The organism is Streptomyces sp. NPDC031049 (assembly GCF_055571015.1).
Window position 1 is genome coordinate 1 of sequence record NZ_JBVIGC010000025.1, and the last position, 57,053, is coordinate 57,053.

Genomic DNA, 57,053 nt, shown 5'->3' on the forward strand with positions numbered 1-57,053 from the left:
CGCCGACCACGCCCGGCCCGTCCGCTACGAACTCCCCCTGCCCCAGCCCGTCGACATCGGCGACCGCCGCCGCCTGTACGTCCACACCCGCGACGCCGGCCGGGCCGGGGACCGCAAGGCCGCCGACTGAGCGTAAGGATCCGGACACACCCGCCGGTAATGTTGAAACTTGAACGGAATGGGCCTATGGTCGTGGGCGTTGGATTTATTGAAGATTCAACGAAGCCCCGGGGAGCCCCGAGCGCCCGGAGCGTCCAGCACCCGGAAAGACCCCTAGGGAGACCCTCATGAGCACCTCCGCCGACCTCGCCCGCCTGACCGGCGACTACACCATCGACCCGGCCCACACCACGATCGGCTTCGTGGCCCGGCACGCCATGGTCACCAACGTCAAGGGCAGGTTCCTGAACTTCAGCGGCAAGCTGCACCTCGACGGCGGCGACCCCGCGAAGTCCACCGCGTCCCTGGACGTGACGATGGACAGCATCGACACCGGCAACGCCGACCGCGACGGCCACCTCAGGAGCGCGGACTTCTTCAAGACGGACGAGTTCCCGACGATGACCTTCCGCTCCACCTCCGTGGAGGCCCTCGGTGGCGACGACTACCGCGTCACCGGCGACCTGACGATCCTCGGCACCACCCGGCCGCTCACCATCGACCTGGAGTTCAACGGCGCCGCCAAGGACCCCTTCGGCAACGAGCGCGTCGGCTTCGAGGGCACGGCCCAGATCAAGCGCTCGGAGTGGGGCCTGACCTGGAACGCGGCCCTGGAGACCGGTGGCTTCCTGGTGTCCGACAAGATCAAGCTGAACTTCGACGTCTCGGCGATCAAGGAGGCCTGAGCCGGCGGACCGGCCCCGGACCCCGCTCCGGCCCGACGCCGCCGCCACGGCCCCGCTCCGGCGCGCCCGCACCTCACCCGGGGACGGGCGCGCGGCACGTCGGGCGAGGGATCAGCGGACCGCTGACGGCGGACCGCTGAGCCGCCTCGCGGGCGGAGCGGCCTCAGAACCCGCCGCCGAAGTCGCCGCCGCCGAACCCGCCGCCGCCGAAGTCGCCGAAGCCACCGCCGAAGTCACCGGAGTCGAAGTCGGCACCCGAGACGTCGCCGCCGGTGTAGCCGCCGAAGTCGCCGTACCCGGCGCCGTAGTCGGCCGCGTAGGACGGCGTGGCCATCATGCTGCCGAGCATCGTGCCGACCAGCAGGCCGGGCAGGATGCCGGCGCCGAAGTATCCGCCCGCCCAGGGGCCGTAGGCCGGGCCCGCCTCCCAGTAGGGGCGGCGGCCGGAGGCGGTGTCCACCTCGCGGACCATCGGTTCGAGACCGTCGGACAGCCGGGCCTGGTCGGCCGCGCACACCGGCACTTCGCGGGTGGCGCCGCCGGGCGGCGTCCAGGTGACGTCGGCGACCGAGGGGCCGTGCCGGGGGTCGAAGAAGCAGGGCGGCCTGCGGTCGGGCAGCGGCCGTCCCTCGCGGCGGGCGGCGAGCTGGGCGAGCGAGAACCGCCCGTCCTCCAGTGTCTGGGTGACCGCCTTGACGTCCTCCGGCCTGCGGGCCTCGGCCATGTAGGTCTTGGCCTTCTCGTAGGCGTCGAGGGCACGCTCGTAGTCGGCGCGCATGGCGTCGTCCGCCCGCGGTTCCGCCGGATGGAAGTCGAGCCGGTCGAGTTCCTCGCCGAAGGCGGTGATGTCCTCGTCCACGACCACCCGCAGCTTCTCCAGCGCCTCCCGCTGGGCCTCCTCGTGCCGCCGGCGGTTGCGCCGGACGAAGGCGTACGCGCCGGCGCCGCCCGCGGCGAGCAGCGCGCCCGTGGTGATCAGGCCGGTGACCGAGACGCCGTCGGCGCCGGAGCCCTCGCTCCAGCCGCTCGGCGCGGTGCCGCCGAGGTTGCTGCGCAGGGCGGTGTCGACGAAGTCGTTCAGCTGGGCCTTGACGTCGCCCGCGCCCTGCACGGACGCGACCAGGTTGTTCACGCCCTGGCGGCCGAGCACGGCGCTGTCGGCGCGCGCGTCGAACTCGTCCCCGAGGCGGATGCCGTACAGGCCGGTGACACCGGTCTCCGTGCGCAGGTTCTGGAAGAGGTTCTGCTTCGGGTAGTCGGCCGGGAGGACCGCGACGAAGACCGGCTCGTCGGCGGCCTCGATCTTGTCGGCGAGCGCCTCGGCGTCCGACTGCGACAGCAGGTCGGCGGCGGCCGGGTCCACGTAGACCGGACTCTCGCGCAGGGACTCGGCGATCTTGGAGAGGTCTGTGGCCGCATGGGCTCCGGACGCGCCGACCGTGAGGACCGCCAGGGCGGCGGCGACCGGCACGATCAGGAGGCGGAGGAGCAGCCGTGCCATCGTGCCTTTCATAATTCGAAAGTACCCGAATAGCCGGGAAAGAGACAGGAAAGGGCGGTGCCCCGGAGGCCGACGCATGCGGCCTCCGGGGCACCGCCCGGACACGGCGGCAGCCGCAGGACCCCGGTGGCACCCCCGGCGGGCGCCCGGGGCGTCACTCGGCGGGCGTCACCCCGGCCCGCAGCAGCCCGTAGGTGTAGGCGTCCTCCAGGGCCTGCCAGGAGGCGGCGATCACGTTCTCGGCCACGCCCACCGTGGACCACTCCCCCGCACCGTCGGACGTGGAGATCAGGACCCGGGTGGTGGAGCTGGTGCCGTGCACGCCCTCGAGGATGCGGACCTTGTAGTCGACCAGCTCCAGCTTGGCGAGCTGCGGGTAGATCTTCTCCAGGGCCACGCGCAGCGCCCGGTCCAGGGCGTTGACCGGGCCGTTGCCCTCCGCGGTGGCGACGATGCGCTCCCCCTTGGCCCACAGCTTCACGGTGGCCTCGTTGGCGTGGGTGCCGTCGGGGCGGTCCTCGACGATCGCGCGCCAGGACTCGGTCCTGAAGTACTGCAACGGGCCGCCCTCGGCCTCCGCGCGCAGCAAAAGCTCGAAGCTGGCGTCGGCGGCCTCGTAGGTGTAGCCGGCCAGCTCCCGTTCCTTGACCCGCTCCACGACCCGGCCGACCAGCTCGCGGTCGCCGCCGAGGTCGATGCCCAGCTCCTTGCCCTTGAGCTCGACGGAGGCGCGGCCGGCCATGTCGGAGACCAGCATCCGCATGGTGTTGCCGACCTGCTCGGGGTCGATGTGCTGGTACAGGTCCGGGTCGACCTTGATCGCGGAGGCGTGCAGGCCCGCCTTGTGCGCGAAGGCGGACAGGCCCACGTAGGGCTGGTGGGTGGAGGGCGTGAGGTTGACGACCTCGGCGATCGCGTGGGAGATGCGGGTCATCTCCCGCAGCCGGCCCTCGGGCAGCACCCGCTTGCCGTACTTCAGCTCCAGCGCCGCGACGACCGGGAACAGGTTGGCGTTGCCGACCCGCTCGCCGTAGCCGTTGGCGGTGCACTGCACGTGGGTGGCGCCCGCGTCGACGGCGGCCAGGGTGTTGGCGACGGCGCAGCCGGTGTCGTCCTGGGCGTGGATGCCGAGCCGGGCTCCGGTGTCGGCCAGCACGGTGGCGACGACGGCCTGGATCTGCGCCGGCAGCATGCCGCCGTTGGTGTCGCACAGGACGACGACGTCGGCGCCGGCCTCGTGGGCGGTGCGGACGACCGCCTTGGCGTACGCGGGGTCGGCGCGGTAGCCGTCGAAGAAGTGCTCGCAGTCGACGAAGACCCGGCGGCCCTGCCCGGTGAGGTGCGAGACCGTGTCGCGCACCATCTCCAGGTTCTCGTCCAGGGTGGTGCGCAGGGCCAGCTCGACGTGCCGGTCGTGGGACTTGGCGACCAGGGTGATCACCTCGGCGCCCGAGTCCAGGAGCGCCTTGACCTGCGGGTCGTCGGCCGCCTTCGCGCCGGCGCGGCGGGTGGCGCCGAAGGCGACCAGCCGGGCGTGCCGGAAGTCGATCTCCTGGCGGGCACGGGCGAAGAACTCGGTGTCCCGCGGGTTCGCGCCGGGCCAGCCGCCCTCGATGAAGCCCACGCCGAACTCGTCCAGGTGCCGGGCGATGGCCAGCTTGTCCGCCACCGTGAGGTTGATCCCCTCACGCTGCGCTCCGTCGCGCAGGGTGGTGTCGAAGACGTGGAAGGAATCGTCGAGTTCGCTGGGTGCGGTCATGGTCTGAAGGCTCCTGTGTTGGATCTCGGTCTACCGGAATGACCGGCTCCACCGTCCTTCTATGATCCCTCGCGCTCTCCTCCCGGCTTGGGGTGGGCCAGGAAAACGAAAAACCTCTCGCGGGTGCGAGAGGTCTGCGCGCGGGTCGAGGACGACGGTGTCCGCCCGTACCTGGTCGTACGTGGCGGTCACTGCGGACCGGCGCGCCTGCTGCCAATAATCATGGCGAACGAGAGCACGGAGGCAGTCTGGCACAGTCCGTCCCCGTGCTCACCGTCCGTCTCAGGATGCGAGCAGAACGCGCCTGTTTCAGGCCCCGCCCGTGTCAGGCCGACGTGCCCTCGGTGAGCAGCCCGTCGGCGAGGAACTCCCGTACGTGGTCGAGGACCAGCTCGCGGTCCGTGCCGCGCAGGCCGATGGCCACGTGGATGGCGAAGCCGTCGAGGAGGGCGCGGAGCCGGGCGGCGAAGCGGTCGGGGTCGACGCGGCGGAACTCACCGCGCGAGATGCCCTCGGCGAGCAGGGCCACCAGGTCGCGGTGCCAGGCGCCCTCGATGGCCACCTGGCGGTCGCGGGCGGCGTCGTCGGCGTTCTGCGAGCGGTTCCACACCTCCAGCCACAGCGTCCAGTGCGGGTCGCGGTGGCCGTCGGGCACGTACAGGTCGACGTAGGCGTGGAGGCGGTCGCGGGCGGTGCCGGGCCGGGTGAGCAGCCGGGCGCGTTCGGCGCCGAGCCGGCCCTCGCTCCACTCCAGGGTCCGCAGCAGCAGTTCGTCCTTGGAGTGGAAGTAGTACAGCAGGTGGCCGCTGCTCATGCCGACGGTCCGCCCGAGCGCCGCCATGGTGAGCTTCTCCAGACCGCGTTCGGCGATCATCTCCATGGCGGCGGCGAGGACGTCCTCGCGGGGCGGCGCGGGGGTGCGGCGGCGGGCGCCGGGGGTGCTCATGCCGCGACCGCCCGCGGGGACGCGCTCAGGGGGCGGCCGTTCGCCGCGCAGACAGGGACGTTCACCCGTCTGTTCTACCCGACGCGGTCCGTCACCGGACCTTCGGCTGCTGCTGGGTGATGCAGTGGATGCCGCCGCCGCCCGCGAAGATGGTGCGCGCGTCCACCAGCGTCACCGTCCGCTGCGGGTACAGGCGGCGGAAGACGCCGGCCGCGATCTCGTCCCGCGGGTCGTCGAAGCCGCAGAGCACGACGCCGCCGTTGCAGACGTAGTGGTTGATGTAGGAGTAGTCAGCCCAGTGGCCGTCGGCCTCCAGGACGGTCGGGGCCGGGACCTCGACGACCTCCAGACGGCGGCCCCGGGCGTCGGTGGCCGCCCTGAGGATGCCGATGGCCTCCTCGGTGACCTCGTGGTCGGGGTGGGCCGGGTCGGGCTGGCGGTGGGCGACGACCACGCCGGGGCCCGCGAAGGCGGCGACGATGTCGACGTGGCCGAGGGTGCCGAAGCCGTGCGGCGGGTAGTCGGCGGTCAGGCCGCGCGGCAGCCAGATGGCCTTGCGGGTGCCGAGGTGGGCGTGGACCTCCGCCTCGACCTGCTCCTTCGTCCAGCCGGGGTTGCGCTCGGGGCCGAGCTGCACGGTCTCGGTGAGCAGCACCGTGCCCTCGCCGTCGACGTGGATGCCGCCGCCCTCGTTGACCAGCGGCGAGGTGTACGTCCGGGCGCCCGCGAGGTCGGCGACGTACGCGGCGATCTTCGCGTCGTGGTCCCAGCGGGCCCACTCCTGGGCGCCCCAGCCGTTGAACGTCCAGTCGACGGCGGCGAGCCCGCCGCGGCCGTCGGTCAGGAAGGTCGGGCCGATGTCGCGCATCCAGGCGTCGTCCAGCTCGCGCTCGACGGTGTCCACGTCGTCGCCGAGCAGCGAGCGCGCCTCGGCCGACTGGCCCGGGCCGCACACCACGGTCACCGGCTCGAAGCGGCGCACCGCGCGGGCCACCGCCGCCCAGGCGGCGCGGGAGGCGGCCAGGTCCCCGGGGTCCTCGAAGGTGGGATTGGGGCCCGGCCAGGCCATCCAGGTGCGCTCGTGCGGGGCCCACTCGGGGGGCATGCGGAAGCCGTCGGCGGCAGCAGACATGTGCGGTCCTTGTCGGTGACGATCAGGTGAGGGTCAGGCGAGATCAGAGGAAGTACAGCCGGTTGAGGGAGACCGAGTCGGCCGGGCCCGAGCGCAGCGGGTCGCCGTCGAGGGTGACCAGGCCGGTGCGCTGGTCGACCTCGACCTGTCCGGTGCGGGAGTTCAGACGCAGGTCGGCCGGGCCGATGCCGCGGGTGCCGCGCACGGCGACCCGGCGGCGCCGGGTGGGCAGCGTGTCGTGCCCCTGGTCGGCGGCGGCCTGCGCGACGAACGCGACGGAGATCTCGGCGGGTGTGGCGCCGTGCGCGCCGAACTGCGGGCCCAGCACGAGGGGTTCGCAGGTGTCGGTGGCCGCGTTGGGGTCGCCGACCACGCCGTAGGCGGGGAAGCCGGCCTTCAGCACCAGCTGTGGCTTGGCGCCGAAGTACTCCGGGCGCCAGAGCACGATGTCGGCGAGCTTGCCCACCTCGATCGAGCCGACCTCGTGGGCGAGACCGTGGGCGATGGCGGGGTTGACGGTCAGCTTGGCCATGTACCGCAGGACGCGCTCGTTGTCGTCGTCCCCGTCGGCGCCGAACTGCGCCTTCATCTTCCCGGCCATGGCGAACGTGCGGCGCACGGTCTCGCCGGCCCGGCCCATGCCCTGCGCGTCGGAGGAGGTGATGCCGATGGCGCCCAGGTCGTGCAGCACGTCCTCGGCGCCCATCGTCGAGGCGCGGATGCGGTCGCGGGCCATGGCGGCGTCGCCCGGCAGCTCGGGCTTCAGGTCGTGGACGGAGACGATCATGCCGTAGTGCTCGGCGACGGCGTCCCGGCCGAAGGGCAGGGTGGGGTTGGTGGAGGAGCCGATGACGTTGGGGACGCCGGCCATCTTCAGCACGTTGGGGACGTGTCCGCCGCCGCAGCCCTCGATGTGGAAGGCGTGGATGGTGCGGCCCTCCAGTACTCGCAGGGTGTCCTCCACCGACAGGCACTCGTTGAGGCCGTCGCTGTGCAGGGCGACCTGGACGTCGTGCTCCTCGGCGACGCGCAGGGCGGTGTCCAGGGCGCGGGTGTGGGCGCCCATGTCCTCGTGCACCTTGAAGCCGGACGCCCCGCCCTCGGCCAGCGCCTCGATCAGCGGCGCGTCGTGGGAGGAGGAACCCCGGCCCAGGAAGCCGATGTTGACCGGCCAGGCGTCGAAGGCGCCGAAGGCGTGGCCCAGCGCCCAGGGGGAGTTGACGCCGACGCCCCACACGGGGCCGAACTCCTGCCCGATGATCGTGGTCACGCCGGAGGCGAGCGAGGCCTCCATGATGCGCGGCGACAGCAGGTGGACGTGGGTGTCCACGGCCCCGGCGGTGGCGATGAGCCCCTCGCCGGACACGATGGAGGTGCCGGTGCCCACCACGACGTCGACGCCGTCGAGGGTGTCGGGGTTCCCGGCCCGGCCGATGCCGCAGATCCGGCCCTCCCGGATGCCGATGGACACCTTCCGGATGCCCTGCGCCGCGTCGATCACCACGACGTTGCTGATCACCACGTCACAGGTCTCGCGGACGCCGGCGGCCTTGAGGTGCAGGCCGTCGCGGGCGGTCTTGCCGAAGCCGGCGAGGAACTCGTCGCCGTACTTCTGCGCGTCGGACTCGACGCGGACCACCAGGCCCGAGTCGCCCAGGCGGATGCGGTCCCCGGCGCGGGGGCCGTGGGTGGCGGCGTAGGCGTGCGGGTCGATGTGGATCGACTCGCTGATCTCCCGTCCCTTCGAGCGGCTCATCGCCCGTCTCCTTCCGGCGTGCCGGCGCCTCGCGCCGCGACTCCCAGGTATCCGCAGGCCGCGGCCCGGCGCAGGGCCTCCTCCTTGGCGCCCGGCGCGTCCAGCGGCCCGTCGACCAGACCGGCGAACCCGATCGCGATCCGCCGCCCGCCGATCGGCACGAGCGGGACCTCGCGGCTCTCGCCGGGGCCGAAGCGGACCGAGGACCCGGCGGGCACGGCCAGGCGCATGCCGTAGGCCCGCTCGCGGTCGAAGTCCAGGCGCGGGTTGGCCTCGAAGAAGTGGAAGTGGGAGGTGACGGAGACCGGCACCGCCGCGGTGTTGGTGACCGGTATCCGCACCGCGGCCTCGGGCTCGTCGTGGCCGGGTCCCGGCAGCAGGGCCCCCGGCGCCTGCTCGGCGGACGACCCGCCGCCGATCGGGTCGGAGACCACCGCGAGCCGGGAGCCGTCGTCGAAGACCGCCTCGACGTGCACCTCGGTGACCACGTCGGCGACGCCCGGCAGCACGTCGTCCGGGCCGAGCACCGACCGCGCGGCCTCGATCGCCTCGGCCAGCCGGGCACCGTCGCGGGCCGCCTCGCAGACGGTGTCGGCGATCAGGGCCGTGGCCTCGGGCACGTTGAGCCGCCGGCCGCGCGCCCTGCGCGCCCGGGCCAGTTCGGCGGCCGTGAACAGCAGCAGCCGGTCGCGTTCCGTCGGGGTCAGTCGCACGGCCGGTCACCTCCTCGCGGTTGCTCGTCGGACTGCTCCACCAAGCATCGTCCGATGACTTTAGAGCATCACTCTAAACATCGATCCTCAGCAAGCCAACCATTGACGGGAGCGCAGGACGAGGGTCACATTGAGCGTCACTCAAAACTCTGCCGGCCGTCGAAGGAGACCCGTCATGCCGATCGAACAGCGCGGAGTCGACACCATCCCGGAGGAGGAACGCACCAGCGGGCCACGGGACTTGGTCTCGATCCTGCTGGGCTCCAACCTCTGCCTCGGAGTGATCGTCTTCGGCTGGCTGCCCCCGTCCTTCGGCCTGGACTGGTGGTCGTCGGTGAGCGCCGTGGTGGCGGGCACGGTGGCCGGCGTGGTGCTCACCGCCCCGCTGGCGCTGATCTCGCTGCGCACCGGCACCAACCTCTCGACCTCCTCCGGCGCCCAGTTCGGCGTGCGGGGCCGGCTGGTCGGCTCGGTGGTCGGCCTGCTGCTGGCCCTCGGCTACACCGCGCTGACCGTGTGGATCGGCGGGGACGTGATGCTGAGCGTCCTCGGCCGGCTGACGGGGATGCCCCAGAACGACCTGACGTACGGGCTCGTCTACGGCCTGCTCGCCGCGGCGACGGTCGTCGCGGCCGTGTACGGCTACCGGGTGCTGCTCGCCATGTCCCGGGTGCTGGCGTTCGGCATGACGGCCCTGCTGGTCCTCGGCGTGATCGCCTACGCCCCCGGCTTCACCACCGCCGCGCTGCCGGAGACCGGCGGCTATCTCCTGGGCGGGTTCTGGCCGACGTGGCTGCTGGCCGCGGTGGCCGCCGGGCTCTCCGGCCCGATCGCCTTCATCACGCTCCTCGGCGACTACACCCGCTACATCTCCCCCGCCCGGCACTCCTCCCGCCGGGTGCTGCACGCGACCTGGCTGGGGCTGCTGCTCGGCTTGCTGGTGCCGCAGCTCTTCGGCACCTTCACCTCCTACGCCGCCCGCGCCGCGCTCGACTACGCCGGTCCGCTGGTCGACGCCTCCCCCGGCTGGTACCTGCTCCCGCTGCTGCTCGCCGCCTCCGCGGGCTCGGTGGGCAACGCGGGGCTGATGCTGTACTCGATGGGCCTGGACCTGGACGCCATCCTGCCGCGCGCCTCCCGCGCCCGGGCGACGTACGCGGTCGCCGTGGTCGCCACCGCCTGCGTCTTCTCCGGGCACTACGCCTGGGACGCGCAGTCCGCGATGACGTCGTTCGTGCTGCTGCTGACGGCGATCGGCACACCGTGGGCGGTGATCACACTGATCGGCTTCGCCCGCTGCGGCGGGATCTACGACGCCGAGGCACTCCAGGTCTTCAACCGGCGCGCCCGGGGCGGCGTCTACTGGTACGACGCCGGCTGGAACATCCCCGCGACCCTCTCCTGGGCGGCGGGCGCGACCGTCGGCGTGCTCGCGGTGTCCCTGCCGTCGTACGAGGGGCCACTGCTGGCGCTGACCGGCGGGGTGGACTGCAGCTTCCTGCTGTCGGGGCTGGTGGGCGGCGCGGCGTACCTGCTGTGGACGCGGGGGTCCGTGCGGCGGGGGCCGGCCGTGACCGGCCCGGCCCGTCCGGCGCTCGAGGACGAGGCCGTTTAGGCCGGAGCGGGGGTCCGGGGGCGGCGGCCCCCGGCGAGGCCCGCACCAGCGCCGGGTGCCTCACCTCGCCGGGCGCCCGAGGACTCAGCCGAGCTGGTGCATCCAGCCGTGCTTGTCCTCGGCCGTACCGCGCTGGATGTCCAGCAGGGCCTGACGCAGCCGCATCGTGACCTCGCCGGGCTCGCCCCCGCTCTGCTGCCACTCGGCACCGGCCCGCTTGACGGTGCCGACCGGCGTGATGACCGCGGCCGTACCGCAGGCGAAGACCTCGGTGAGGCTGCCGTTCTCCGCGTCGCGCTGCCACTGCTCGACCGAGATCCGGCCCTCCTCGGCCTGGTAGCCGAGGTCGCGGGCGACGGTGAGCAGGGAGTCGCGGGTGACGCCCTCCAGAATGGAGCCGGTGAGGGACGGCGTGACGATCCGGTCGCCGTACACGAAGTACAGGTTCATGCCGCCCAGCTCCTCGACCCACCGGTGCTCCACGGCGTCGAGGTAGCAGACCTGGTCGCAGCCCTTGGCGGCGGCCTCCGCCTGGGCCAGCAGGGAGGCGGCGTAGTTGCCGCCGGTCTTGGCGTCGCCCATGCCGCCGGGGACGGCGCGCACCCGGTCCTCGGAGACCCAGATGGAGACCGGCTTGACCCCGCCCGGGAAGTAGGCGCCGGCCGGGGAGGCGATGACGATGAAGAGGTACTCGTTGGCGGGCTTCACGCCGAGGCCGACCTCGGTGGCGAACATGAACGGGCGCAGGTAGAGGGACTCCTCGCCGCCGTGCGCCGGGACCCAGGCCTGGTCCTGCCGCACCAGCGCGTCGCAGGCCTCGATGAAGGTCTCCACCGGCAGTTCGGGCATGCCGAGCCGGCGCGAGGAGGCCTGGAAGCGCTGGGCGTTCTTCTCCGGGCGGAAGGTGGCCACGGTGCCGTCGGGCCGGCGGTAGGCCTTCAGACCCTCGAAGATCTCCTGCGCGTAGTGCAGGACCATCGTGGCCGGGTCGAGGGAGAGCGGGCCGTACGGGACGAGCTGTCCGTCGTGCCAGCCGCGGCCCTCGGTCCACTTGACCGTCACCATGTGGTCGGTGAAGTGGCGGCCGAAGCCGGGGTTGGCCAGGATCGCCTCGCGCTCGGCCGCGGAGAGCGGGTGGGCGGAGGGCTTCAGCTCGATCGTGGGCGTCGTCATGGATGGATGTCCTTCACCGGTAGTCGTGACGGGCCGCGCTCACGCCCGTACGGCCGGTGGCCAGTGCTAGGACGTCCGAGCATTCCCTCATACCGCGGCTCCGCGTTCGATTATCGCGCGCGGACCCTGGTGGCTGAAACGGGGTGAATGCGGCCCAGGAATCGATGGTCGCACCCGGCGGGGACAGGTGAAAGCCGCCGGGCGCCTTGTTTTCGGAACCCGACGGCTTCGATGGGTGGTGATCGAGTGGCGCGGCGGGTGTCAGCCGGCTACTCGTACGGCGAGCGCGTCGCCGATCTGCGAGGTGCTGCGGGCCGGCTTGCCGACCCGCTCGCCGAGGTCGGCGGCGACCGCGTCCTCGATGCGGGCGGCCTCGGCCTCCAGGCCGAGGTGGCGCAGCAGCAGGGCGACGGACAGGACCGTGGCGGTGGGGTCGGCCTTGCCCTGGCCGGCGATGTCCGGGGCCGAGCCGTGCACGGGCTCGAACATGGACGGGAACTCGCGGCTGGGGTTGATGTTGCCGGAGGCCGCGACGCCGATGCCGCCGGAGACGGCGGCGGCGAGGTCGGTGATGATGTCGCCGAACAGGTTGTCGGTGACGATCACGTCGAAGCGGCCGGGGTCGGTGACGAGGTAGATCGTCGCGGCGTCGACGTGGATGTAGTCGGTGGTGACCTCGGGGTACTCGGCGGCCACCTTGGTGAAGATGTTCGTCCACAGGTGGCCGGCGAAGGTCAGCACGTTGTTCTTGTGGACCAGCGTGAGCTTCTTGCGGGGGCGGGCCTGCGCGCGGGCGAAGGCGTCGCGGACGACGCGCTCGACACCGAAGGCGGTGTTGACGGACACCTCGGTGGCTACCTCGTGCGGCGTGCCCGTGCGGATGGTGCCGCCGTTGCCCGTGTACGGGCCCTCGGTGCCCTCGCGGACCACGACGAAGTCGATCTCGGGCTGGCCGGCCAGCGGGGTCGCGACGCCCGGGAGCAGCTTGCTCGGGCGCAGGTTGACGTGGTGGTCGAAGGCGAAGCGGAGCTTGAGCAGGAAACCGCGCTCCAGGACACCGGAGGGCACCGACGGGTCGCCGATCGCGCCGAGCAGGATGGCGTCGTGCCGCTTCAGGGCGTCGAGGTCGGCGTCGGTGAGGGTCTCACCGGTGGCGTGGTACCGCTTGGCGCCGAAGTCGTACTCCTTGGTCTCCAGCTTCACATCCTGCGGAAGCACGGCGGAGAGGACCTTCAGGCCTTCGGCCACGACCTCCTGGCCGATGCCGTCGCCGGGGATGACTGCGAGATCGATGCTGCGAGACATGGCCGCACCCTACTCCTCGTCCCAGGGGATGACATACGGCGTCCGCCATACGGACACCGGCCTCGGCGGCCCGGCGGCCCGGCGGTCAGTGGCCGGTCGCGCCGCCGTTGTCCCGGCGGTCGAGGGCGCGCTGGAGGGCGGCGGCGGCGTTCTTGCGGTCGGCGTCGGTGGTGCGGGGCAGGTGACGGACGCGGCGGCGGACGGTCGTCTCGGCCATGGGGATCGACTCCTTCGGGGAACGTCGAGCGAGGAAGGTCGCGTGAAGGGGAGTCGCCAAAAGGGGCGGGGAGCTGCGGGCGGCAGGGGTTGCCTGCGCGGGGCCCGGCTCACGACCGCCATTCGCTTGATCGAGCGAGACGTTCGGCTCCTACAAAGCTAGAGGAGCCCGGAGCGTCTGTCTCCACAATTACTCGGACTTCCTACTATCTGAGACAGTGCGGCCGGCCACACCGCGCTGAGCTGCGCAGACGCACGGACGGGCCAGGTCGGGGGAGACCTGGCCCGTCCGGGTCCGGGTGGGCGCCGGCGCTTGCGCGCCCGCCCGTGCGGGGCGTCAGCCCATGTGCGGGTAGGTGTAGTCGGTCGGCGGGACCAGCGTCTCCTTGATGGCGCGGGTCAGGGTCCAGCGCATCAGGTTCTGCGGGGCGCCGGCCTTGTCGTTGGTGCCGGAGGCCCGGCCGCCGCCGAAGGGCTGCTGGCCGACGACGGCGCCGGTCGACTTGTCGTTGATGTAGAAGTTGCCGGCCGCGTAGCGCAGCTTCTCCATGGTGTACGCCGTCGCCGCGCGGTCGCCCGAGATGACCGAGCCGGTGAGGGCGTAGTCGGAGACGGACTCCATCTGGGTCAGCATCTCGTCGTACTTCTCGGGGGAGCTGTCGTCGTAGACGTGCACCGCCAGGATCGGGCCGAAGTACTCGGTGCGGAACACCTCGTTCTCCGGGTCGGTGCACTCGATGACGGTCGGGCGGACGAAGTAGCCGACCGAGTCGTCGTACGTGCCGCCGGCGACGATCGTGCAGGTCTCGTCCTCCTTGGCGCGGTCGATGGCGGCCTTGTTCTTGGCGAAGGACCGCTCGTCGATGACGGCGCCCATGAAGTTGGACAGGTCGGTGACGTCGCCCATGGTGAGGTAGTCGACCTCGGCGGCGAACTCCTCCTTGAAGCCGTCGTTCCAGATCGACGCCGGGATGTACGCGCGCGAGGTGGCGCTGCACTTCTGGCCCTGGTACTCGAAGGCACCGCGGGTCAGGGCGGTCTTGAGGACCGCGCGGTCCGCCGACGGGTGGGCGACGAGGAAGTCCTTGCCGCCGGTCTCGCCGACCAGACGCGGGTAGGTGCGGTACTTCTCGATGTTGTTGCCGACCGTCTTCCACAGGTACTGGAAGGTCTTGGTGGAGCCGGTGAAGTGGATGCCGGCCAGGTCGCGGTGCTCGAGGGCGACCTTGGAGACCTCGATGCCGTCGCCGGTGACCAGGTTGATGACGCCCTTGGGCAGACCGGCCTCCTCCAGCAGCTGCATCAGCAGCACGGCGGCGTGGGTCTGGGTCGGGGACGGCTTCCAGACGACGACGTTGCCCATCAGCGCGGGCGCGGTGGGCAGGTTGCCCGCGATGGCGCTGAAGTTGAACGGCGTGATGGCGTAGACGAAGCCCTCCAGCGGGCGGTGGTCCAGCCGGTTCCACACGCCCGGGGAGTTGGCCGGGGGCTGCTCGGCCAGGATCTTGCGGGCGTAGGAGACGTTGAAGCGCCAGAAGTCGATCAGCTCGCAGGGCGTGTCGATCTCGGCCTGCTGGGCGGTCTTGGACTGGCCGAGCATGGTGGAGGCGGCCAGCGTCTCGCGCCACGGGCCGGACAGCAGGTCGGCGGCGCGCAGGATGATCGCCGCGCGGTCGTCGAAGGACATCGCGCGCCAGGCCGGGGCGGCGGCCAGGGCGGCGTCGATGGCGTCCTGGGCGTCCTGCTGGGTGGCGTTGCCGTACGTGCCGAGGCGGGCCTTGTGGTTGTGCGGCTGCACGACGTCGAAGCGCTCGCCGCCGCCCATCCGCTTCTCGCCGCCGATGGTGCAGGGCAGGTCGATCGGGTTGTCGGCCAGCTCCCTCAGCTTCATCTCCAGCCGGGCCCGCTCGGGCGAGCCGGGAGCGTAGCCGTGCACCGGCTCGTTGACGGGGGTGGGGACCTGGGTCACAGCGTCCATGGGTTCCGTACTCCTTGGGTTCGAGCGGTCTTGCGAGCGTGGTGCGGGCGGCTCAGCCCTTGGTGACCATCGAGCGGACGAAGAACCGCAGGTTCGCCGGCTTCTCCGCCAGACGGCGCATGAAGTAGCCGTACCAGTCCGTGCCGTAGGCCGTGTAGACGCGCATCCGGTGGCCCTCGGCGGCGAGCCGCAGGTGCTCGTCGCTGCGGATGCCGTACAGCATCTGGAACTCGTACTCGTCGGGCTTTCGCCCGGCGCGGTGGGCGAGCTCCTGGGCGATGGAGATCAGACGCGGGTCGTGGGACCCGATCATCGGGTAGCCCGCGCCCTCCATCAGCGTCTTCAGGATGCGGACGTACGCCTTGTCGATCTCGTGCCTGTCCTGGTGGGCGACCTCGGCGGGCTCCTTGTAGGCGCCCTTCACCAACCGTACGCGAGAGCCGCTGCCGGCGAGGCGGCGCGCGTCGGCCTCGGTGCGGAAGAGGTAGGCCTGGATGACGCAGCCGGTCTGCGGCACGTCCCTCCGCAGCTCCTCGTGGATGGCGAACATCGAGTCGAGGGTGGTGTGGTCCTCGGCGTCCAGGGTGACCGTGGTGCCGATCTCGGCGGCGGCCTCCACGACCGGACGGACGTTCTTCAGCGCCAGTTCGTGGCCGCCCTCCAGCGCCTGGCCGAACATCGACAGCTTCACGGACATCTCCGCGCGGGTGCCGAGCTCCAGCGGCCCCAGCCGCTCGATCAGTTCCAGGTAGGCGTCCCGGGCGGCCTCGGCCTGCGCGGGGGTGGTGATGTCCTCGCCGACGACGTCCATCGTCAGCTCCAGGCCCCTGCCGGTCAGCTCCCGGACGATCGGCAGGATCTCGTCGACGGTCTCGCCGGGGATGAAGCGGTCCACGACCTGCTTGGTCACGGGCGCCGCCGAGACCAGTCGTCGCATCCGGTCGCTGCGCGACGCGGCGAGAATCACGGGACCCAGCACGGGGCACCTCCACTTACCAAGCAACACGAGGCCGATCGCCCGACGTTCCGGGGACGGCACGGAGAACCACCGTGAAACCTATGGATGACTCCGATCGTCGGCCATCGACAGCTGTCACGCATCCGTGCCACGGATCTCAGACAGTTGTATGAAGGCCACGTTCGTATGGGGCAGAATGCCCGGGTGACGTCGGATTTCGCGGGTGACTACCAGGAACTGGTCGACGAGCTGTCCCAGCTGCTGGGCGCACCGGCGACGCTGGAGAGCCGCGACTTCGAGCTGATCGCCTTCGGCGCCTACGACAGCGAGGGCGACCTCGACCCCTCGGCCCTGGACCCGGTGCGCACCCGGTCGATCCTGACCCGGCGCTCCACCGCCGCGGTCCGCTCCTGGTTCGAGAGCTTCGGCATCACCCGCGCCACCGGCCCGGTCCGCATCCCGCCGACGCCGGAGGCGGGCGTGTACCGGGGCCGGATCTGCCTGCCGGTGCGCCATCGGGGGGTCGTCCTCGGCTATGTGTGGCTGCTGGACTCCGACCCGGGCCCGACCGAGCGGCAGCTCGCGGCGGCGATGGAGGTGACCGCGCGGATCGGCGCCCTGCTGGCGGACGAGGCGCAGCACGGCGCCGACCTCAGCCGGGAGCTGCGCGCGGTGCTGACCGCCGAGCGGGGCTGGCAGCGGGACATGGCCGTCGCCGAGCTGCGCACCGCCCTGGGCTCGCGCGCGGACGTGCTGCACACGGTGGTGTGCGTGGCCCCGTGGCCGTCCGCCGACCCGGACGACGCGCCGTCGGTGCGTACGGTGCCGGGGGCGACGGCGCTGTGCACGCTGCCCTGGGGCGCCACGTCCCAGTGCCTCGCCCTCCTGGTCCGGCTGCGCTCGGCGGACGTGCCCACCCCGGCGACCTCGGCGGCGGGACGGCTGCTGGAGCGGGCGCGCGCCCTCGGGGCGGGCGCGGGCGGGAGGACGGCCGGCGCCGCGGGTGGGAAAACGGCTCCCGGCGCGCTCGGGGAAGCGGCGGCCGGGGCGGGCGGGGAGCCGGCGGCCGGGATCGCCGCCGCCCGCACCGGGCTGGCGGAGCTGGCGGCGGCCTGGCGGGAGGCCTCGGCGGCGGCGCGCGCGGCGCTGGCCGAGCGCAGGTTCGGCCCGGTCGCCGAGTGGGCGTCGATCGGGCCGTTCCGCATGCTGACGGCGCTGCCCGTCGAGGCGGTCCACGACCCGGCCGTGCGGTCGCTGCTCTCCCCCGCCCACCGGGAGCTGGCCCGCACGGCCGAGGTGTACCTCGACTGCGCGGGGCAGGCCGGCCGCACCGCCGCCGAGCTGGGCATCCACCGCCAGACCCTGTACTACCGGCTGTCGAGGGTCGAACAGCTCACCGGCCTGGACCTGGACGACGGGGAGGACCGGCTGCTGCTGCACATGGCCCTGAAGGGGGCGCGGCTGTGAGGGGGCGTCAGCTGCCGCGGACGCCCTCGATCACCCGGCGCAGACCCTCGGTGATCCGGTCGGCCTCGGGGGCGCTGCGCGGGCCGAACGACCACTGCACCATCAGGCCCATCAGCAGCGTGACGTAGAACTGGCCGAGGGTGTCGACGTCCTCCTCCGGGACGTCCTCCTCACGGCCGCCCATGAAGAGGGTGACGAGCCCGCGGGCGCCCTCGCGCTGGGCCCGCAGCAGCCGGTCGCGCACCTCGGGCAGCTCGTCGGCCATGGTCACGATCTCCATGCTGAGCCGCCACAGCGACCCCGGATCGCGCATGGTGCCGATGATGTTGGACCACACCTCGCCGAACCTCTCCAGCGAGCCGGGCGCACCGCGCAGGTCGCCGTCCGAGCCGCCCTCGAAGGCGTCGGACATCTCCTCCACCAGCTCGACGTAGGCCTGCACGAGGAGCGCGTCCTTGGAGCCGTAGTGGTAGCCGATGGACGCCAGGTTGGTGCCCGACTCCTTGACGATGTCGCGCGCCGTGGTGCGCATGAACCCCTTCTGCAACAGGCAGCGCTTGGCGCCTTCGAGCAGGTCTTCGCGGTGTCCCATGGGATCACCCTACCGTCGCCCAGACAGCCGTCTTATACACTCGTACTAGACGCACGTATAAGACGCTTGTACAGTCACCGGCATGACACCGCCCCCGTCCCGCGCCGGCCGCCGTGAGTGGACCGCGCTCGCCGTCCTGATGCTTCCGCTGCTGCTGGTCTCGATGGACGTCTCGGTCCTCTACTTCGCCGTCCCGGAGATCAGCGCCGACCTGGCGCCCACCGGCACCCAGCAGCTGTGGATCTTCGACGTCTACGCCTTCGCCGTGGCCGGCCTGCTGCTGACCATGGGGTCGGTGGGCGACCGCATCGGCCGCCGCAGACTGCTCCTGGTCGGTGCCGCGGCCTTCGGCGCCGCCTCACTGGCCGCGGCGTACGCCGACAGCGCCGAGATGCTGATCGCGGCCCGCGCCGCGCTCGGCATCGGCGGCGCGACCCTGATGCCCTCCACGCTGGCGCTGGTGCGCACGCTGTTCACCGACCCCGGGCAGCGGGCCCGGGCGATCGCGGTCTGGTCCGCCGTGATGACGGCGGGCGTGGCGCTCGGCTCGGTGCTCAGCGGCCTGCTGGTGGAGTACTTCTGGTGGGGTTCGGTCTTCCTGGTCAACCTGCCGGCGATGGCCCTGCTGCTGTTCCTCGGCCCGCTGCTGCTGCCCGAGTCCAAGGACCCCTCCCCGGGTCGCTTCGACTGGCCGAGCATCCCGCTGTCGATGGCCGCGGTGCTCCCCGTCGTCCACGGCCTGAAGGAGATCTCGGCCCAGGGCTGGAACGTGCGGTACGTCGTGTCGGTCACCGTGGGTCTGCTCTTCGCGGCCCTGTTCGTGCACCGGCAGCGGACGGCCGCCTCCCCGATGATCAGCCCGGCGATGTTCCGGCGGCGCGGCTTCGGACCGGCCCTCGGCCTCAACCTCGTCACCATGTTCGCGATGATGGGCTCGGCGTTCTTCACCACCCAGTACATCCAGTCGGTGCTGGGCAAGAGCGCGCTGGAGGCGGCCCTGTGGGCGCTGCTGCCGTCGGTGCCGATCGGTCTCGCCGCCCCGCTCGCCACGCACCTGGTGCAGAAGGGCGTCGACCGCGCCCACGTGGTGACGGCGGGCTTCGCGATCGCGGGCTGCGGCTATGTGCTGCTGACGTTCGTGGACACGGACGCGCTGGCGCTGGGGCTCGTCGCCTGCGGCGTGCTGGCCTGCGGCGTCACCATGGTGATGTCCCAGATCATGGACCTCGCGCTGGGCGCCGCCCCCGTGGAGCGGGCGGGCTCGGCGTCCTCGCTGATGGAGACCGCCGCGGAGTTCGGCGGGGCTCTGGGGATGGCGGTCCTCGGCTCCATCGGCACGGCCGTCTACCGCCGGCAGATGCCCGATTCCGCTCCGGCGGAGGCCCACGAGACGCTCGGCGGCGCGCTGGCCGTGGCCGAACGGCTGCCGGGGCCCGCGGGGGACGCCCTGGTCACGGCCGCCAGGGAGGCGTTCACCCGGGGGCTCCACGGCGCGGCGGTCGCGGGCGCGGTGCTGCTGGCGGGGGCGGCGGTGCTGGCGTCGGTGACACTGCGGCGGGCCGAGGTGCGCAAGGGGGCCCGGACGCCGGCGTGCGAGAAGGTCGATGCCTGAGCACCGGCGCGCACCGAACGCCGGACGGGCTGACCGACTCGGTCCGTCCGGCGTTCGGGAAGCAGGGATTTTCCGGGCCGGAGGCCGGGAACGGCAGCCCCCGGCCGCGGCGGCCTACGCCAGGTTCACCGCACGGGCCGAGGTCGCCCCGATCTCCGCGGCGACCTCGGCCAGCACCCCGGAGGGCACCGTGTCGTCCACCGTCAGGACGGCGAGGGCCTCTCCGCCCACCGCCGCGCGGGCGACCTGCATGCCGGCGATGTTGATGCCCGCCTCGCCGAGGATGCGGCCCACCGTGCCGACGACTCCGGGACGGTCCTCGTAGCGCAGGACGACCATGTGCTCGGCGAGGGCCAGGTCGACGTCGTAGTCGCCGACCGCGACGATCTTCTGGACGTGCTTGGGGCCGGCCAGCGTACCGGAGACCGACACCTCCTCGCCGCTGGCCAGGGTGCCGCGCACGGTCACCACGTTGCGGTGCTCGGCGGACTCGGAGCTGGTGGTCAGGCGGACCTCGACACCGCGCTCCTGGGCGAACAGCGGGGCGTTGACGTAGGAGACCGTCTCGTCGACGACGTCCTCGAAGACGCCCTTGAGCGCGGACAGCTCCAGCACCTTCACGTCGTGCTGGGTGATCTCGCCGTAGACCTCGACGTCGAGGCGGACGGCGACCTCGCCGGCGAGCGCGGTGAAGATCCGGCCGAGGCGCTCGGCGAGCGGCAGACCCGGCTTGACGTCCTCGGCGATGACACCGCCCTGGACGTTCACCGCGTCGGGGACCAGCTCACCGGCGAGCGCCAGGCGCACCGAGCGGGCCACCGCGATACCGGCCTTCTCCTGCGCCTCGTCGGTGGACGCGCCGAGGTGCGGGGTGCACACGACCTGGTCGAACTCGAACAGCGGCGAGTCCGTGCAGGGCTCCTTGGCGTACACGTCCAGGCCGGCGCCGGCGACGCGGCCCTCCTTCAGAGCCGAGTACAGCGCCTCCTCGTCGACGATGCCGCCGCGCGCGGCGTTGACGATGCGGACGCCGGGCTTGACCTTGCGCAGCGCCTCGTCGCCGATCAGGCCGAGGGTCTCGGGGGTCTTGGGCAGGTGGACGGTGATGAAGTCGGAGACCTCCAGCAGCTCGTCCAGCGACAGCACCTTCACGCCCATCTGCGCGGCCCGCGCGGGCTGCACGTAGGGGTCGTAGGCGACGACCTTCATGCCGAAGGCGGACATGCGCTGCGCCACGAGGGCGCCGATCCGGCCCAGACCCACGACACCGAGGGTCTTCTCGGCCAGCTCGACGCCGGTGTACTTGCTGCGCTTCCACTCGCCGTTCTTCAGCGCGGCGTTGGCCTGCGGGATGTTGCGGGCGGTGGCGAGGATCAGACCGCAGGCCAGCTCGGCGGCGGTCACGATGTTCGAGGTGGGGGCGTTGACGACCATCACGCCGGCCTTGGTGGCGGCGGAGACGTCCACGTTGTCCAGGCCGACGCCGGCTCGCGCGACGACCTTCAGCCTGTTCGCCGCGGCGATCGCCTCGGCGTCGACCTTGGTGGCCGAGCGGATCAGGATCGCGTCCACGTCGGCGATGGCGGGGAGCAGTTCGGCGCGGTCCGCGCCGTTGCAGCGGCGGATCTCGAAGTCCGGCCCAAGCGCGTCGACGGTGGCGGGCGACAGCTCTTCAGCGATGAGTACGACGGGTTTCGAGCTCACGTGAGTCCTCACAAGTCCAATGCGGACGGCCGTCCCGACGGCCGCAGGCGGTGGAGGGTTGCTAGCCGCGTGGAAGACGCACGACGCTGTGGGCCTGACGCGTTTGTTGTCCAGCAGTCTAGTGGCGCGGCGCTGATCGTCTTGCGCCTGTGCGGAAGGATCACCCGTCCGTGGCTGGACGGGTTGGACAACGCCGTGTCCACGACGTCACCCCCGGGTTCGCCGAAGGGGCCGGAGCAACATCGCTCCGGCCCCCGGCGGTGAGGCTTACGCCTCCTCGTCGACCCAGCTCATGAGCTTGCGCAGCTCCTTGCCGGTGGTCTCCAGCAGGTGCTCGGAGTCCTGCTTCTTGTACTCGTTGTACTTCTTCAGACCGCCGTGGTACTCGTCCATCCAGTTCTTGGCGAACGAGCCGTCCTGGATCTCGGCGAGGACCTTCTTCATCTCGGCCTTGGTGGCGTCGGTGATGATCCGCGGACCGGTGACGTAGTCGCCCCACTCGGCGGTCTCGGAGATCGACCAGCGCATCTTCTCCAGGCCGCCCTCGTACATGAGGTCCACGATCAGCTTCAGCTCGTGCAGGCACTCGAAGTAGGCGATCTCCGGCTGGTAGCCCGCCTCGGTGAGCGTCTCGAAGCCGGCCTTCACCAGGGCGGCGGTGCCACCGCACAGGACGGCCTGCTCACCGAAGAGGTCGGTCTCGGTCTCCTCGGTGAAGGTGGTCTTGATGACGCCGGCGCGGGTGCCGCCGATGCCCTTCGCGTACGACAGGGCCAGCGCGAAGGCGTTGCCCGTGGCGTCCTGCTCGACGGCCGCGATGCACGGAACGCCGCGGCCCTCCTCGTACTGGCGGCGGACCAGGTGGCCCGGGCCCTTCGGGGCGACCATGCAGACGTCCACGCCGGCCGGGGGCTTGATGAAGCCGTAGCGGATGTTCAGGCCGTGGCCGAAGAACAGGGCGTCGCCGTCCTTGAGGTTGGGGGCGATGTGCTCCTCGTAGACCTGGGCCTGGATCGGGTCCGGGACCAGGATCATGATGACGTCGGCCTCGGCGGCGGCCTCCGACGGGCCCACCACGCGCAGGCCCTGCTCCTCGGCCTTGGCCTTGGACTTGGAGCCCTCGTGCAGACCCACGCGCACGTCGACGCCGGAGTCGCGCAGCGACAGGGCGTGGGCGTGGCCCTGGCTGCCGTAACCGATGACCGCGACCTTGCGGCCCTGGATGATGGACAGGTCGGCGTCGGCGTCGTAGAACAGCTCGGCCACTTTGGGTTCTCTCCTCGGGAGTACAGGTGTTGCGTCCCACCGTATGACGGTGAGGGGAAGGGAAGGTTCGGGGTCTCGGAATACGGGCGGCCGGCCGGGTGCCGGCCGCCCGGGTGCCGCGTCAGGCGCTGCGGTCGAGGGCGCGCAGCGAGCGGTCCGTGATGGAACGGGCGCCGCGGCCGATGGCGATGGTGCCGGACTGCACCAGCTCCTTGATGCCGTACTGCTCCAGCATCTTCAGCATCGCGGAGAGCTTGTCGCTGCTGCCGGTGGCCTCGATGGTGACGGCCTCCGGGGAGACGTCGACGGTCTTGGCGCGGAACAGCTGGACGATCTCGACGATCTGGGAACGCGTCTCGTTGTCGGCGCGCACCTTCACCAGGACGAGTTCGCGCTGCACGGCCTGCGACGGCTCCAGCTCGACGATCTTGAGCACGTTGACCAGCTTGTTGAGCTGCTTGGTCACCTGCTCCAGCGGCAGGTCCTCGACGTTCACCACGATGGTGATGCGGGAGATGTCGGGGTGCTCGGTCACGCCGACGGCGAGCGAGTCGATGTTGAAGCCGCGGCGGGAGAACAGGGCGGCGATCCGGGCGAGGATGCCCGGCGTGTTCTCCACCAGGACGGAGAGCGTGTGCTTGGACATGGTCTGCTTCCTTTACCTGCGGCTCTCAGTCGTCTTCGTTGTCGCCGAAGTCGGGGCGGACGTCCCGGGCGGCCATGATCTCGTCGTTGGAGGTGCCGGCGGCGACCATCGGCCAGACCATCGCGTCCTCGTGGACGATGAAGTCGATGACCACCGGACGGTCGTTGATGGCGTTCGCCTCCTCGATCACCTTGTCGAGGTCGGCGGGGTCCTCGCAGCGGATGGCGTGGCAGCCCATGGCCTCCGACAGCTTCACGAAGTCGGGGACGCGGGTGCCGCGGGCCTCGGGGTTGACGTCGTCCGGACCGGAGTGCAGCACCGTGTTGGAGTACCGCTGGTTGTAGAACAGGGTCTGCCACTGGCGGACCATCCCGAGGGCGCCGTTGTTGATGACGGCGACCTTGATCGGGATGTTGTTCAGCGCGCAGGTGGTCAGTTCCTGGTTGGTCATCTGGAAGCAGCCGTCGCCGTCGATCGCCCAGACGGCCCGCTCCGGCGCGCCGGCCTTGGCGCCCATGGCGGCCGGGACGGCGTAGCCCATGGTTCCGGCGCCGCCGGAGTTCAGCCAGGTGGCGGGCTTGTCGTACTGGATGAAGTGCGCGGCCCACATCTGGTGCTGGCCGACGCCCGCCGCGAAGATCGTGCCCTCGGGGGCGAGCTGCCCGATGCGCTCGATGACCTGCTGCGGGGACAGGGAGCCGTCCCCGGGCTGGTCGTAGCCGAGCGGGTAGGTCTCGCGCCAGCGGGTCAGGTCCTTCCACCAGGCGCTGTAGTCGCCCTTGTTGCCCTCGCCGTGCTCCTTCTGCACGGCCTGGATCAGGTCGGCGATGACCTCGCGGGCGTCCCCGACGATGGGCACGTCGGCGGCGCGGTTCTTGCCGATCTCGGCCGGGTCGATGTCGGCGTGGACGATCTTGGCGTGCGGGGCGAAGCTGTCCAGCTTGCCGGTGACGCGGTCGTCGAAGCGGGCGCCGAGGGCGACGATCAGGTCGGCCTTCTGCAACGCGGTGACGGCGGTGACCGCACCGTGCATGCCCGGCATCCCCACGTGCAGCGGGTGGCTGTCGGGGAACGCGCCGAGCGCCATCAGGGTGGTGGTGACGGGCGCTCCGGTGAGTTCGGCGAGGACCTTCAGCTCGGCGGTGGCCCGCGCCTTGATGACGCCGCCGCCGACGTAGAGGACGGGGCGCCTGGCGGCGGTGATCAGCTTGGCGGCCTCGCGGATCTGCTTGGCGTGCGGCTTGGTCACCGGGCGGTAGCCGGGCAGGTCCATCGTGGGCGGCCAGGAGAAGGTGGTCTTCGCCTGGAGGGCGTCCTTGGCGATGTCGACCAGGACCGGGCCGGGGCGGCCGGTGGAGGCGACGTGGAAGGCCTGCGCGATCACCCGGGGGATGTCCTCGGCCTTGGTGACCAGCCAGTTGTGCTTGGTGATCGGCATGGTGATGCCGACGATGTCCGCCTCCTGGAAGGCGTCGGTGCCGATCGCCTTGGAGGCCACCTGACCGGTGATCGCCACAAGCGGCACCGAGTCCATGTGGGCGTCCGCGATCGGGGTGACCAGGTTGGTGGCGCCGGGGCCGGACGTGGCCATGCAGACGCCGACCTTGCCGGTGGCCTGTGCGTAACCGGTGGCCGCGTGGCCGGCGCCCTGCTCGTGGCGGACCAGGACGTGGCGCACCTTGCCCGAGTCCATCAGCGGGTCGTAGGCGGGAAGGATCGCACCGCCGGGAATGCCGAATACCGTGTCGGCGCCGACCTCCTCGAGAGAGCGGATGAGGGACTGCGCGCCCGTGACGTGCTCGACGGGGGCGGACTGCTGTCCTCCGGATCGGGGCCGCGGCTGCGGGTGATGGGCCCCGGTGGCCTGCTCGGTCATCGGCATTCTCTTCTCGATGCTGAGGGTTTTTGCGAAGTTTGTACGGTGTTCGCGGGCGGTGCGAACGGTGCTCGAACGGTGCTCGAGAGGTGCTGGTGCAACAAAAAACCCCTCGTGCCGTAAGGCAAGCGAGGGGAGCGCGCCGGGTGGTGGTCGCTGAGCGATCGGGGCTCAGCGTCAGCCGACGCGCTGTCCAAGTACGAGAATTCGGGTGCGCATGGAACTGACCCTCCCCCCGGCACGCACTCACTGTCAAGTGGGTGGGACGGGGGTCTCATTATGTGAACGCAGTACCGTGCCACCACCGAGAACGGCGGGAACGGAGCTGGTCATACCGCTGGTCACCCCTTTGGTGTACACGCCGTTCGTGCCGCCGCCCGCGAACGCCGGCTCGGCCGGTCCGTGCGGCACCGGGTAGCGGCCGGTGCCGAGGGCTCTGCGCAGCCGGTACTCGTCCAGCGGCCCGGAGAAGGCCATGCCCTGCCCGTGGGTGCAGCCCATCGCGCGCAGGGCGACGACCTGCTCGGGCAGGTCCACCCCGCCGGCCACGGACTGCAACCCGAGGTCGGAGGCGATACGGAGCAGCCCGCTGGTGATCTTGTGCAGCCGGGCGGACTCCACGACGCCCTCGACCAGTGAGCGGTCGAGCTTCAGCACGTCGACGGGGAGTCTGCGCAGCGCCGTGATCGCCGCGTAGCCGCTGCCGAAGCCGTCGAGCGTGATCCGTACGCCGACCCGCTTGAGCGCGTTGAGCCGGCGCTCCAGCTCGTCGAGGGGAACCCGGGGGTCGATCTCGGCCAGTTCGATCATCAGGGCGCCCGGCGGCAGTCCGTGCCGGGTCAGCAGGGCCTCCACGGAGCCGGGCGGCATCGAGCGGTCCAGCAGCCGGCGGGCGCCGATCCGGACGGCCACCGGTACGGTCAGTCCGGCGGCGGAGCGCTCGGCCGCCTGCTCGACGGCCTCCTCCAGCATCCAGCGGTCCAGCTCGGCGGTCTTGTCGCCGTCCTCGGCCACCCGCAGGAACTCCGCGGGGGTGAACAGCACCCCCTGGGAGGAACGCCAGCGCGCCTGGGCGCAGACCGAGGTGATCCGGCCGTCCGCCAGGCACACGACCGGCTGGTGCAGCAGCGCGAACTCGCCGTCGTGCAGCGCGGCCCGCAGCCGGGTGGCCAGCTCGGCCTTGCGGACCACGTCCTGCTGCATCTGCGGCTTGTACAGCTCCACGCGGCCCTTGCCGCCCGCCTTGGCGCGGTACATGGCCAGGTCGGCGTTGCGCAGCAGTTCGCCGGCGCCGAGGCCGGGCTCGGCGAAGGCCACGCCGATCGAGGCGTTGACACGGACATCGTTGCCGTCGATGAGGTACGGCTGCGACAGCGTCGTCCTGAGGCGGTCGGCGAGCTCCAGGATGTGCCGTTCGCGGGCGGAGCGGTCCCGTGCGCCGTCCCCGACGATCAGGGCCGCGAACTCGTCGCCGCCCAGCCGGGACGCGGTGTCGCCCTGGCGGACCGCGTCCTGGAGTCTGCGGGCGGCCTGGACGAGCAGTTCGTCCCCGGCCTGGTGCCCGATCGTGTCGTTGACGGCCTTGAAGCCGTCGAGGTCGATGAAGAGCACGGCCGTGCCGCGCAGGGCGGCGCCCCGGTCGGAGGCGCGGCGGCCGGACAGGGCCTGCTGGACCCGCTTGGTGAACAGGGCTCGGTTGGGCAGGTCGGTGAGGGGGTCGTGCTCGGCGTTGTGCTGGAGCTGCGCCTGGAGGCGGACTCTCTCGGTCACGTCCCGGCTGTTGAAGATCAGGCCGCCGTGGTGGCGGTTGACGGTGGACTCGACGTTGAGCCAGCCGCCGTCGCCGGAGCGGAACCGGCACTCGATGCGCGTGGTCGGCTCCGCGACCGGGTCGGCGGCGAGGAACCGGCGCACCTCGTGCACCACGCAGCCGAGGTCCTCCGGGTGGATGAGACCGGCCAGTTCGCTGCCGACCAGTTCCTCGGCGGGCCGGCCGTAGACCCCGGCCGCGGCCGGGGAGACGTACCGCAGGACGCCGCTGGGCGCGGCGATCATGATGACGTCGCTGGAGCCCTGCACCAGGGACCGGAAGTGGTTCTCCTTCTGGGCCAGTTCCTGGGTGAGGGTGATGTTGTCGAGCAGCATGATGCCCTGGCGGACGACGAGCGCGAGCACCACCGTGCCGCCGGTGAGCAGCACGACGCGGTCGACGCTGCGGCCGTTGAGCACGTTGTAGAGGATGCCCAGCGTGCAGACCGCGGCGGCGAGATACGGGGTGAGCGCGGCCAGGGACCCGGCGAGGGGCCGGGCCGCGGGAAAACGGCCGTGCTCGCCGCCCGGCGGGGGCGCCGGGGGCCGGGGGCCGGTGCGCTGGCCGGGGACGTGCTCGTGCACCACGCGCGTGTGGCCGCCGGGCGGCTCCGGGTCCGCGGAGTGCCCGTGCCGGGGCCCGGCCCAGGGGGCGTACGCGAGCAGCAGCGAACCGGCGAACCAGCCCGCGTCGAGCAGCTGCCCGGAGCGGTAACTGCTCTGGAGCAGCGGCGAGGTGAACAGGGCGTCGCACATCACCGTGAGCGCGAGTCCGCCGATCGCGGTGTTCACCGCGGAGCGGTACACCGGCGTCCGGCGGAAGTGCAGCGCGAGCACCATGCTGACCAGGGCGATGTCCAGCAGCGGGTACGCCAGCGACAGCGCGGTGTGCGCCACGGGCCCCCCGTCCGCCTTGGCCGCCTGGGCGAGCGCCAGGCTCCAGGCCAGCGTCAGCAGCGAGCCGCCGATCAGCCAGGCGTCCAGCCCCAGGCAGACCCAGCCCGCCTTGGTCACCGGCCGTTTGGCGAACACCAGCAGGCCCACGATGGCGGGCGGCGCGAAGCACAGGAAGAACAGGTCCGCGTAGCTGGGGCTCGGCACGGGGGACTCGAGGACGACCTCGTACCACCCCCACACCCCGTTGCCCAGGGCCGCCATCGCGGAGGAGAGGGCGAACAGCAGCCAGGCGGGCCGGAAGTGGACGCGGCGCCGGCGGGCGTAGAGGAAGCAGGACACGGCGGCGGCCCCCGCGGCGGCGGCCAGCCCGAAGTCCCCCATGATCATGGCGAGGCGGGGGGAGCCCCAGCCGAACGCGGCGCCGACGGCGTAGGCCGCGCAGACCAGGGCCAGCAGCAACGGGCGGACCAGGCGCGGCCCGTCGGGGCCGGCCGCCGGGCGGGACAGCAGCGGTCCCCCCGCCGGCTGCGATCGCAACGCCCCGTCGAGCGTGGGCGCGGGAGGCGAGGGTGAGGTCACCACGGCCTCCCGGTCCGGCTCGGTACCGGGTCCCGCGGGCTCCGGTGCGCCGGGGGGGCCTGCCTTCTGCGGCTGCCGTGCCTGCGCTGGTGACTGTGGTGGTGGCTGTGCTGACCGGGGTGGCCGCGTCTGCGCGCGGCCGTGCGCCACGGCCGCCGTCGGCGGCTCCGCCGCGTCGGATCGTTCGTCCATAGGCCGTGCATCGCCCGTCGCCCCCCTCGCAGTCTCAGATGTCCGTCCCCGGCGCCGAACGGTGCACGGCGCAGCCCCTGTCGGGGACGATACACCAGGATCGTCACTCAGGGACATAGGTTCTCTACGCTCCGTGACGACCAGGGACGATGCGGGTACCCACCGCTTCCGGAAGGCTGCGGAGGGTACCGGAAGCGGGTTCTGCGGTACCGCGTGCGCCGGTCTCGCGGCCCGTGCGCCGCGTGCGCCTTCGGGCTCCGTGCGCGCTTCTCAGGAGCGGGGTGTCCCCGTGGTCAGGACCACGTTCCGCAGGGGCTCCCGGTTCACGAAACGGCGCAACTGGTCCGTCAGCAGCCGCTTGGCCCGTGGCAGGAAGGCGGACGTGGGCCCGCCGACGTGCGGGCTGATCAGCAGGCCGGGCGCCTGCCACAGGGGGTGGCCCGCGGGCAGCGGCTCCGGGTCGGTGACGTCGAGGGCGGCGGTGACGCGCCCGCTCTCCAGTTCGGCGAGCAGCGCCTTGGTGTCGACGACCGGGCCGCGGGCGACGTTGACCAGCAGCGCGCCGGTCTTCATCCGGCCCAGGAACTCCGCGTCCACCAGGCCGCGGGTGGTCTCGGTGAGCGGCGTGGACAGCACGACGACATCGGCCTCGGGCAGCAGGGCGGGCAGATCGGTGAGCGGATGCACCGGGCCGCGCGCCGTTGTGCGAGCGGAGCGCGCGACGCGCGCCACCCGCGCCACCTCGAAGGGCACGAGCCGGTCCTCGATGGCCGAACCGATCGAGCCGTAGCCGACGATGAGGACGTTCTTGTCGGCCAGCGCGGGCCGGAACCCGCCGAGCCACTCCCCGCGGTCCTGCGCGCGCACGAAGTCCGGGACGCCGCGCAGCGAGGCGAGGATCAGGGCGAGGGTGAGTTCCGCGGTGCTCGCCTCGTGCACACCGCGCGCGTTGCACAGCCGTACGCCCTCGGGCAGGTGGCGCAGGCCGGGCTCGACGTGGTCGGTGCCGGCCGAGAGGGTCTGCACGACCCGCACGGAACGCATCTGCGGCATGGGGCGCGTGCCCACACCGCTGGGTTTCATGTAGGGCACGACGTAGTACACGCAGTCGGCGGGGTCCGCGGGGAACTCCTCGCCGCCGTTCCAGAAGCGGTAGACGGGGCCCTCGGGAAGCCCCTCGATCTCGTCCGGCGGGATGGGCAGCCACACGTCAGCAGTCATGGTCAGGAGGCTATGTCAGGAGCCGGCGACCGCAGAGGTTAGGTTGGGGCGGGCCTGACGAGCCAGGGCCTGACGAGGGGAGGTCACGACCAGGTGGAGCGCAGGACGATCGGTGCGGCGGCACTCTCGGTGGGGGCCGTCGGGCTGGGGTGCATGCCGATGAGCTGGGCGTACAGCGCCTCGCGGCAGCGGGGCGACGAGTCGCTCAGGGCGGTGCACCGGGCGCTGGACCTGGGCTGCTCCCTGCTGGACACGGCCGACATGTACGGCCCGTTCACCAACGAGCTGCTGGTGGGGCGGGCGTTGAAGGAGCGGCGTGCCGACGCCTTCGTGTCCACGAAGGTCGGTCTGCTCGTCGGCGACCAGCACATCGTGGCCAACGGCCGCCCCGGCTATGTGAAGCGGGCCTGCGACGCGTCGCTGCGCCGGCTCCAGACGGACGTCATCGACCTCTACCAGCTGCACCGCGCCGACCCCGAGGTGCCGGTCGAGGAGACCTGGGGCGCGATGGCGGATCTGGTCCGGGCCGGGAAGGTGCGGGCGCTGGGTCTGTGCGCGGTGGGCGCCCGGTCGGCACGCCGGTCCGGGTCGCGGCTGCACGACGCGACGATCCGGCAGCTGGAGCGGGTGCAGCAGGTCTTCCCGGTGAGCGCGGTCCAGGCCGAGCTGTCGGTGTGGTCGCCGGAGGCGCTGGAGGCGCTGCTGCCGTGGTGCGAGGCGCGGGGCGTCGGGTTCCTCGCGGCGATGCCGCTCGGCAACGGCTTCCTGACCGGCACGCTGACGCCCGGCGGGGGCTTCGAGCCGGACGACCTGCGCGCCCGGCACCCGCGCTTCACGGCCGAGATGATGGCGGCCAACCAGCCGATCGTCGCCGGACTGCGCCGCATCGCGGCCCGGCACGGCGAGGCCGTCACACCGGCGCAGGTGGCGCTGGCGTGGGTGCTGGCGCAGGGCCGGCACGTGGTGCCGGTGCCGGGCGCCAAGCGGGAGCGGTGGGTGACGCAGAACGCCGCGGCGTCGGTGCTGCGGCTGTCGGAACGGGACCTGGCGGAGGTCGGCGAGCTGCCGCCGGCGCTCGGCTCGTGGGAATGAGGACGCGGCCGTACGGTTGGGGGTCGGCGCACTCGGGAACTTGTGGGGCGCCGGCGGTGTAAGACAGGAAGAACCCGCCGCGTCGAAGGGACCATGATCGTGCAACGTCGAGCCGTGACGGCCGTCTTGACCGCCGCGCTCCTGCTGACGGCCGGCTGCTCCTCCGGCGACGGAGGCGGAGCCGCCGGGGACCGGGGCGCCTCCCCCACCCGTACCGGCGCGCAGGCGTCGCCCTCGCGTTCGGCCACCGGGGAGGCACCGCCCGCGAAGGGCTCCGTGGAGGTGGTCCGCACCGTCGCGACGGGCCTGGACAGCCCCTGGGGCCTGGCCCCGCTGCCGGAGGGCGATCTGCTGGTCTCCTCCCGGGACGACGCCACGATCACCCGGATCGACGGCGACAGCGGCCGGAAGACCACCCTGGGCGAGGTGCCCGGTGTGGAGCCGGCCGGCGAGGGCGGTCTGATGGGGCTCGCCCTCTCCCCCGACTTCGCCTCGGACCGGATGGTCTACGCCTACTTCACGTCGGCGTCGGACAACCGCGTCGTGCGCATGCTGTACGACGCCGACAAGCCGTCCGGCCGGCAACTGGGCGCCCCCGACACGGTCTTCCGGGGCATCCCCAAGGGCATCATCCACAACGGCGGCCGGATCGCCTTCGGCCCCGACAAGATGCTGTACATCGGCACGGGCGAGACCGGCGACACGGGGCTGTCGCAGGACCGGGACTCCACGGGCGGCAAGATCCTGCGCATCACCCCCGACGGCGACCCGGCGCCCGGCAACCCGTTCCCCGACTCCCCCGTCTACTCGTACGGCCATCGCAACGTGCAGGGCCTGGCCTGGGACCGCGAGCAGCGGCTGTTCGCCTCGGAGTTCGGCCAGAACACCTGGGACGAGCTGAACGCGATCGCGCCGGGCGACAACTACGGCTGGCCCGAGGCGGAGGGCCGCTCGGACGACGACGCGTTCCACGACCCGGTCGCGCAGTGGTCCACGGAGGAGGCCTCCCCCAGCGGCATCGCCCACGCCGAGGGCTCGGTCTGGATGGCGGGCCTGCGCGGCGAGCGGCTGTGGCGCATCCCGCTGGAGGGCACCGGTACGGCGGCGGACCCGCAGGCGTTCCTGACGGGCGAGTACGGCCGGCTGCGCACGGTGGTCGCGGCGGGCGGCGACCGGCTGTGGCTGGTCACCAGCAACACGGACGGCCGGGGCGACCCGAAGGACGGCGACGACCGGATCCTGGAGCTGACGGTGCGCTAGCCGCGGCGCTCGGTCGCCCACCCCCACCGGGCGAGCCCTGCCGTCCCGCCGCAGCAGCTGCCGCAGCCCGCCGGCAGTCGTGCCGCCGGGGCGCCGGGCGGTGTCAGGCTGTCGGGGTCGGGTGGAAGAGGCCCAGGCGGTGGGCCATCGCCGCCGCCTCGCCGCGGCCGGCGACACCGAGCTTGGCGAGGATGTTGGAGACGTGGACGCTGGCCGTCTTCGGGGAGATGAACAGTTCCTCGGCGATACGCCGGTTGGTGTGGCCGTCGGCCACCAGGCGGAGTACGTCGCGTTCACGGCTGGTGAGGCCGAGCGCCTCCGCCGGATCGGCGGCGGGAGCCGCGGTGTGCAGCGGCAGCCGGGCGCGCTGGGCCAGACCGGTGGCCGCGTCGGCGAGCGGGCGGGCACCGAGGTGGCCGGCGACGGCATGGACGAGGCGGAGCAGCTCCGTGGCACGGTCGCGGTCGGCCGCGCCGTCGCCGGAGGTGAGCAGGGCCTCGGCCAGCCGCTGACGCACCCGGGCGAGGTCGTAGGGCCGTCCCAGGGCCTCGAGCGCGGTGACCGCGTCCGACCAGGCCTGCGGGGTGTCCCGGCCCTCGGCGCGGAGCAGCTCGGCGCGGACCCACAGGGCGTGGGCCTCCCACAGCGGGACGCCGGTGGTGAGGGACTTGGCGGCCCCGCGCAGCCGGTCGAGCGTCTCGGCGCGGCCCTCCTCGGCGGCCGGCACACCCCGCGCGTCGGCCTCGGCCTCGGCGGCGGCCAGCAGCAGCGGCCAGCCGTAGCGCTGGGTGCCGGGCGGGAACCCGGCGTCCAGGGCGCGGAACAGCTCGGCGCGGGCGTCGGGCAGGCGGCCCTCGGCGGCGGCGAGGGAGACGGCCATGGCGGCCAGCGGCAGCCGGTACTGCGGCATGGGGTCGTGCGTGCCGTAGGACGCGCGGGCCTCGGCGAGCTGCCGGGCGGCCTCGGCGACCTCCCCGCGCGCGAGCGCGATCCAGGAGGTCTTCAGGCAGGCGCCGCCACGGGGCTGGGCGGCCCGCCCCGAGGCCCGGGCCGACGCCTCCAGCGCCTCCTCCCACCGGCCCAGGGACAGATACGACTCGGCGAGGTTGCCCCACACCCAGGCCTCGGACTCCAGCAGGCCCATCCGCCGGGTGACCTCGACGCCCTCGCGCAGGATGCGGACCGCCTCCTCGGAGCGGCCGATGCCCTCCAGCACCGAGGGCAGGTTCACGTGGCTGCGGGCCACCACGCCGGACCGGCCGCGGGCCACCGCCAGTTCCTTCACCTCGTACATCTCGGCGAGGCCGGAGTCGATGTGGCCCGCGTCGACCATCAGGCCGCCGAGGGTGAGGCGGGCGTCGAGTTCGATGTCGGCGGTGCCGACCATGCGGGCGTACTCCACGGCCCGTTCGGCCGCGGCGACGGCCTCGGGGCCGGGGTTGTGCAGCATCGACCAGCCCGCGACGACGGCCAGCACGCGCGCGTGCACCTCCGAGGGCGGCAGGCCCCGGACGAGGTCCTGGGCCATGGTCAGCTCGTGCCGGCCGTCGCCGCGGGCCTGGGCCTGGATCAGCAGCCCGCGCTGGGTCCAGAACCAGGCGGCGCGCAGCGGGTCGGGGTCCTCCTCCAGCAGGTCCAGCGCCCGGCCGGTGATCCGCAGGGCGCGCTTGCGCTCGCCGCTCAGCCGGCCCGCGACGGCCGCCTCGGCCATCAGGTCCAGGTAGCGCAGCGGCGGGGACGCCGGTGCCCCCTCGCCCGAGGCGCGGGAGGCGGGGTAGAACTCGGCGCAGTCCAGGGGGCGCAGGCCGGCGCGGACCTCCTCGGGGGCGGAGTCCCACAGCTCCATGGCCCGCTCCAGCAGCCCCAGTTGCTCGGAGTAGGCGTGGCGGCGGCGGGCCTCGACGGCGGCGTCCAGGACGGCCGGCAGCGCCCGGGCGGTGTCGTGGGCGCGGTACCAGTAGCTGGCCAGCCGCATGACGCGCTCGTCGGCCGGGACCAGCGTCGGATCGGCGTCGAGGGCCTCGGCGTAGCGGCGGTTGAGGCGGGACCGCTCGCCGGGCAGCAGGTCGTCGGCGACGGCCTCGCGGACCAGGGAGTGCCGGAAGCGGTAGCCGTCGCCGTCGGGCGCGGGCAGCAGGATGTTGGCGTTGACCGCGGCGCGCAGGGCCTCGATGAGGTCGTCCTCGGCGAGCCGGGCGACGGCGGCGAGCAGCCGGTACTCGACGGTGGTGCCGCCCTCGGCGACGATCCGGGCGATCCGCTGGGCGGTCTCGGGGAGCGCCTCGACGCGGACCAGGAGCAGGTCGCGCAGCGTGTCGGTGAGGCCGCTGCCGCAGCCGTCGTGCGTGGCGACGGCGAGTTCCTCGACGAAGAAGGCGTTGCCGTCGGAGCGCCGGAAGATCTCGTCGACCCGGCTCGGTTCGGGTTCCCTGGCGAGGATGCCCGCTATCTGGTGGCCCACTTCCTCGCGGGTGAAGCGGTCCAGCTCGATGCGGCGGACCGTGCGCAACCGGTCGAGTTCGGCGAGCAGGGGGCGCAGCGGGTGGCGGCGGTGGATGTCGTCGGAACGGTAGGTGGCCAGGACGGCCAGGCGGCCGGTGCGCAGGGTGCGCAGCAGGTAGGCGAGCAGGTGGCGGGTGGAGGCGTCGGCCCAGTGCAGATCCTCGAGGACGAGGACGACGGGGTGCCGGGCGGCGGTCCGCTCCAGCAGGCGGGCGGTCAGTTCGAAGAGGCGGGCCAGGCCCTCCTCGTCGGGGCGGCCGGGGGGTGCGGCGGCGGGGTTCTCGGCCAGTTCGGGCAGCAGCCGGGCGAGTTCCTCCTCCTGGCCGGCCGCGGCGGCGGCCAGGTCGTCCGGCAGGGCGCGGCGCAGGGCGCGCAGCGCGGTGGAGAAGGGTGCGAACGGCAGCCCGTCGGCGCCGATCTCGACGCAGCCGCCGAGGGCGACGACCGCGCCGTGCGCGCGGGCGGCGGCGGCGAACTCCTCGACGAGGCGGGTCTTGCCGACGCCCGCCTCACCGCCGACCAGCAGCGCCTGCGGCTCTCCCTCGGCGGCGCTGACGAGCGCCTCGCGCAACGTGTCCAGTTCGCCGGTGCGGCCGACGAACACGGGGCTGACTGACCTGGTCTCCACGGGCCCGAGCATCGCATGCCGGTCCGACGGTCCGGCACCGGTTTTCCGGCGGGCGACCGCGCGGCGCGGGGCCGTGCGGTCGCCCTGCCGGGGCCCGGCGTTCATGCGGCCCGTGGGAAGCGGTGCCGCCGGCCGCGGGGCCTATGGCTCTCGGCCTCGGCGGTGTCCTGGGCGGCTGCCCGGCGGGCGGCGCGGCCGGCGCGGACGGCCTCGCGGGCCAGCCGCTCCTGCTCGGCGCGGCGGATCAGTTCGGCGGAGCGGGCCTTGTGCAGCTCGTACTCGAACACGGTATACCCCCTGGTGACGGTGTCGGTGTCGGTGCCGCTCGGTGCGACGCCTCCACTGTCGTCTCCCAGGGGGCCCCGCCACATCAGGTAACTGCCGCATCTTGGGCCGGGGGCCGGGGCCTTAGACGTGCGGAAGGGGTCTTAGGGCGGGCGCCGGTGGCGCTGGTGTGCCCTAAGACCCCTTGCCGGGTGCGGGTGCGGCCGGCTCAGCCGGTGGCCGGCAGCCCCAGCAGGACGCCGGTGTACTTCAGGACGGCCAGGAGCAGGCCGATCACGCCCAGCGCGACGCCGGCCCAGGCGACCGACTTGACCCACGCCGCCTGCGGCCGGCCGGGCGCCCCGAACGCGGGACGGGCCAGCACCACGACGCCGACGATCAGCGCGACCAGGGCGAAGACGCCGCCCCACAGCGCGGTGGCCTGCCAGGCCTGGCCGTAGCCCTTGTCGATCATCTGGGCGACGTTCCCGGACGAGGAGCTCTCCAGCTGCCCGATCAGCGACTGGCGGGCGGAGGCCACGGTGCCGACCCAGCTGCCGGTCAGCGAGACGACGCCCAGCGCGGCGGCGACGACGGCACCCGCGCCCTGGCCGACCCCGGAGGGGCCCTCCCGGCCGGTGGTGCCCTCCTGGGCCGCCTCCTCCGTGCCCTCGGCACCGTCGGTGGTCGCCTCGGGGGCGTCGGCGGACACGGTGTCCGCGACCGCCTCGTCGGTCCTGCCGGCCGTGCCGGTCTCATCGGTGGTCGTCTTCACCGCGGTCTCGTCCACTGTCTTCGTTCCCATGTCTCGCACCGTACGGACGCTGTCTGAGAGGTCCCTTAATGATCCTTCTGGGCGGTACGCGCGCGTGCCGCACGCCACTCGGGCGCGAGCACGGCCCACACCTCCATGTCCTGGCGGACACCCCGGTAGGGGAAGCTCTCGCGCAGAACGCCCTCCCGCATCATGCCGAGTCGCCGCGCGGCGTTGACACTGGGGGTGTTCGCGGACGACGCGTGCCACTCCACGCGGTGCATGCCGCGCTCGTCGAACGCCCAGTCGATCAGCACCCGGGCACCCCGCGTGACCAGCCCCTTGCCGGTCCCGGCCGGTTCCAGCCAGCAGCCGATCTCGCACACGCCGGTGGCGGCGTCGAAGACCCGGAAGAGCAGTCCGCCGACGAGCTTGCCGTCGAGCCACAGCCCGTGCAGGAACCCGCTGTCGGCGGCGTGCTTGTCGGCGTACGACTGAAGCAGCGCCCGCGCGGACTCGAGGTCGGTGGCCTTCGCCCCGAACGGGATGTGCCGGCTGATGAACTCCCGGCCCCGGTCCAGGTGGGCGAGGAACTCCTCGGCGTGCCAGGTCTCCAGCGGACGCAGTTCCGCGCCGTCGTCACCCAGTGGTATCGCGTACATCCCGCTGCCGCTCCTCCTGCGCCAGGACGTCCGCCACCTCGGCGTCCGTCACGGCGGCCAGCCTCTCATGCGCGGCACGGCACTCGGGCGGTTCGATGCTGATGCGGGGCAGCCGGGCGTCCAGCCACCGGGGCAGCCACCAGTTGGCCCGGCCGAGCATGTGCATCAGGGCGGGCACCAGGAGGGTGCGCAGGACGAAGGCGTCCAGGGCGACGGCGGCGGCCAGCGCGATGCCGAACATGGCGATCACGCGGTCGCCGCTGAGGACGAAGGCGAGGAAGACCGAGATCATGATGACCGCGGCGGAGTTGATCACCCGGCTGGTCTCGGCCAGGCCGACCCGGACGGCGCGCCGGTTGTCCCCGGTCTCCAGCCACTCCTCGTACATCCGGCTGACCAGGAAGACCTGGTAGTCCATGGAGAGCCCGAACAGCACCGACACCATGATCACGGGCAGGAAGGGCTCGATCGGCCCGGCGCTGCCCAGGCCGAGCAGTTCGCTGCCCCAGCCCCACTGGAAGATCGCGACGACGACGCCGAAGGCGCCGGCCACGGCGGCGATGTTCATGGCGGCGGCCTTCAGCGGGATGCCGACGGAGCGGAAGGCCAGCAGGAGCAGCAGACAGCCCAGGCCGACGACGACGCCGACGAAGAGCGGCAGCTTGCCGACGATGACGGCGGCGAAGTCGTCGTACCCGGCGGTGACGCCGCCCACGTGCACGTCGAGGCCGGTGCCGTTCTCGGCGCGCGGCAGCACCTCCTCGCGCAGCCGGTCGACCAGGTCGCTGGTGGCCTCGGACTGGGGTGCCGACTCGGGGACGACGGTGAGGTAGGCGGTGTCGCCGCCGGAGCTGTAGGCCGCCGGTGTCACCGAGGCGACGCCCTCGGTGCCGCGCAGGGTGGCGTCGAGGTTGTCCAAGGCGAGCCGGTCCTCGGCGCCGCCGACCTCGGTGGCCAGGGTGAGGGGGCCGTTCACGCCGGGCCCGAACCCGTCGGCGAGCAGGTCGTAGGCCTGGCGGGTGGTGCTCTCGCGCGGGTCGTTGCCCGCGTCGGAGGTGCCCAGGCGCAGCCCGAGGGTGGGCAGGGCGAGGACGGTGACGACGACCAGGGCGAGGGCGCCGAGCAGCTTGGGCCGGCGTTCGACCAGCGCCGACCAGCGGGCGGCGAACCCGGTCGGCATCTCGGGCTCCGGCCCGTGCTCGGCGAGCCGGCGGCGCTCGCGGCGGCTCAGGGCGCGCGGGCCGATGTACGCCAGCAAGGCCGGCAGCAGCGTCACGGAGGCCGCGACGGTGAGGACCACGGTCAGGGCGGCGGCCATGGCGACGCCGTTGAGGAAGCCGAGCCGGAGGATCAGCATGCCCAGCAGCGCGATGCACACGGTGGCACCCGCGAAGACGACGGCCCGTCCGGTGGTGGAGACGGCGCTCACGGCGGCCTCGGGCACGGACAGCCCGCGCTTGAGTCCGCGCCGGTGTCTGGTGACGATGAACAGCGCGTAGTCGATGCCGACGCCGAGCCCGATCAGCATGCCGAGCATCGGCGCGAAGTCGGCGACGGTCATGGCGTGCCCGAGCAGCACGGTCCCGGCGTAGGCAGTGCCGACGCCGACCAGCGCGGTGGCGATGGGCAGCGCGGCGGCGGCGGGCGAGCCGAAGGCGAGGAGCAGCACCAGGGCGGCGATGACCACGCCGACCACCTCGGCCAGGTGACCGCCGGGCGCCTCGGTGCCGCCGACGGCGCCGCCGCCCAGCTCCACCCGGAGTCCGTCGCCCTCGGCGGACTTCGCGGCCTCCACGACCGCCCGCGCCTCGGCCTCGGAGACGTCCCCGGGCCGGTCGTCGAAGGTGACGACGGCGTACGCGGTGTGGGCGTCCTCGCTGATGAGGGCGGAGTCGGGGGCGTCGTAGGGGTTGGTCACGGACGCCACGCCGGGCAGGTGCTCGATGCGGTCCAGGGTGCGGGTCATCGTCTGTTCGACGGCGGCGGCGCGGACGGTCTCGGACGGGGAGTGCCAGACGACGGTGCCGGTGTCGCCGCCGTGGCCCGGGAAGCCGGAGTCGAGGAGCCGGGAGACGCGGTCGGACTCGGTGCCGGGGACCTTGTAGTCGTTGGAGTACGCCGTGCCGGTGGCGGAGGCGGCCGCGGCGACCCCGGCGAAGGCGAGCAGCCAGAGCAGGACGGTGATCAGGCGGCGTCGGACACACCAGCGTGCGAGGGCTGCCACGAGCGTGCTCCCAGGGTGACTGATTGTGGATCTTTGTTCGGGAACAGTCGTCTATGAACTGAACAACCCGCAAAGAACGCATGAGCGATGCGCAGCCACTCTTGCAGGCGAAAGTGATCGATTGCGGAATTCGTGGGGTTATTCACACCAGTGGGACACGGGACACCCGACAATCAGGTGAGTCGTGCCGGGAACGCCGGAAAGGGGCCGCCCGGGATCCGGTGCGGCCCCTTTCCGGGTGCGTGCGGCTCAGCCCTCGGTGACGCCGAGCTTGTGCAGGATCAGCTCCTTGACGCGGGCGGCGTCGGCCTGGCCGCGGGTCGCCTTCATGACCGCGCCGACCAGGGCGCCGGCTGCGGCCACCTTGCCGCCGCGGATCTTGTCGGCGACGGCCGGGTTGCCGGCGATGGCCTCGTCCACGGCCGCGGTGAGCGCGCCCTCGTCGGAGACGACCTTCAGACCGCGCTTGTCGACGACCTCGTCCGGGGTGCCCTCGCCGGCGAGGACGCCCTCGATGACCTGGCGGGCCAGCTTGTCGTTGAGGTCGCCGGCCGCCACCAGCTCGGTGACCCGGGCGACCTGGGCCGGGGTGATCGCCAGCTCGTCCAGCGCCGTGCCGGACTCGTTGGCGGCGCGGGCCAGCTCGCCCATCCACCACTTGCGGGCGGAGGCGGCGTCCGCCCCGGCGTCGATGGTGGCGACGATCGGGTCCAGCGCGCCGGCGTTGAGGATCGCCTGCATGTCGGTGGCCGAGACGCCCCACTCCTCACGGAGCCGGTTGCGGCGCACCAGCGGCAGTTCGGGCAGCGCGGCGCGCAGCTTCTCCACCCACTCGCGGGACGGGGCGACCGGGACGAGGTCGGGCTCCGGGAAGTACCGGTAGTCCTCGGCCTCCTCCTTCACCCGGCCGGAGGTGGTGGAGCCGGTGTCCTCGTGGAAGTGGCGGGTCTCCTGGACGATGGTGCCGCCGCCGCTCAGGACCGCCGCGTGCCGCTGGATCTCGTAGCGGGCCGCGCGCTCCACGGACCGCAGCGAGTTGACGTTCTTCGTCTCCGAGCGGGTGCCGAACGTCTCGGCGCCCTTCGGCATCAGCGACAGGTTCACGTCGCAGCGCATCTGACCCATCTCCATGCGGGCCTCGGACACGCCGAGCGCGCGGATCAGCTCGCGCAGCTCGCGGACGTACGCCCGCGCGACCTCGGGAGCCCGCTCGCCCGCGCCCACGATGGGCTTGGTGACGATCTCGATGAGCGGGATGCCGGCGCGGTTGTAGTCGAGCAGGGAGTGGGAGGCGCCGTGGATCCGGCCGGTGGCGCCGCCGACGTGGGTCGACTTGCCGGTGTCCTCCTCCATGTGGGCGCGCTCGATCTCCACGCGGAAGGTCTCGCCGTCCTCCAGCTGCACGTCGAGGTAGCCGTCGAAGGCGATCGGCTCGTCGTACTGGGAGGTCTGGAAGTTCTTCGGCATGTCCGGATAGAAGTAGTTCTTCCGGGCGAAGCGGCACCACTCGGCGATCTCGCAGTTCAGCGCGAGGCCGATCTTGACGGCGGACTCGACGCCGGTCGCGTTGACGACCGGGAGCGCGCCGGGCAGGCCGAGGCAGACCGGGCAGGTCTGGGTGTTCGGGTCGGCGCCGAGCGCGGTCGAACAGCCGCAGAACATCTTGGTCTTGGTGCCGAGTTCGACATGGACCTCGAGGCCCATGACGGGGTCGTACGACGCGAGTGCGTCCTCGTACGACACCAGGTCGGTCGTGGTGGTCACGGTGAAACTTCCCTCTCAGCCCAGCAGGACGTCGTCGTCGCCGAGACGCTTCAGCTCGCGGTACAGGATGGCGAGGTTGGTGACGACAGCGGCGCCGGTCACGACGGCGTCGAGCAGCCGCAGCGTGTCGCTCTCGCTCCGGGCCTTCTTGATCTGCTTGTAGACCCCGACGGCGCCGAACGCCGAGGTGGCCATCGAGATGTACAGACCGGACTTGGACGACTTGAAGCCCTTGGCCTTGGACAGTGCGCTCACAGCGACGGTGCCTCCTCGATCAGCGGGTGGCCCCACTTTTCCACGAAGGCAGCCTCGACGGCGGCGCCGACCTTGTAGAGCCGGTCGTCCTTCATGGCGGGGGCGATGATCTGCAGACCCACCGGCAGGTTGTCCTCGGGTGCGAGGCCGCAGGGCAGCGACATGGCCGCGTTGCCCGCCAGGTTGGTGGGGATGGTGCACAGGTCGGCGAGGTACATCGCCATCGGGTCGTCGGCGCGCTCGCCGATCGGGAAGGCGGTGGTCGGGGTCGTCGGGGAGACGATCACGTCGACCTGCTCGAAGGCCTTCTCGAAGTCCCGCGTGATGAGCGTGCGGACCTTCTGCGCGCTGCCGTAGTACGCGTCGTAGTAGCCGCTGGACAGGGCGTACGTGCCGAGCATGACGCGGCGCTTGACCTCGGGGCCGAAGCCGGCCTCGCGGGTCAGGGAGGTGACCTCCTCGGCGGAGTGCGTGCCGTCGTCGCCGGTCCTGAGGCCGTAGCGCAGGCCGTCGAAGCGGGCGAGGTTGGAGGAGCACTCCGAGGGGGCGATCAGGTAGTACGCCGACAGGGCGAGGTCGAAGGACGGGCAGTCCAGCTCGACGATCTCGGCGCCCAGTTCCTTCAGCAGCTCGACGGACTCGTCGAAGCGCTGGACGACGCCGGCCTGGTAGCCCTCGCCGCGGAACTGCTTGACCACGCCGACGCGCATTCCCGCGACGCTGCCGTTGCGGGCGGCCTCGACCACCGGCGGGACGGGGGCGTCGATGGAGGTGGAGTCCATCGGGTCGTGTCCGGCGATCACCTCGTGCAGCAGGGCCGCGTCCAGGACCGTGCGGGCGCAGGGGCCGCCCTGGTCGAGGGAGGAGGAGAAGGCCACCATGCCGAAGCGGGAGACGCCGCCGTACGTCGGCTTGACGCCGACGGTGCCGGTGACGGCCGCGGGCTGGCGGATGGAGCCGCCGGTGTCGGTGCCGATGGCGAGCGGCGCCTCGAAGGCGGCGAGCGCGGCGGAGGAGCCGCCGCCGGAACCGCCGGGGATCTTGGTGAGGTCCCAGGGGTTGCCGGTCGGGCCGTACGCGCTGTTCTCGGTGGACGACCCCATGGCGAACTCGTCCATGTTGGTCTTGCCGAGGATGACGACGTCGGCGGCCTTCAGCTTCTTGGTGACCGTCGCGTCGTACGGCGGGATCCAGCCCTCGAGGATCTTCGAGCCGACGGTCGTGGGCACGCCCTCGGTGGTGAAGATGTCCTTCAGCGCGAGGGGGACGCCCGCCAGCGGGCCGAGCTTCTCGCCGCGCTCCCGCTTGGCGTCCACGGCGCGCGCCTGCGCGAGGGCGCCTTCGCGGTCGACGTGCAGGAAGGCGTGCACCTTCTCGTCGACGGCCTCGATGCGGGCGAGGTGCGCCTCGGTGACCTCGACGGCGGTCAGCTCGCCGGAGGCGATCTTCGCGGCGATCTCGGCCGCGGTGAGCTTGATGATGTCGCTCATGGCGGTTACTCCTCCCCCAGGATCTGCGGCACCTTGAAACGCTGCTGCTCCTGGGCCGGGGCGCCGGAGAGCGCCTGCTCGGGCGTGAGCGACGGACGGACCTCGTCCGGGCGCATGACGTTCGTCAGCGGGAGCGGGTGCGAGGTCGGCGGTACGTCTTGGTCGGCGACCTCGCTGACGCGGGCGACCGCGCCGATGATGTCGTCCAGCTGTCCCGCGAAGTGGTCGAGCTCTTCGGGCTTCAGCTCCAGACGCGCCAGCCGGGCGAGGTGGGCGACCTCCTCGCGCGTGATGCCAGGCATGCAGCGTTCCTCTGGGGTGAGTGTGTGTGGTTTGGCCCAATCCTATGGGTCGCGGGGCCATGCTCGTGAAGCGGATGGGCAGCGCCCCGAAAGGGGCGCGGGGAACCGCGCGACCAGCCACGACAAACCCGCACCCGAAAAACCACCGGCTCGAACAGCGCCCCGCAAGGGGCGCGGGGAACTGCGCGACCAGCCACGACGCACCCGCACCCGCCGGACGACCGGCAGACGCACCCCACAGGACGCGACCACCCCACCCCGCGGAGCACCCGGCGTCTATCCGACCCTTCCGGGGTCGTCCCCCGCCGCCGCCGGCAGGGCGGCGGCGGGCCGCTGCCAGCCCCGCGACCCGCGCGCCCGCAGCCACGCCGTCGTCTCGTCGGGCGGCATCGCCGCGGCCACCAGCCACCCCTGCACCGCGTCGCAGCCCAGGTCCCGCAGCCGCTCCCAGGTCTCGTCGTCCTCGACGCCCTCGGCGACGACGAGCAGCCCGAGGGAGTGCGCCAGGTCGACGGTGCACCGCACGATCTCGGCGTCCTCCGCGTCGACGGCGAGCCGGGCCACGAACGAGCGGTCGATCTTCAGCTCGCTCACCGGCAGCCGGCGCAGATGGACCAGGGAGGAGTACCCGGTGCCGAAGTCGTCCAGGGACATCTTCACCCCGTGCCCGGTCAGCCCGGCGAGGGTGTCGGCGGCGCGCTGCGGGTCCTCCAGCAGGACGTGCTCGGTGATCTCCAGTTGCAGCGCCCCCGCCGGGACGCCGTGCCGGGCCAGCCGGGCGGCCACCGAGCCGGCGAAGCCGGGGGTGTGCACGTCACGCGGGGAGACGTTGACCGCGACCGGCACGAACAGGCCCTGGGAGCGCCACTCGGCGACCTGTCCGAGCGCCGTCTCCAGCACGTACTCCGTCAGGTGGGGCATCAGCCCGGAGGACTCGGCGATCGCTATGAACTCGTCGGGCGGCACCTTGCCCCGCTCCGGGTGCACCCAGCGCACCAGCGCCTCCAGGCCGGCGACCTGGCCGTCGAAGCGGACCTTGGGCTGGTAGTGCAGCTCCACCTCGTGGGCGTCCAGGGCGCGGCGCAGGTCGCCGAGCAGGCCGAGGCGGTCGGGGGTGTTGGAGTCCCGCTTGGATTCGTAGACCTCGACGCCGGTGCGGTCCCGCTTCGCCTGGTACATCGCCACGTCCGCGCGTCTGAGCAGGCCCTCGGCGTCCAGGGCGTGGTCGGGGAAGACCGCGACGCCGGCGCTCGCCTCCAGCACGAGGGTGAGGCCGTCCAGGTCGAGCGGCGAGCCGAGCGCACCGACCAGCTGGCGGGCGATGCGGGTCGCGGACGTGGTGGAGTCGGCGACCGGCAGCAGCACGGCGAACTCGTCCCCGCCCAGCCGCGCGGCCTCCGCTCCGCGCGGCAGGGCCTGGCGCAGCCGGTCCGCGGTCTGCAGCAGCAACCGGTCCCCGGCCAGGTGTCCGAGGGTGTCGTTGACCGAACGGAAACGGTCGAGGTCGATCAGCATCAGGGCGGCGCGGGCGTCGATGCGCTCGGCGTCGTCCAGCGCGGTCCAGATGCGCTCCAGCAGCCACTGGCGGTTGGGCAGGCCGGTGAGGGGGTCGCGCAGCTGCTCCTCGGCGCGGGCCCGGGCGATCCACAGCGTGGAGTCGAGGGCGATCAGCGGGATGGCGAACAGCGGCAGCAGCAGCGGCTGGGCGGCGGCGACCACACAGATCAGCGGCGCGATGCCGAGCAGGGCGACGGCGACCAGGCCCTGTCTGACCAGGGCGGTGCGGGCGGCGGTGGGCAGACCGCCGCGCGGGGAGTGCAGATACCACTGCAGGACGCGGGTGACGGCGAGGTAGGCGACGGCGACCAGCACGACCTTGGGTGCCGCGTAGAGCGTCCAGGTGTCCGGGCTCCAGGGGGACTCCACGGACGGGACCGAGCCGCACACGCCGAGCAGCGCGGCACCGGCGGCGATGCCGAGGATGTCCACCGCGCCGTGCAGCACCCCTTGGCGCCAGCGGCCCCGTCGGGCGATGCCGACCAGGACGACGACGGTGAGGCTGACCATGCCGGCCGGAACCCAGCCGTAGAGCAGCAGCACGGCGAGCGTGAGGGCGGCGCCGGAGCCGGTGCCGCCCCACCAGCGGGAGCGGCCGAGCATCACGAGGTGGCCGACGACGATCCCGGTGAGCAGGGCGAGGGACCAGCCGACCGTGCCGGCCGGGAAGAGGGCGTGGCCGCCGGTGAACGCCCGCAGGAAGCCGGCGCCGAGCACGAATCCTGCGGCGGCGACGATGGCCGCCGGCAACGCGGGCCAGGCCGGGTGCCGTTCGGTCTCGGAGCCGGTCAGGTCCCCGGCGCGCTCGGCGCCCTGCCGGTCGGCCGGCCGGCGTACGGTGCCCCGGCCGGGCGACGCGGGGTGCGGCGGAGTGGGCGCGGCGGGCCGTGCGGCAGCGCCGGCCGGGGAGGTGTGCGGTGCGGCGCCGCGCCCCTGAGCGCCGCCGCCGTGCGCGGACCGCCCGCGGCGGCCGGCGCGCCAGGCGCCCGTCAGGCGACGCAGGCGCAGCCGTGAGCCCGGGGCGGCGCTCTCGGTCGGTTCCATTCCCGTCCCTCTCACAGCCGGCGGTGCCCACGCCACGCGGCCCGATGCCCGACAGCCATCAACGGCTCCGCGTTGGAAAACCCTTCCCCCTGCTCCCCCTGAGCACGGGGATGCCCCGACCGCAGCTGGGCACGGCAGGCGCACACCTCAACAGTAGGCCGCAGAAGGCTTCCACGGGCACCGGTCGTCGACGGTTGCCCGAATGCGCCCCGGCCACCCGTATGCATCTGATATGCGCCGATCGGGTGGCCTTCAACCGCTATTACTCGGCCGAAAGCGCGGCGTCCGCGGCGGCCTCGGGGCCCTGCTCCAGCAGGACCGTGAAGCCGTCCTCGTTCAGTACCGGCACCTTCAACTGCATCGCTTTGTCATACTTCGAGCCGGGATTGTCGCCCACTACGACGAACGAGGTCTTCTTCGACACCGAACCGGTCACCTTGGCGCCCCGTTCCTGTAGCGCCTCCTTGGCGCCGTCCCGGGTGAAGTTCTCCAGCGTGCCCGTGACCACCACGGTCAGGCCCTCCAGCGGACGCGGCCCCTCGTCCTCGCCGGTCGACTGCTCCTCCAGCGGGACTCCGGCGGCCTTCCACTTGCGCACGATCTCGCGGTGCCACTCCTCGGCGAACCACTCCTTGAGGGAGGCGGCGATGATCGGGCCGACGCCGTCGGTGCCCGCCAGTTCCTCCTCCGTGGCCTGTTCGATGCGGTCCACCGAGCGGAACTGACGGGCGAGTTCCTGAGCGGCCACCGGGCCGACGTGACGGATGGAAAGCCCGTTCAGAAAACGGGCCAGCGGGCGGGTCTTGGCCTCCTCGATGTTCCTCAGCAGGGCGAGGGTGTTCTTCTTGGGCTCGCCCTTCTGGTTGGCGAAGACCGTGACGATCTTCTCCTCGCCCGTCTTCGGGTCGCGCTTGGGCAGCCCGCTGTCCGGGTCGAGGACGTAGGCCTTGATGGGCAGCAGCTTCTCCACCGTCAGGTCGAACAGGTCGCCCTCGTCGGCCAGCGGAGGTTCGGCCGGCTCCAGCGGCCGGGTGAGCGCCGCCGCCGCGACGGCCCCGAAGTGCTCGATGTCCAGGCACTCCCGGCCCGCGAGGTAGGAGACGCGCTCTCTCAGCTGGGCGGGGCACGTACGGGCGTTGGGACACCGCAGGTCGATGTCGCCCTCCTTCATGGCCCGCAGCGGCGTCCCGCACTCCGGGCACTCGGCCGGCATCACGAACTCCCGCTCGCTGCCGTCCCGCAGGTCCACGACCGGGCCGAGGATCTCCGGGATGACGTCACCGGCCTTGCGCAGCACCACCGTGTCACCGATGAGCACACCCTTGGCCTTGACGACCTCCTGGTTGTGCAGGGTGGCGAACTCCACCTCGCTGCCGGCCACCGTGACCGGCTGGACCTGGGCGTACGGCGTGACCCGGCCGGTGCGGCCGACGCCCACCTTGATGTCGACCAGCTTGGTGTTGACCTCCTCCGGCGCGTACTTGTACGCGATGGCCCAGCGGGGGGCGCGGGCCGTGGAGCCCAGCCGGCCCTGGAGGCGGATCTCGTCCAGCTTGACGACGACGCCGTCGATCTCGTGTTCGACCGAGTGGCGGTTCTCGCCGTGGTACGCGATGAACTCGCGCATGCCCTGGAGGTCGTCGACCACCTTGTTGTGCCGGGAGGTGGGCAGGCCCCACTCCTTGAGCAGGTCGTAGGCCTGGGAGAGGCGGGTCAGGCCCTGGTAGCCCTCCAGGGCGCCGATGCCGTGGACGACCATGTGCAGCGGGCGGGTGGCGGTGACGCGCGGGTCCTTCTGGCGCAGTGAACCGGCCGCCGCGTTGCGCGGGTTGGCGAACGGCTTGTCACCGGCCTCGGTGAGGCGCTTGTTCAGCTCGTCGAACTTCTCCATCGGGAAGTAGACCTCGCCGCGGATCTCCACGAGGTCGGGGACCTTGTCGCCCTTCAGGCGCTCGGGGATCTCCGCGATGGTCCGCACGTTCGGCGTGATGTCCTCGCCCGTGCGGCCGTCGCCGCGGGTCGCCGCGCGGACCAGGCGACCGTGTTCGTAGGTGAGGTTGACGGCCAGGCCGTCCACCTTCAGCTCGCACAGGAAGTGGTACTCCTGCTCGCCCAGCTCGCGGTGGATGCGGTCGGCCCAGGCGGCCAGCTCCTCGTCGTTGAACGTATTGTCGAGGGAGAGCATGCGGGAGCGGTGCTCGACGGCCGTGAACTCCGTGGCGTAGGAGCCGGCGACCTTCTGGGTGGGGGACTCCGGTGTGCGCAGCTCCGGGTACTCCTCCTCCAGCTGCTCCAGGGAGCGCAGCAGCCGGTCGAACTCCGCGTCGCTGACGACGGGGGCGTCCTTCACGTAGTACCGGAAGCGGTGCTCCTCGATCTGCTCAGCGAGCTGCACGTGCTTCTCCCGCGCCTCGGCGGGCACGTTCGTCGTCTCCGCTTGCTTGTCGCCGGCCACCGTGTTGTCCTCCCGTTACTCTGGGTTGTCCGCGAGGGATCTCGCCGCCCGGACGCAGTGGGCGAGCGCACGGCGGGCGTACTCGGGGGACGCGCCCGCGAGTCCGCACGTCGGCGTGAGGGTCACCGCCTCCGCGAGAAGCCCCGGAGACAGCCCCAGCCTGCGCCACAGCGTCCTGACACCCATGACGCTACCGGCAGGGTCTGACAACGGGCCGTCCGTGGACGGCACGACACCGGCGAACAGCCGGGTGCCGCCCTCCACCGCCTCGCCGATCGCCTCGTCGTCACGCTCGGTGAGGAGTGAGAAGTCGAAGGAGACGCCCGTCGCGCCGGCCCGGCGCAGCAGGGCGAAGGGGACGTCCGGGGCGCAGGAGTGGACCACGGTGGGGCCGCCGGCGTGCGCCGCGAGGACCTCGCGCAGGGTGGACTCCACGACCTGGCGGTCGACGGCGCGGTGGGTGCGGTAGCCGCTGGCCGTCCTCACCTGTCCGCGCAGGACGGAGGTGAGGGACGGCTCGTCGAGCTGGAGGACGACGCGGGCGCCGGGGACGCGGCGGGCGACCTCCGCCAGGTGCCGGCGCAGGCCCTCGGTGAGGGAGGCGGCGAGGTCGCGGCAGGCGCCGTGGTCGGAGAGGACGGCCTCGCCGTTCCTCAGCTCCAGCGCGGCGGCCAGTGTCCAGGGGCCGACGGCCTGCACCTTCAGCGGGCCCTGGTGTCCCTGGGTGAACTCCTCGAGGGCGTCGAGGTCCTCGCCCAGCCAGGAGCGGGCCCGCCGGGTGTCGCGGCCCGGGCGGTCGCCGAGGCGCCAGCCGCTGGGCTCCACGTGGGCGTACAGCTCGACGAGGAGGCCGATGGTGCGGCCGGTCATGTCCGCGCCGGGGCCGCGGGCGGGCAGCTCAGGGAGGAAGGGGAAGTCCTCGAAGGTGCCGGTGGCGGTTTTGACGGCCTCTCGGGCGTCCTGGCCGGGCATGGAGCCGATGCCGGTGGCGGGGCCGAAGGGGGTGTTGTCGTTCACGGGGTGAAGCGTACGCAGGGGGTGCGGGGAGGGGTTTTCGCCCCCGCCGCCCCTACCCGTTCCCGTCCCCTGGAGGCTGCGCCCCCAGACCCCCCTTTTCGGCCTGACGGCCTCGTCCTCAAACGCCGGACAGGCTGAAAATTCAGCCGCTCCGGCGTTTGAGGAGCGGGGGTCCGGGGGCGGAGGTCATCACCTGCCGGGGCGGACCGTCAGGTCGTTGACTTCCGCGTCGCGGGGGAGGTCGAGGGCCATGACGATGGTCGTGGCGACCGACTCGGGGTCGATCCACTTCGACGCGTCGTACTCCTTGCCCTCCTGCTGGTGGACCTTGGCCTGCATGGGACTGGCCGTGCGCCCGGGGTAGACGGACGTGACGCGGACGCCGTTGCCGTGCTCCTCCTGCCGCAGCGCGTCGGCGAGCGCCTTCAGGCCGTGCTTGGAGGCGGCGTACGCGGCCCACTCGGCGTGGGCGTTGAGGCCGGCGCCGGAGTTGACGAACACCACGTGCCCCCGGGCGACCCTCAGCTGGGGCAGCAGCAGCCGGGTCAGCTCGGCCGGGGCGAGGAGGTTGACGTCGAGCTGGTGGCGCCAGGTCCTGGGGGTCAGATCGCCGACGGGGCCGAGGTCGACGACGCCCGCGACGTGCAGCAGGGAGTCGACCCGCTCGGGCAGCGTCTGGTGGGAGAAGGCCCAGGAGAGCCGCTCCGGGTCCGACAGGTCCCCGACCAGTGTGCGGGCGCCGGGGAACTCGGCCGCCAGTTCCTTGGCTCGGCCGGCGTCCCGGGCGTGCAGGACGAGGTCGTCGCCGCGCTGGTGCAGCCGGCGGGCCACGGCCGCGCCGATGCCGGAGCCCGCTCCGGTGATCACATGTGTAGCCATGTCCGCCATGCTCGCATCACGCCGGCCTCACGCGACGCCCCGGCTCTCCTCCAGGTAGGCGAGCGCGCCGACCGGCTCTTCGGCGAAGAACACCAGGTCGGCCAGGGGGCGGGGCAGGAAGCCCTCGTCCTCCATGCGGCGGAACTGCTCCTTGAGTCCGTCGTAGAAGCCGGCGGTGTTCAGGAGCACGACCGGCTTGTCCGTGTGGCCGTGCTTCTTCAGTTCCAGGATCTCCGTGGCCTCGTCGAGCGTGCCGGTGCCGCCGACCATGATCACCACGGCGTCGGCCTTCTCCAGCAGCAGCCGCTTGCGCTCGGCGAGGTCGCGGGCGACGACCATCTCCTCGACGCCCTTGCGCGCCCGGTCGGAGAGGAACGTGACGGACACGCCGAGGAGCCGGCCGCCGGCCTCCTGCACGCCGTCGGCGACCACCTTCATCAGCCCGACGTCCGAACCGCCCCACACCAGCGTGTGGCCGCCCTTGCCGAGCAGTGTGGCGAACTCCCGCGCGGGGCGGGTGTAGCGCTCGTCGAGGTCGGCCGCGGAGAGGAAGACGCAGATGTTCATGCGTCCACGGTACGGGCCGCCTCCGACAGCGCCGTCACGCGGATCTTGGACTGGCGGTGCGGCAGCTTCTCCCAGTCGTCCATGAAGCGGGCGGCCAGACCGTGCCGGGCGGCGAGGTCGACCAGCGTGCCGGTGCGGTAGTAGAAGTCCTCGCGCAGCACCTGGTGCTCCGTGCCCTCGGTGCGGTCGAAGGTGAAGTCGAAGAAGCCGCCGGGGGCGAGCACCCGGCCGACGTGGGCGAAGCACTCCTCGATGACGTGCCGCGGTGAGTGGGAGAAGACGCTGTGCGCGTGCACGACGTCGAAGTGGGCGTCGGGCAGGAAGGCGAGCGTGAGGTCGTCGGCGAGGGTCAGGTGGGGCAGTTTGGCCTGGAGGCCCTCGCGGACGAGGGTGTCCTGGGCGGCGAGCAGGATGTGCGGCGAGATGTCGATGCCGTAGTAGTGGCCGGTGTCGAGGTAGTCGATGAACAGCCGTCCGGCGCGGAGGTTGCCGCAGCCGATGTCCAGCATCCGGTGGTGCGGCTTCAGGCCGTGCCCGACCAGGTAGTCGAACTGCATGCGGCCGATGCGCTCCCAGCTCTCGCGGGAGGGGTTGTGGCCGACGGCGGCCTCGGCGCTGCGGGCCGCGTCGGAGGCCATCACCGCCCGGTAGTAGGCGATGTGGTCGCCGCGGTAGCGCAGCCGCAGCCAGGCGTCCCGCGCGGCGCGGCGGGCGTGGGCGGGTACGCGCCCGGGGTGGCGCAGGGCGTACCGGGCCTGGTGGGCGAGGCTGCTGCGGTTCCTGGCGGTCGGCGTGGCTGCCACGGGGGTCCTCCTGCGGTTGCGCGCCGGGGCGGGGCGGGTGCCGGACGGGGAAGAACTGGGCTTCAGGGTGCGCTGTACTCGAGGACTCGGCTACCCAAGGAGGAGCGACCGTGACCGCTGGACACGAGATCACCATCGATCGGAGCAGCCGGCACGTGCGCGTGGTGCACGGCGACCAGGTCCTGGCCGAGAGCGACGGGGCACTGGTCCTGCACGAGACGGGCTGTCCGGACCGCTACTACATCCCGGCCGGGGACGTGCGGCTGGACCTGCTGACACCGTCCGAGACGCACACGTACTGCCCGTTCAAGGGCACGGCCTCCTACTGGTCGCTGCCGGGCGCGGCGGACCTGGTGTGGGCGTACCCCGACCCGAAGCCGGAGGTGCGGGAGATCGCGGACCACCTGTGCTTCTACGAGGTGGAGGTGTCGTGAGGGATTAATCTCCCGTCGTAGGGCAGTCTGCACTGGCATGGAGCACACAACGCTTTCGCGCGACGGAACGCGGATCGCCTACGAGCGCACCGGGCAGGGACCCGTGGTCGTCCTGGTCAGCGGCGCGATGTCGACGGGCGCCACGATGGCCCCGCTGGCCGCCCGGCTGGCGGGGCGGTTCGAGGCCGTCGTGTACGACCGACGGGGGCGCGGGGAGAGCGGTGACTCGCCGCCGTACGCGGTGGAACGCGAGGTGGAGGACCTGGCGGCGCTGATCGAGGCCGTGGGCGGCGAGGCGTCCCTGTACGGGGTGTCGTCGGGTGCCGCGCTGGCGCTCAGGGCGGCGGCGGGCGGGCTGCCGGTGCGCCGGGTGGCCGTGTACGAACCGCCGTACGCCATGGACGACTCGGGCGCGGCGGCCCGCGCGGAGTACACCGAGAGGCTGACCGAGGCGCTGCGGCAGGACCGGCGCGGGGACGCGGTGGAGCTGTTCCTGCGGCTGACCGGCCTCGGCGAGGAGATGATCCGGGGCGCCCGGCAGTCCCCCATGTGGGCCGGCATGGAGGCGCTCGCGCCGTCCCTCGCCCACGACGACGCGGTGATGGGCGACGGCCGGGTCCCGCGCGAGCTGCTCGCCTCCGTCACCGCGCCGGTGCTGGCCCTGGCGGGCGAGGCGAGTCCGGGGTGGATGCACCAGGCGGCCCGCGCGGTCGCCGAGGCCGTCCCTCAGGGCGGGTACGGCGTGCTGGACGGCCAGAGCCACATGGCGGAGCCGGGGGTGCTGGCACCGGTGCTGACGGAGTTCTTCACGGCGTCCTGAAGGAATTCCTCATGGCGCCCTGAACGGATTTCCTCACGGCGCCCTGAAAAAGTTCCTCACGGCGCCCTGAACGGCGGTGACGGGTCGGCCGGAGCGCCTCAGACCGCCCCGGCCGTCGCCCGGACCGTGGAGGCGATGGTCGCCGAGCCCACCACGCGCGTGCCGTCGTACAGCACGATCGCCTGGCCGGGGGCGACGCCGCGGACCGGCTCGGCGAAGGTCACCTCGAGCGCGCCGTCGACGACCTCGGCGGTCACCTCGGTCTCGTCGCCGTGGGCGCGCAGCTGGGCGGTGTACGTGCCGCGGCCGGCCGGGGGCGCGCCGCACCAGCGGGGCTTGACCGCGCGCAGCGCGCCGACGTCCAGGGCGTCGGCCGGGCCGACCGTCACCGTGTTGGTGACCGGGGAGATGTCCAGGACGTAGCGGGGCTTGCCGTCGGGGGCGGGCCTGCCGATCCTGAGGCCCTTGCGCTGGCCGATGGTGAAGCCGTAGGCGCCCTCGTGGGTGCCGAGCTTGTTGCCGTCCTCGTCGACGATGTCGCCCTCGGCGCGGCCGAGGCGGGAGGCGAGGAAGCCCTGGGTGTCGCCGTCGGCGATGAAGCAGATGTCGTGCGAGTCGGGCTTCTTGGCCACGGCCAGTCCCCTGCGCTCGGCCTCCGCGCGGATCTCGTCCTTGGTGGTGACGGTGTCGCCGAGCGGGAACAGCGCATGGGCGAGCTGGCGGTCGTCCAGGACACCGAGCACGTACGACTGGTCCTTGGCCAGGTCGGAGGCGCGGTGCAGCTCGCGGGTGCCGTCCTCCTTGAGCACGACCTTCGCGTAGTGGCCGGTGCAGACCGCGTCGAAGCCCAGGGCCAGCGCCTTGTCCAGCAGCGCGGCGAACTTGATCTTCTCGTTGCAGCGCAGGCAGGGGTTGGGGGTGCGCCCCGCCTCGTACTCGGCGACGAAGTCCTCCACGACGTCCTCGCGGAAGCGGTCGGCGAGGTCCCAGACGTAGAAGGGGATGCCGATGACGTCCGCGGCGCGGCGGGCGTCGCGGGAATCCTCGATGGTGCAGCAGCCGCGCGCGCCCGTGCGGAACGACTGGGGGTTCGCGGAGAGCGCCAGGTGGACGCCGGTCACGTCGTGCCCCGCCTCGGCCGCGCGGGCGGCGGCGACGGCGGAGTCGACCCCGCCGGACATGGCGGCGAGGACGCGGAGGGGGCGGGTGCGCTGCGGGGTGTCAGTCATAGCCCTTCCAGGGTACGGGGGGCCGGGAACCGGAGCCCGCGCATATCCGTTGACGATCACATGGGCGCGAGAAGGCGATCCGAGGGCGGATCGAAGGCGGGGGCGAGCGGGGCCGGGGGCGGTGCGAAGGACGGCGACCGGCGGATCGGCCGGCGGGCGCTGCTCGTCGGCGGTGCGGCGGCGGCCGTCGGTTCGGCGGTGCTGGCCCGCGACGAGCTGGGCCGGCTGTGGTGGCGGGTGCCCGGCGTGGAGAAGCCGCGCAAGCCGGGCGAGGTCGACTACCGGGGCGCGACGTGGGTGGCGGCGTCGGACGCCAACTGGCGGCGCGCGGACCGGCCCGACGACTTCGGCATCGACATGGTGATCGTCCATGTCACGCAGGGGAGTTTCGCGAGCGCGGTGAAGGCGTTCCAGGACCCGGGGCACCGGGCGGCCACGCACTACATCGTGGGCCAGGACGGGCGGGTCGCCCAGATGATCCGCGAGCTGGACGTGGCGTACCACGCGGGCAACCGCGACTACAACGAACGCAGCGTCGGCATCGAGCACGAGGGCTTCGTGGACCGGCCGCAGGACCTCACCGACGCGATGTACGAGGCGTCGGCGCGGCTGACGGCCGGTGTCTGCGCGCGGTACGGCATACCCGTCGACCGGGAGCACATCATCGGCCATGTGGAGGTGCCGGGCACGGACCACACCGATCCGGGCCCGCACTGGGACTGGGACCGGTACATGGAGCTGGTGCGCCGGGCGCGTACGGCGGCACCCGCCTGATCCCGGCTCAGAGGAGCGCGGCGAGCAGGGCGGCCGCCGGTGCCAGTCCCTGCCCGAGCGCGCCCCGCCACAGGCGCGGGAAGGAGATGGCGAAGACGACCGCGGAGACGGCCAGGAAGGCGCACAGGAAGAGGACGAGCGTGCGGCCGGCCGTGGTGTCGCCGGTGTGCAGCAGGACGACTCCGGCGAGGAGTCCCAGGCCGAGAAGGATGTTGTAGACGGCGACGCCGGAGCGCCACAGCGTCACCTCGGGCGCGTCCGCCGTGGAGGTGGTGAGGAAGCGCCGGACCGCAGGGCGGCCGTAGCAGAAGCGCTCCAGCACGCCCACGACCAGATGGATCACGGCCGTGAGCACGGCGAGGACCTGCGTGACGACGTTCACACCCGGAGTGTCCGGCGCCGCCCCGCGCCCGGCAACCCGCGCGGAGCACCGCCGAAGCGCCCGGGTCTACGTCAGTCCCGCCGCCCTTGCCCGTTCCACCGCCGGGCCGATGGCCTTGGCGAGCGCCTCGACGTCGGCCTCGGTGGAGGTGTGGCCGAGGGAGAAGCGCAGGGTGCCGCGGGCCAGGTCGGGGTCGGTGCCGGTGGCCAGCAGGACGTGGCTGGGCTGGGCGACGCCGGCCGTGCAGGCGGAGCCGGTGGAGCACTCGATGCCCTGGGCGTCGAGGAGGAGCAGCAGGGAGTCGCCCTCGCAGCCCGGGAAGGTGAAGTGCGCGTTGGCCGGCAGCCTGCCCTCCGGCGCCGGGTCGCCGCCGAGGACCGCGTCCGGGACCGCGGCGCGCACCGCCTCGACCAGGGCGTCGCGCAGGGCGCCGATCTCCCGGGCGAACCAGTCGCGCTGCTCGGCGGCGAGCCGGCCGGCGACCGCGAAGGAGGCGATCGCGGGGACGTCGAGGGTGCCGGAGCGGACGTGGCGTTCCTGGCCACCGCCGTGCAGCACGGGCACAGGGGCGTGCTCGCGGCCGAGGAGGAGCGCGCCGATCCCGTACGGGCCGCCGATCTTGTGGCCGGACACGGTCATCGCGGCGAGGCCGCTGGCTCCGAAGTCGACCGGCAGCTGACCGACGGCCTGCACGGCGTCGGCGTGCAGCGGGACGCCGAACTCGGCGGCGGTCTCGGCGAGTTCGCGCACCGGCAGGACGGTGCCGATCTCGTTGTTGGCCCACATGACGGTGGCGAGGGCGACGTCGTCGGGGTTGCGGGCGATGGCCTCGCGCAGCGCCTCGGGGTGGACGCGGCCGTAGCGGTCGACGGGGAGGTACTCGACGGTGGCGCCCTCGTGTTCGCCGAGCCAGTGCACGGCGTCGAGGACGGCGTGGTGCTCGACGGGGCTGGCCAGCACCCGGGTGCGGGCCGGGTCGGCGTCGCGGCGGGCCCAGTACAGGCCCTTGACGGCGAGGTTGTCGGCCTCGGTGCCGCCGGAGGTGAAGACCACCTCGCTGGGGCGGGCGCCGAGCGCCTCGCCGAGCGTCTCGCGGGCCTCCTCGACGGTGCGCCGGGCGCGGCGGCCGGCCGCGTGCAGGGAGGAGGCGTTGCCGGTGAGGCTCAGCTGCGCGGTGAGTGCCTCGACTGCCTCGGGAAGCATCGGGGTGGTCGCGGCGTGGTCGAGGTAAGCCATGGTGACGCCGATTCTACGGCCCGCCGTGCCGGGTCCCGGCGCCCGGTCGGCGTCTTCGGCCGAGGGCTCAGAAGCTCCACGACACGGTGTTGTCCGCCTGCACGAACGCCAGCAGGACCAGCAGGTCGGCGACGCCCAGGCCGAGGCCCAGCAGGGCGCGCCCGGGGCGGGCGGTGCCCCGCCACAGGGCCACGCTCGCCAGGACGATGGCGATCGGCCCCAGGAACACGTTGAGCACCAGGAGGCCGAGCAGGCCGAGGACGAAGGACGCGACGGCCATGCCGTCGGTGTCGCGGACACCGGTGCGGCGGGTGGCGGGTGCGGTGAGCTGCATGGTGGTCTCCTTGCTCTGCCTGGTCTCGCGGCTGCGGTCAGCGGGCGGAGGTGCCACGGCGGCCGCCGTGGCGCTCGCGGAGGGCGAAGACGCCGAGCCAGACGGCGATGACGGCGCCCAGGGCGACGGAGAAGCCCAGCGGCGCGTGGGCGACGGTGCCCAGCACGACACCGAGCAGCAGGAGCGCGGCGACGAGAAACAGCATGGTGCCAATCCCCCAAGCTTCGGTGAACGGTCGTGGTAACACTTGTTCACTGACTACCCAGTCTAGCGTGTCGCGTCGCTTTTCAATTCCAGAGAACAGTTGTTAACTGCATGGCATGAGTCACACCCTCGGCACCCGGCAGGCGCAGAAGCAGCGGACCCGGCAGGCGCTGCTGGACGCGGCGCTGGCCCTGCTGGAGGAGCAGAGCCTGAGCAGCCTGGGTCTGCGCGAGGTCACCCGCGCCGTCGGCATCGCACCGACCGCGTTCTACCGGCACTTCGGCTCGACGGCGGACCTCGGCGTGGCACTGGTCGAACAGGCGCTGGGCAGCCTGCATCCGACGATCCGCACGATCGTGGCCA

Annotated in this window: 48 protein-coding genes (1 of these 48 running past the window's edge); 10 read left to right on the forward strand and 38 right to left on the reverse strand. The window is 72.6% G+C overall.

The genetic code is table 11. From position 1 onward, the window contains the following. The first annotated feature begins 287 nt into the window (after positions 1–287). Entirely contained in the window at positions 288–845 is a 558-nt protein-coding gene (locus ACZ45Q_RS30990) for a YceI family protein (protein WP_468267431.1), read from the forward strand. A 163-nt stretch (positions 846–1,008) separates the two neighbouring features. Here the strand turns inward: ACZ45Q_RS30990 and ACZ45Q_RS30995 are convergent, their stop codons facing one another. The 6 genes from ACZ45Q_RS30995 to ureA all read right to left on the reverse strand — a co-directional run bounded on the left by ACZ45Q_RS30995 (position 1,009) and on the right by ureA (position 8,652). Beyond that, on the reverse strand, positions 1,009–2,358 hold the full coding sequence (locus ACZ45Q_RS30995; RefSeq protein ID WP_468267433.1) for a hypothetical protein: 1,350 nt from the start codon (positions 2,356–2,358) through the stop codon (positions 1,009–1,011). A gap of 142 nt (positions 2,359–2,500) precedes the next feature. Next, positions 2,501–4,105, reverse strand: coding sequence for a citramalate synthase (gene cimA, locus ACZ45Q_RS31000; RefSeq protein WP_468267435.1), 1,605 nt, complete (start codon positions 4,103–4,105; stop codon positions 2,501–2,503). A gap of 325 nt (positions 4,106–4,430) precedes the next feature. Beyond that, positions 4,431–5,051 (reverse strand): TetR/AcrR family transcriptional regulator, encoded by a 621-nt coding sequence (locus ACZ45Q_RS31005; protein WP_468267437.1) that lies wholly within the window; start codon positions 5,049–5,051, stop codon positions 4,431–4,433. 91 nt (positions 5,052–5,142) lie between these two features. After that, entirely contained in the window at positions 5,143–6,183 is a 1,041-nt protein-coding gene (locus ACZ45Q_RS31010; protein WP_468267439.1) for an agmatine deiminase family protein, read from the reverse strand. A gap of 43 nt (positions 6,184–6,226) precedes the next feature. Further along, a complete protein-coding gene (locus ACZ45Q_RS31015) occupies positions 6,227–7,939 on the reverse strand; it encodes an urease subunit alpha (protein WP_468267441.1) in 1,713 nt (570 codons plus the stop codon). Next, a complete protein-coding gene (gene ureA, locus ACZ45Q_RS31020; RefSeq protein WP_468267443.1) occupies positions 7,936–8,652 on the reverse strand; it encodes an urease subunit gamma in 717 nt (238 codons plus the stop codon). The genes ACZ45Q_RS31015 and ureA overlap by 4 nt, the downstream gene beginning before the upstream one ends. A 175-nt stretch (positions 8,653–8,827) precedes the next feature. Between ureA and ACZ45Q_RS31025 the strand changes: the two genes are divergently transcribed. Then, on the forward strand, positions 8,828–10,267 hold the full coding sequence (locus ACZ45Q_RS31025) for a cytosine permease (RefSeq protein WP_468267445.1): 1,440 nt from the start codon (positions 8,828–8,830) through the stop codon (positions 10,265–10,267). An 84-nt stretch (positions 10,268–10,351) separates the two neighbouring features. Here the strand turns inward: ACZ45Q_RS31025 and ACZ45Q_RS31030 are convergent, their stop codons facing one another. From ACZ45Q_RS31030 to ACZ45Q_RS31050, 5 genes are all read right to left on the reverse strand, one after another. Continuing rightward, a complete protein-coding gene (locus tag ACZ45Q_RS31030; protein ID WP_468267447.1) occupies positions 10,352–11,440 on the reverse strand; it encodes a branched-chain amino acid aminotransferase in 1,089 nt (362 codons plus the stop codon). A 261-nt stretch (positions 11,441–11,701) separates the two neighbouring features. Further along, the gene (locus ACZ45Q_RS31035) at positions 11,702–12,745 is read right to left on the reverse strand and encodes a 3-isopropylmalate dehydrogenase (RefSeq protein WP_468267449.1); all 1,044 of its coding nucleotides are present in this window, start codon (positions 12,743–12,745) and stop codon (positions 11,702–11,704) included. 85 nt (positions 12,746–12,830) lie between these two features. Then, positions 12,831–12,962: a hypothetical protein gene (locus ACZ45Q_RS31040; protein WP_468267451.1), complete on the reverse strand. Its 132-nt coding sequence runs from the start codon at positions 12,960–12,962 to the stop codon at positions 12,831–12,833. A gap of 336 nt (positions 12,963–13,298) precedes the next feature. Continuing rightward, the gene (gene pruA, locus ACZ45Q_RS31045; RefSeq protein ID WP_468267453.1) at positions 13,299–14,939 is read right to left on the reverse strand and encodes an L-glutamate gamma-semialdehyde dehydrogenase; all 1,641 of its coding nucleotides are present in this window, start codon (positions 14,937–14,939) and stop codon (positions 13,299–13,301) included. A gap of 52 nt (positions 14,940–14,991) precedes the next feature. Continuing rightward, positions 14,992–15,918 (reverse strand): proline dehydrogenase family protein, encoded by a 927-nt coding sequence (locus tag ACZ45Q_RS31050; protein WP_468267455.1) that lies wholly within the window; start codon positions 15,916–15,918, stop codon positions 14,992–14,994. Between the two features lie 165 nt (positions 15,919–16,083). Between ACZ45Q_RS31050 and ACZ45Q_RS31055 the strand changes: the two genes are divergently transcribed. Further along, positions 16,084–17,364, forward strand: coding sequence for a PucR family transcriptional regulator (locus ACZ45Q_RS31055; RefSeq protein ID WP_468267457.1), 1,281 nt, complete (start codon positions 16,084–16,086; stop codon positions 17,362–17,364). Between the two features lie 7 nt (positions 17,365–17,371). On the opposite strand, the gene ACZ45Q_RS31060 is transcribed toward ACZ45Q_RS31055, so the two are convergent. Continuing rightward, positions 17,372–17,956 carry a TetR/AcrR family transcriptional regulator gene (locus ACZ45Q_RS31060; protein ID WP_468267459.1) on the reverse strand — a complete coding sequence of 195 codons (585 nt, stop codon included), beginning with the start codon at positions 17,954–17,956 and terminating at the stop codon, positions 17,372–17,374. Between the two features lie 82 nt (positions 17,957–18,038). Between ACZ45Q_RS31060 and ACZ45Q_RS31065 the strand changes: the two genes are divergently transcribed. After that, positions 18,039–19,568: an MFS transporter gene (locus ACZ45Q_RS31065; RefSeq protein ID WP_468267461.1), complete on the forward strand. Its 1,530-nt coding sequence runs from the start codon at positions 18,039–18,041 to the stop codon at positions 19,566–19,568. Positions 19,569–19,682: 114 nt separating this feature from the next. On the opposite strand, the gene serA is transcribed toward ACZ45Q_RS31065, so the two are convergent. The 6 genes from serA to ACZ45Q_RS31095 all read right to left on the reverse strand — a co-directional run bounded on the left by serA (position 19,683) and on the right by ACZ45Q_RS31095 (position 29,758). After that, positions 19,683–21,272, reverse strand: coding sequence for a phosphoglycerate dehydrogenase (serA, locus tag ACZ45Q_RS31070; RefSeq protein ID WP_468267463.1), 1,590 nt, complete (start codon positions 21,270–21,272; stop codon positions 19,683–19,685). 267 nt (positions 21,273–21,539) lie between these two features. After that, positions 21,540–22,538 carry a ketol-acid reductoisomerase gene (ilvC, locus tag ACZ45Q_RS31075; protein WP_468267465.1) on the reverse strand — a complete coding sequence of 333 codons (999 nt, stop codon included), beginning with the start codon at positions 22,536–22,538 and terminating at the stop codon, positions 21,540–21,542. A gap of 121 nt (positions 22,539–22,659) precedes the next feature. Then, the gene (gene ilvN, locus ACZ45Q_RS31080; protein WP_468267467.1) at positions 22,660–23,184 is read right to left on the reverse strand and encodes an acetolactate synthase small subunit; all 525 of its coding nucleotides are present in this window, start codon (positions 23,182–23,184) and stop codon (positions 22,660–22,662) included. Between the two features lie 25 nt (positions 23,185–23,209). After that, positions 23,210–25,060, reverse strand: coding sequence for an acetolactate synthase large subunit (locus ACZ45Q_RS31085; protein ID WP_468267469.1), 1,851 nt, complete (start codon positions 25,058–25,060; stop codon positions 23,210–23,212). A gap of 252 nt (positions 25,061–25,312) precedes the next feature. Beyond that, the gene (locus ACZ45Q_RS31090) at positions 25,313–28,345 is read right to left on the reverse strand and encodes a putative bifunctional diguanylate cyclase/phosphodiesterase (protein ID WP_468267471.1); all 3,033 of its coding nucleotides are present in this window, start codon (positions 28,343–28,345) and stop codon (positions 25,313–25,315) included. Between the two features lie 462 nt (positions 28,346–28,807). Then, entirely contained in the window at positions 28,808–29,758 is a 951-nt protein-coding gene (locus ACZ45Q_RS31095; RefSeq protein WP_468267473.1) for a 2-hydroxyacid dehydrogenase, read from the reverse strand. Between the two features lie 93 nt (positions 29,759–29,851). Here ACZ45Q_RS31095 and ACZ45Q_RS31100 point away from each other — a divergent pair, with 93 nt between their 5' ends. Both ACZ45Q_RS31100 and ACZ45Q_RS31105 read left to right on the forward strand, forming a co-directional pair. Beyond that, complete coding sequence (locus ACZ45Q_RS31100; RefSeq protein ID WP_468267475.1) at positions 29,852–30,850, forward strand: aldo/keto reductase; 999 nt, start codon at positions 29,852–29,854, stop codon at positions 30,848–30,850. 93 nt (positions 30,851–30,943) lie between these two features. Further along, the gene (locus ACZ45Q_RS31105) at positions 30,944–32,110 is read left to right on the forward strand and encodes a PQQ-dependent sugar dehydrogenase (RefSeq protein ID WP_468267477.1); all 1,167 of its coding nucleotides are present in this window, start codon (positions 30,944–30,946) and stop codon (positions 32,108–32,110) included. 103 nt (positions 32,111–32,213) lie between these two features. On the opposite strand, the gene ACZ45Q_RS31110 is transcribed toward ACZ45Q_RS31105, so the two are convergent. The 15 genes from ACZ45Q_RS31110 to ACZ45Q_RS31180 all read right to left on the reverse strand — a co-directional run bounded on the left by ACZ45Q_RS31110 (position 32,214) and on the right by ACZ45Q_RS31180 (position 51,277). After that, entirely contained in the window at positions 32,214–35,252 is a 3,039-nt protein-coding gene (locus tag ACZ45Q_RS31110) for a helix-turn-helix transcriptional regulator (protein WP_468267581.1), read from the reverse strand. 89 nt (positions 35,253–35,341) lie between these two features. Next, the gene (locus ACZ45Q_RS31115; RefSeq protein ID WP_468267479.1) at positions 35,342–35,527 is read right to left on the reverse strand and encodes a hypothetical protein; all 186 of its coding nucleotides are present in this window, start codon (positions 35,525–35,527) and stop codon (positions 35,342–35,344) included. Positions 35,528–35,733: 206 nt separating this feature from the next. Beyond that, positions 35,734–36,309 carry a hypothetical protein gene (locus ACZ45Q_RS31120; protein ID WP_468267481.1) on the reverse strand — a complete coding sequence of 192 codons (576 nt, stop codon included), beginning with the start codon at positions 36,307–36,309 and terminating at the stop codon, positions 35,734–35,736. A gap of 35 nt (positions 36,310–36,344) precedes the next feature. Further along, the gene (locus ACZ45Q_RS31125; RefSeq protein WP_468267483.1) at positions 36,345–36,920 is read right to left on the reverse strand and encodes a GNAT family N-acetyltransferase; all 576 of its coding nucleotides are present in this window, start codon (positions 36,918–36,920) and stop codon (positions 36,345–36,347) included. Further along, positions 36,898–39,144, reverse strand: a complete 2,247-nt coding sequence (locus tag ACZ45Q_RS31130; RefSeq protein WP_468267485.1) for an MMPL family transporter — start codon at positions 39,142–39,144, stop codon at positions 36,898–36,900. The genes ACZ45Q_RS31125 and ACZ45Q_RS31130 overlap by 23 nt, the downstream gene beginning before the upstream one ends. Before the next feature lie 249 nt (positions 39,145–39,393). Next, positions 39,394–40,908 (reverse strand): Asp-tRNA(Asn)/Glu-tRNA(Gln) amidotransferase subunit GatB, encoded by a 1,515-nt coding sequence (gatB, locus tag ACZ45Q_RS31135; RefSeq protein ID WP_468267487.1) that lies wholly within the window; start codon positions 40,906–40,908, stop codon positions 39,394–39,396. A gap of 15 nt (positions 40,909–40,923) precedes the next feature. Next, positions 40,924–41,163 (reverse strand): hypothetical protein, encoded by a 240-nt coding sequence (locus tag ACZ45Q_RS31140; protein ID WP_468267489.1) that lies wholly within the window; start codon positions 41,161–41,163, stop codon positions 40,924–40,926. Next, entirely contained in the window at positions 41,160–42,653 is a 1,494-nt protein-coding gene (gatA, locus tag ACZ45Q_RS31145) for an Asp-tRNA(Asn)/Glu-tRNA(Gln) amidotransferase subunit GatA (protein ID WP_468267491.1), read from the reverse strand. The genes ACZ45Q_RS31140 and gatA overlap by 4 nt, the downstream gene beginning before the upstream one ends. 5 nt (positions 42,654–42,658) lie before the next feature. Further along, positions 42,659–42,955 (reverse strand): Asp-tRNA(Asn)/Glu-tRNA(Gln) amidotransferase subunit GatC, encoded by a 297-nt coding sequence (gatC, locus tag ACZ45Q_RS31150; protein ID WP_004925108.1) that lies wholly within the window; start codon positions 42,953–42,955, stop codon positions 42,659–42,661. Between the two features lie 276 nt (positions 42,956–43,231). Then, the gene (locus ACZ45Q_RS31155) at positions 43,232–45,556 is read right to left on the reverse strand and encodes a putative bifunctional diguanylate cyclase/phosphodiesterase (protein ID WP_468267493.1); all 2,325 of its coding nucleotides are present in this window, start codon (positions 45,554–45,556) and stop codon (positions 43,232–43,234) included. A gap of 262 nt (positions 45,557–45,818) precedes the next feature. After that, positions 45,819–48,011 carry an NAD-dependent DNA ligase LigA gene (gene ligA, locus ACZ45Q_RS31160; protein ID WP_468267494.1) on the reverse strand — a complete coding sequence of 731 codons (2,193 nt, stop codon included), beginning with the start codon at positions 48,009–48,011 and terminating at the stop codon, positions 45,819–45,821. 15 nt (positions 48,012–48,026) lie between these two features. Continuing rightward, positions 48,027–49,028, reverse strand: a complete 1,002-nt coding sequence (locus tag ACZ45Q_RS31165; RefSeq protein ID WP_468267496.1) for a methionine synthase — start codon at positions 49,026–49,028, stop codon at positions 48,027–48,029. Between the two features lie 189 nt (positions 49,029–49,217). After that, a complete protein-coding gene (locus ACZ45Q_RS31170; protein WP_468267498.1) occupies positions 49,218–49,907 on the reverse strand; it encodes an SDR family oxidoreductase in 690 nt (229 codons plus the stop codon). Between the two features lie 27 nt (positions 49,908–49,934). Next, positions 49,935–50,474 carry an LOG family protein gene (locus ACZ45Q_RS31175; RefSeq protein WP_468267499.1) on the reverse strand — a complete coding sequence of 180 codons (540 nt, stop codon included), beginning with the start codon at positions 50,472–50,474 and terminating at the stop codon, positions 49,935–49,937. Further along, positions 50,471–51,277, reverse strand: coding sequence for a class I SAM-dependent methyltransferase (locus ACZ45Q_RS31180; RefSeq protein ID WP_468267501.1), 807 nt, complete (start codon positions 51,275–51,277; stop codon positions 50,471–50,473). The genes ACZ45Q_RS31175 and ACZ45Q_RS31180 overlap by 4 nt, the downstream gene beginning before the upstream one ends. A 110-nt stretch (positions 51,278–51,387) precedes the next feature. On the opposite strand from ACZ45Q_RS31180, the gene ACZ45Q_RS31185 reads away from it, so the two are divergent. Both ACZ45Q_RS31185 and ACZ45Q_RS31190 read left to right on the forward strand, forming a co-directional pair. Continuing rightward, complete coding sequence (locus tag ACZ45Q_RS31185) at positions 51,388–51,711, forward strand: DUF427 domain-containing protein (protein ID WP_468267503.1); 324 nt, start codon at positions 51,388–51,390, stop codon at positions 51,709–51,711. A 37-nt stretch (positions 51,712–51,748) separates the two neighbouring features. Further along, positions 51,749–52,531, forward strand: coding sequence for an alpha/beta fold hydrolase (locus ACZ45Q_RS31190; RefSeq protein WP_468267505.1), 783 nt, complete (start codon positions 51,749–51,751; stop codon positions 52,529–52,531). 98 nt (positions 52,532–52,629) lie between these two features. Here the strand turns inward: ACZ45Q_RS31190 and mnmA are convergent, their stop codons facing one another. Beyond that, positions 52,630–53,760 (reverse strand): tRNA 2-thiouridine(34) synthase MnmA, encoded by a 1,131-nt coding sequence (gene mnmA / locus ACZ45Q_RS31195; protein ID WP_468267507.1) that lies wholly within the window; start codon positions 53,758–53,760, stop codon positions 52,630–52,632. Between the two features lie 60 nt (positions 53,761–53,820). On the opposite strand from mnmA, the gene ACZ45Q_RS31200 reads away from it, so the two are divergent. After that, complete coding sequence (locus ACZ45Q_RS31200; protein WP_468267509.1) at positions 53,821–54,534, forward strand: N-acetylmuramoyl-L-alanine amidase; 714 nt, start codon at positions 53,821–53,823, stop codon at positions 54,532–54,534. A gap of 7 nt (positions 54,535–54,541) precedes the next feature. Here ACZ45Q_RS31200 and ACZ45Q_RS31205 read toward each other — a convergent pair whose 3' ends face one another. From ACZ45Q_RS31205 to ACZ45Q_RS31220, 4 genes are all read right to left on the reverse strand, one after another. After that, the gene (locus ACZ45Q_RS31205) at positions 54,542–54,916 is read right to left on the reverse strand and encodes a DUF1304 family protein (RefSeq protein ID WP_468267511.1); all 375 of its coding nucleotides are present in this window, start codon (positions 54,914–54,916) and stop codon (positions 54,542–54,544) included. 66 nt (positions 54,917–54,982) lie between these two features. Next, positions 54,983–56,152 (reverse strand): cysteine desulfurase family protein, encoded by a 1,170-nt coding sequence (locus ACZ45Q_RS31210; protein WP_468267513.1) that lies wholly within the window; start codon positions 56,150–56,152, stop codon positions 54,983–54,985. A gap of 67 nt (positions 56,153–56,219) precedes the next feature. Further along, positions 56,220–56,486, reverse strand: a complete 267-nt coding sequence (locus tag ACZ45Q_RS31215) for a DUF4190 domain-containing protein (protein ID WP_468267515.1) — start codon at positions 56,484–56,486, stop codon at positions 56,220–56,222. Positions 56,487–56,523: 37 nt separating this feature from the next. Next, the gene (locus ACZ45Q_RS31220) at positions 56,524–56,691 is read right to left on the reverse strand and encodes a hypothetical protein (protein ID WP_468267517.1); all 168 of its coding nucleotides are present in this window, start codon (positions 56,689–56,691) and stop codon (positions 56,524–56,526) included. A 115-nt stretch (positions 56,692–56,806) separates the two neighbouring features. Between ACZ45Q_RS31220 and ACZ45Q_RS31225 the strand changes: the two genes are divergently transcribed. Then, positions 56,807–57,053, forward strand: the 5' end (the start) of a protein-coding gene (locus ACZ45Q_RS31225; protein ID WP_468267519.1) for a TetR family transcriptional regulator. Its footprint extends 380 nt past the window's final position; the window shows 247 of its 627 coding nt (coding positions 1–247); its start codon is at positions 56,807–56,809; the stop codon falls past the right edge of the window.

What these genes read in the sequence shown, in the direction of transcription:
- ACZ45Q_RS30990 (WP_468267431.1), top strand. Translation starts at nt 288, where the DNA reads ATGAGCACCTCCGCCGACCTCGCCCGCCTGACCGGCGACTACACCATC.
- ACZ45Q_RS30995 (WP_468267433.1), bottom strand. Translation starts at nt 2,358, where the DNA reads ATGAAAGGCACGATGGCACGGCTGCTCCTCCGCCTCCTGATCGTGCCG.
- cimA (WP_468267435.1), bottom strand. Translation starts at nt 4,105, where the DNA reads ATGACCGCACCCAGCGAACTCGACGATTCCTTCCACGTCTTCGACACC.
- ACZ45Q_RS31005 (WP_468267437.1), bottom strand. Translation starts at nt 5,051, where the DNA reads ATGAGCACCCCCGGCGCCCGCCGCCGCACCCCCGCGCCGCCCCGCGAG.
- ACZ45Q_RS31010 (WP_468267439.1), bottom strand. Translation starts at nt 6,183, where the DNA reads ATGTCTGCTGCCGCCGACGGCTTCCGCATGCCCCCCGAGTGGGCCCCG.
- ACZ45Q_RS31015 (WP_468267441.1), bottom strand. Translation starts at nt 7,939, where the DNA reads ATGAGCCGCTCGAAGGGACGGGAGATCAGCGAGTCGATCCACATCGAC.
- ACZ45Q_RS31025 (WP_468267445.1), top strand. Translation starts at nt 8,828, where the DNA reads ATGCCGATCGAACAGCGCGGAGTCGACACCATCCCGGAGGAGGAACGC.
- ACZ45Q_RS31030 (WP_468267447.1), bottom strand. Translation starts at nt 11,440, where the DNA reads ATGACGACGCCCACGATCGAGCTGAAGCCCTCCGCCCACCCGCTCTCC.
- ACZ45Q_RS31035 (WP_468267449.1), bottom strand. Translation starts at nt 12,745, where the DNA reads ATGTCTCGCAGCATCGATCTCGCAGTCATCCCCGGCGACGGCATCGGC.
- ACZ45Q_RS31040 (WP_468267451.1), bottom strand. Translation starts at nt 12,962, where the DNA reads ATGGCCGAGACGACCGTCCGCCGCCGCGTCCGTCACCTGCCCCGCACC.
- pruA (WP_468267453.1), bottom strand. Translation starts at nt 14,939, where the DNA reads ATGGACGCTGTGACCCAGGTCCCCACCCCCGTCAACGAGCCGGTGCAC.
- ACZ45Q_RS31055 (WP_468267457.1), top strand. Translation starts at nt 16,084, where the DNA reads ATGGGGCAGAATGCCCGGGTGACGTCGGATTTCGCGGGTGACTACCAG.
- ACZ45Q_RS31060 (WP_468267459.1), bottom strand. Translation starts at nt 17,956, where the DNA reads ATGGGACACCGCGAAGACCTGCTCGAAGGCGCCAAGCGCTGCCTGTTG.
- ACZ45Q_RS31065 (WP_468267461.1), top strand. Translation starts at nt 18,039, where the DNA reads ATGACACCGCCCCCGTCCCGCGCCGGCCGCCGTGAGTGGACCGCGCTC.
- ilvN (WP_468267467.1), bottom strand. Translation starts at nt 23,184, where the DNA reads ATGTCCAAGCACACGCTCTCCGTCCTGGTGGAGAACACGCCGGGCATC.
- ACZ45Q_RS31085 (WP_468267469.1), bottom strand. Translation starts at nt 25,060, where the DNA reads ATGACCGAGCAGGCCACCGGGGCCCATCACCCGCAGCCGCGGCCCCGA.
- ACZ45Q_RS31095 (WP_468267473.1), bottom strand. Translation starts at nt 29,758, where the DNA reads ATGACTGCTGACGTGTGGCTGCCCATCCCGCCGGACGAGATCGAGGGG.
- ACZ45Q_RS31105 (WP_468267477.1), top strand. Translation starts at nt 30,944, where the DNA reads ATGATCGTGCAACGTCGAGCCGTGACGGCCGTCTTGACCGCCGCGCTC.
- ACZ45Q_RS31110 (WP_468267581.1), bottom strand. Translation starts at nt 35,252, where the DNA reads ATGCTCGGGCCCGTGGAGACCAGGTCAGTCAGCCCCGTGTTCGTCGGC.
- ACZ45Q_RS31120 (WP_468267481.1), bottom strand. Translation starts at nt 36,309, where the DNA reads ATGGGAACGAAGACAGTGGACGAGACCGCGGTGAAGACGACCACCGAT.
- ACZ45Q_RS31125 (WP_468267483.1), bottom strand. Translation starts at nt 36,920, where the DNA reads ATGTACGCGATACCACTGGGTGACGACGGCGCGGAACTGCGTCCGCTG.
- gatA (WP_468267491.1), bottom strand. Translation starts at nt 42,653, where the DNA reads ATGAGCGACATCATCAAGCTCACCGCGGCCGAGATCGCCGCGAAGATC.
- gatC (WP_004925108.1), bottom strand. Translation starts at nt 42,955, where the DNA reads ATGCCTGGCATCACGCGCGAGGAGGTCGCCCACCTCGCCCGGCTGGCG.
- ACZ45Q_RS31155 (WP_468267493.1), bottom strand. Translation starts at nt 45,556, where the DNA reads ATGGAACCGACCGAGAGCGCCGCCCCGGGCTCACGGCTGCGCCTGCGT.
- ACZ45Q_RS31170 (WP_468267498.1), bottom strand. Translation starts at nt 49,907, where the DNA reads ATGGCTACACATGTGATCACCGGAGCGGGCTCCGGCATCGGCGCGGCC.
- ACZ45Q_RS31175 (WP_468267499.1), bottom strand. Translation starts at nt 50,474, where the DNA reads ATGAACATCTGCGTCTTCCTCTCCGCGGCCGACCTCGACGAGCGCTAC.
- ACZ45Q_RS31190 (WP_468267505.1), top strand. Translation starts at nt 51,749, where the DNA reads ATGGAGCACACAACGCTTTCGCGCGACGGAACGCGGATCGCCTACGAG.
- mnmA (WP_468267507.1), bottom strand. Translation starts at nt 53,760, where the DNA reads ATGACTGACACCCCGCAGCGCACCCGCCCCCTCCGCGTCCTCGCCGCC.
- ACZ45Q_RS31200 (WP_468267509.1), top strand. Translation starts at nt 53,821, where the DNA reads ATGGGCGCGAGAAGGCGATCCGAGGGCGGATCGAAGGCGGGGGCGAGC.
- ACZ45Q_RS31210 (WP_468267513.1), bottom strand. Translation starts at nt 56,152, where the DNA reads ATGGCTTACCTCGACCACGCCGCGACCACCCCGATGCTTCCCGAGGCA.
- ACZ45Q_RS31215 (WP_468267515.1), bottom strand. Translation starts at nt 56,486, where the DNA reads ATGCAGCTCACCGCACCCGCCACCCGCCGCACCGGTGTCCGCGACACC.
- ACZ45Q_RS31220 (WP_468267517.1), bottom strand. Translation starts at nt 56,691, where the DNA reads ATGCTGTTTCTCGTCGCCGCGCTCCTGCTGCTCGGTGTCGTGCTGGGC.